Below are 56,198 nucleotides of genomic sequence, written 5' to 3'. Positions count from 1 at the left end.
GGATCGCGTAGGAGGCGTGAAGCCCCTCGTTCACCTCGGGTTCGAACGCGGGGAGCGGTGCTGTCTCTACAGGAGCAGGGCTCTCGGAGACGAGCAGACCGTACGCGCCGGTATAGCTCTCACCTGACACTCGAGAGGCGAGGTCGGGCACATGGATCGTCGCGATCTGTCCCTCACTTGCTCCTCGTCCCGGAAGTTCTGGTTCGCCCGGCTTGACGCGGGCAGTTACCGTCACCGTTCCCTTCGGGGGAGCGGGGACGGTATCGGGAAGATCTTGCGCGTTTCCCGTCGGGACCCACCCGCGATCGACCATGAAGATCAGCCCAGATTCGAGCTTGAGGGGAGTGATGACTTCGAACCCCGGCTTACCGGAACGCGGTCGATTGCGAACGAGCACCTCGTCCTCGACGAGATACTCGCCCGTCATGGTCACGGGGTGATACTCGTGTGCATCGTCAAAGGCGTCTCGCTCAGGAATGATCGTGTCGAGCGGTGCCGGATCGGCGTTCCAGTTGTTGTCGACAAGAGCTTGAATCTGCTCTTTCTCGTGAAGTCGGCTCACCTGCCAGTTCGAGAGAAAGCCGCAGACGACGGCAAACACGATGGCAACGGACAGATAACCGACCCAGCGCCAGCTGAAGGCGAAGGTCCACGTGCCGGTCATTGATCATGTCTCTCTGCGAATGAGGCCACAGCCACGGGGAAGCTACGAGCTTCGAGAAAATCGCGCAGATAGTCGACGTGCTCATCGCAGGCCAGCCACACTTTCTCGCGGTCGGCCGCGTGGATGCGCGGGTTACGCCAACCGATTCGCCACGTCGCCGTCAGCCGGCATCCTGCTCGCGAACATTCATGGGCACCTGGTTCAGCACCGATTCCGATCACGATGCCTCACGATTCTGACCGTTGCCGTGCTGGCCTCTCAACGGTTCGTCGCTTTCGTCCGTTGGACGCACCACGACGACACCCCCCGGGGTCTCAACAGAGGCCCGCGTGCGCACGGGTGTGTTCGCAATGACGACGGCGAAGTACGGCAGAGCGATGGCACCGATCGCGCACACGAGCAGCCACCAGCCGTGGGCGAAGAGCATGAGAACGACGCAGACCATACGGATGCCCATCGCCACCGAGTACTTGACGACTCGGCGGTGCCGTTCCTGCTCGGGCGTCATTCCGAGGCTCGTGATCGTGGCCTTTTTCATCACATCAAGAATACGACTTTTGTATGCTCGTAACCTGACACCTCATGTTCGCAACCGATCGGATTGGACATCAATGACAACCCAGCGCACCGTTCTCGTGACCGGGGGCAACAGAGGCATCGGGTACGCGATCGCCGAGCAGTTTGTGAGCGAGGGCCACAACGTCGCTGTGACGGCTCGTTCCGGCGAAGGGCCGACCGGTACGGTGACCGTGCGTGCGGACGTCACGGATTCCGCCAGCATCGACGCCGCTTTCAGTGAGATCGAGGAGAAGCTCGGCCCCGTCGAAGTTGTCGTCGCGAACGCTGGAATCACGCGCGACACGCTGCTCATGCGCATGAGCGATGACGACTTCGACGACGTCATGAGCACAAACCTCGGCGGAGCGTTCCGCGTGGTCAAGCGAGCGTCGAAGGGAATGCTGAAGGCGCGCTTTGGTCGCATCATTCTGATCTCGAGCGTCGTTGGACTCTACGGCTCCGCCGGGCAGGTGAATTATGCGTCGTCAAAGGCCGGCCTTGTCGGCATGGCTCGCTCGATCACGCGTGAGCTCGGCGCCCGAGCAATCACTGCGAACGTCGTCGCTCCCGGGTTCATTCAAACCGACATGACGGCCGAGCTGCCTGAAGCGACGCAGGCCGAGTACAAGAAGAGCATTCCCGCCGGTCGATTTGCTCAGGTCGGAGAGGTCGCACGCGTTGTCACCTGGCTCGCCGGCGACGATGCAGCGTACATCTCGGGAGCCGTCATCCCTGTGGACGGCGGCCTCGGAATGGGGCACTGAACCCCGTTCAGACTCGCGTATCTCTCAGCCGCGAAGTCCGAGCAGCGGCAGCACGTCGCTGAGATCGACGCGCTGCAACGCGACGTCTGCGGCCGTGCGGACGGCGGGCTTGGCGTTGAACGCGATGCTCAGAGCGGCGGCTTCCATCATGCGCAGATCGTTGGCGCCATCGCCGATGGCAATCGTGCGACAAAGCGGTACGCCCGCCTGCTCGGCCCATTCGCGCAGCGTTGCCGCCTTCGTCTCGGCGTCGACGATGTCACCGTCGACGTGACCCGTCACGCGCCCCTCAGCGACGACGAGCCGATTTGCCCGCCAGACATCAACCTCGAGTCGCGCGGCGACGGGGTCGAGCAGTTCGTGAAATCCACCGGAGACGACGCCGATGCGGCCACCTGCGCGATGAACCGCTCCAATGAGCTCGGAAGCGCCGGGCGTTGGCCGCATCCGATCGGAGACTCGGGCGAAGACAGCATCCGAAATTCCCTCGAGAGTCGCAACGCGCTCTCGGAGACTCTCGGCGAAATCAAGCTCGCCACGCATTGCGCGCTCCGTCACCGCCGCCACCTGAGCGGCCGACCCTGACTCGTGCGCGAGAAGCTCGATCGCCTCGTCCTGGATGAGCGTGGAGTCGGCGTCAAGCACGACGAGGAAACGTGCGGCGGGGACATCGGTTTCGCGGCGCGGCATGCTGCGACGTACTCCTTCGGCCTGGTGCGAGCTGTACACATCGATCATGGCACGACACGGGTGATCTCGGCGCACGGGCGGCTTCGGCGACCGTTAGGCTGGGGATATGTCGACGGTTCTTGATTTCACCGATGTCACTGTCATTCGCAACGACACAGCAATTCTCGACAGCGTCGACTGGAGAGTGGATGCTTCAGAGCGCTGGGTGATCCTCGGTCCAAACGGGGCAGGTAAGACGACGCTGCTGCAGCTGGCGTCAACGCTCATGTATCCGACGCGTGGAGAGGTTTCGATTCTCGACGAGACGCTCGGCCGTGTTGACGTCTTCGAGCTTCGTCCGCGCATCGGATTCGCGTCAAGCGCGATGGCAAAGCGAATTCCGTTCGACGAAACGGTTCTCAACGTCGTGATGACAGCGGCGTATTCGGTCACCGGGCGATGGAACGAAGCATACGAAGGAATCGACGAGAAGCGAGCACACCGCGTTCTCGCCGAATGGCGTCTCGATCACCTTGCCGATCGCCGCTTCGGCACCCTGAGCGATGGTGAGCAGAAGCGCACGCAGATCGCCAGGGGAGTGATGACCGACCCGGAGATGCTGCTTCTTGATGAACCAGCCGCGAGCCTTGATCTCGGGGCGCGAGAAGAGCTTCTCGCGCTTCTCAGCGGCTACGCGCAGGCGACAGATGCCCCCGCGATTGTGATGGTCACGCACCATGTCGAGGAGATTCCCACAGGAATCACACACGCCCTGCTGCTGCGAGAGGGACGCATCGTTTCTGCGGGTCCACTCGCCGAGGCCCTCACATCAGAGACCTTGAGCGAAACGTTCGATATGACGATCGAGCTCACCGACAGTGACGGCCGCTTTGCCGCGCGGGCGCGATGAGTTCTTCTGAAATCTGCTAAGGTTGTTAGTCGGCGCAAGCCCCGGACTTCTCTGTCTGCGTTTATCTCGCGGCAGACGAGCATCTGATCTCTGTACGACGAAGGAATCCTTATGAAGACTGCCATTCACCCCGAGTACGCACCCGTCGTATTCCGCGACCTTGCATCGGGCGCGACGTTCCTCACGCGTTCCACCGTGTCGAGCGAAAAGACGATCGAACTCGACGGCGAGACGTACCCGGTTATCGACGTCGAGATCTCGTCGGAGTCACACCCGTTCTACACGGGCAAGCAGCGCATCCTCGACTCGGCCGGACGCGTCGAGAAGTTCAACCAGCGCTTCAAGAACTTCGGCAAGTAAAAGCCGCACGACGAGAGGGGCCCGTTCCAGTCGGAAACGGGCCCCTTTCTCGGCGCTCGTGCGTTGATGTGCCGGGTCAGGCACGGGCAACGCCTCACATGCGGAGAGGCCATTCGCCCGACGCGGTGAAATCGAGACGTCCCTTCTTCGTGCGCATGTACGTTTGAAAGCTCTGCGCCTGAGTCGAGCACCAGCCGACCTGCATATCGTGAAGCTCGGCGACATCGAGAGAGAGAGCCTCCGGGTACCTGCGCGCAAGCGCCTGTGCCACTCGGCCGGCGGCAATCGCGTCAGAGGACGCATCGTGAGCATCAAGCAGTTCGACACCGTAATGCGCCGCGACGACGTCGAGTGTGCGCTTTCCCTTGCGGTACCGATCAACGGCTTTGTCGATAACGAGCGGGTCGATGACGGGGCGCGGCGCCGCAATCGGCTCTATGCCGTGACGGAGAGCCTCGTGCCGAAGCAAACTCAGATCGTATGGCGCGTTGTAGACAACGACGGCAGCACCCGTCGCGAACACCGTGCGGAGTGCCGCGCTGATCTCTGTCACAACCTCCAGTGACGGTCGCCCTTCTGCCTGCGCCCGTGCCGTCGTGATGCCGTGGATGTTCGACGCCTGCTCAGGAATGGGAATGCCTGGGTCAGCGAGCCAATCCGTGCGGGAGACGATGTTTCCGTCACCATCGAGCATGCTGACGTTCGCACTCACGATGCGACTTGTCGCAACATCGATTCCCGTCGTCTCGAGATCGAACACGCCGACGGACTCTGACCAATGACCCTTGTTGATAATCACGCTCACACCCTATGACTCACCACTGACTTTCACACTGCAACCCGCTTCAGTGCCCGGCCTGACCAGATCCTTCCGGAGACACCTGCAACCAGTAGAAGCTCTGCGTTCCAATCGTCAGAGTCACCGTGCCATCGTCACCGACCGACGGAAAATCGGCGCCACCGAAAATATCGCGAAGCTCACAGCCGGCGAATTCGGGAAGTTTGAGGGTGGTAGACACCGCGTAGTGCGCAAAGCTGAACACGCAGAGAACGCGTTCGGCGCGGTCGCCGCCCGGCGTCGACGTGCCGGGGTACTCGCGAACAAAAGCGAGGATCGAATCGTGGCTCGACGCGACGACGGCCATGGTTCCCAGGCCGAACGCCGGGTGGCTCTTGCGCACGTGGATGACATTGCGCACCCAGTGAAGGAGAGACCTCGACTGCGCAAGCTGCGATTCGACGTTGACGAGGGTGTAGTTATAGACGAGCGAGCGAACGACGGGAAGATACAGCTTTCCGGGGTCAGCGCTGGAGAACCCGGAGTTTCGGTCGGGAGTCCACTGCATCGGGGTGCGTGACGAGTCGCGGTCGGCGAGCCAGATGTTGTCGCCCATGCCGATCTCGTCACCGTAATAGAGAAACGGGCTCCCCGGCAGCGCAAAGAGCAGCGCATGCGTCAGCTCGAGCTCTGCGCGAGAGTTGTCGAGCAGGGGAGCGAGGCGGCGTCGAATGCCGATGTTGGCGCGCATGCGGGGGTCGTAGGCATACCAGCCATACATCGCCTGACGATAGTCCTCGCTCACCATTTCAAGTGTCAGCTCATCGTGGTTGCGCAGAAAAACGCCCCAGCCAGCCCACTCCGGTATCTCTGTCGTCTCCGAGAGAACCCGTACGAGTTCCTCTGCGTGCTGAGAGCGCAGAGCATAGAAGATTCTCGGCATGACGGGGAAATCGAACGCCATATGGCACTCCGGCTCGTCATCTGTGCCGAAGAACGCGGCGACCTCCCTCGGCCATTGGTTGGCCTCCGCGAGCATGATGCGGCCCGGGTATTCGGCGTCGACGATGGAGCGAAGACGGCGAATGAAATCGTGCGTTTCGGGCTCGCCCTCGCCGTTTCCCTCGTCTGATTCGTACAGGTAGGGAATTGCATCAAGCCGGAAACCGTCGACCCCGAGGTCGAGCCAGAAGCGCACGATCGCGAAGATCGCTTCGTGCACGGCTGGGTTTGCGAAGTTCAGGTCGGGTTGGTGCGAGAAGAAGCGATGAAAGTAGTACTGCCGTCTTTCTGAGTCGAATGCCCAGTTCGAGTCTTCGGTGTCTGTGAAGATAATGCGAATGTCTGGCCACTTCTCGTCTGAGTCGCTCCACACGTAGAAGTCGCCATACGGACCCTCGGGATCAGATCGCGACTGCTGAAACCACTCGTGCTGATCGGAGGTGTGGTTGAGGGGCAGATCGATGATGACGCGCATATTGCGTTCATGCGCCTTCGTCACGAGTTCGGTGAACTCATCGATTGTGCCGAATTCGGGAAGAATCGAGCGATAGTCGGCAACGTCATATCCGCCGTCGCGCAATGGCGAATCGAAGAACGGAGGAATCCACAGGGCATCAACGCCCAGCCACTGCAGGTAGTCGAGCTTCGAGATGAGGCCAGCCAAATCCCCTGTGCCGTCGCCGTTGCTGTCGACGAACGAGCGCACCATGACTTCGTAGAAGACCGCCTTGCGGTGCCACAGGGGGTCGTGAGCAAGTCCGGGGAGTTGAATGGGGGCTGTGAACGTCACGAAGGGGACCCTCTCAGGGAATGGTGCGGGCGCGATGTCCCACCGATTCTAGGACCACTCGGCAGAGAATCTGAGCAGGATCACCCTAAACTGGAACACTGATGCCAAAGCCCTCCCCATATGCAGAGCAGATTCAGCGGGTTCCCGTGCGTGACGCCGTGATCGACGCGTGCGAAACTCGAACGCGATATTGGGAGTACGGAAACCCGGATGCCCCGCTGACGCTTGTGTTCGTGCACGGATTTCGTGGTGACCACCACGGCCTTGAGCCGGTTGTCGCGAATCTTGCGGATGTGCGCATCATCGCCCCCGATCTTCCGGGGTTCGGCGAGTCGTCTCGGTTCGCCGATCGCCCGCACGACGTCGCGAATTATGCTGACTGGCTCACGGACTTCACACGCGCACTCGGCATCGAGGGCTCTGCGGTGATCGTCGGGCACTCCTTTGGCTCAATCATCGTCTCCGCCGCCGTCGCGGCGGGCCTGAGCGCACCGCAGGTGGTTCTGATCAACCCGATCGCCGCTCCAGCGCTCGCGGGACCCCGCGGCATCCTGACTCGGCTTGCCGTCGCGTACTATCGGGCCGGTGCGCTGCTGCCCGCTCCACTCGGATTCTCGCTGTTGCGCAATCCGATGATCGTCCGCGTGATGAGCGAAACCATGGCGAAGACCCGCGATCGTCGACTCCGCAGCTGGATCCACGATCAGCACGACACGTATTTCAGCGCGTTCGCCGACCGTGACGTCGTTCTCGAGGCATTCAAGGCATCGGTGAGCAATGATGTGAGCGAGTGTGCCGAGCACATTGACACGCCCGTGCTTCTGATTGCGTCAGATCGCGACGATCTCACACCGATCGCGGCTCAGCAGCATCTCGAGACGCTGTTCGCCGATGCGACCCTCCGCGTCATCCCCAACGTCGGCCACCTGATTCACTACGAGGCGCCCGCCGACGCGGCACGGTATATTCGGGAGTTCGTGGAGAGAGGAGACCTGTGAGGCTTGTCGTCGACTGCCGCTTCGTGACATCGAGCGACGATGATCCAGTAAGCACGACGACGCGCGGCCTCGTCTCTGCCCTGGGTTCCGTGCATCCGCTCACCATGCTGATCAGTGACCACCGGCAGCGTGACGTGCTTTCGCCGCTGCCCTGGCAGCTGCTTCGCCCTGCGGACGATCTTCGCGATCTTGTCACCCCGTTTGGCCTCAACGACGTCGGCGTCGACGTGCTCTTCTCACCTGTTCCCGTCTGGAGCACACTCGGGCGGCGGTACGGTCTCGTCGTCGGCTCGGCTGCCCCCACGCATCCTGACGAGTATTCCGGGCTTGGCGGACGGACGCTGCGACCGCTGCGACCCGTCTTCCATCGGCTTCTGCAGCGAGGTGCCGATGCCGTCGTCGCCGTCGCCGGCGCGGGACAACGCGATGCCGTCACCGCAACGCGGCCAGGGCAGCCCATCGTCAGGCTCGACCCACGTAACGTCCTGAGTCCGGCCGGCAGTGACTGGTCAGAGCAGACGGATCAGCTCATGGCGCTCTTCTACGAGGTTCACAGGGAGCGCCGCACACGCGCGCGGAGCGACGATCAGCGCTGAGGGAGCCTCACGGGCGGAAGGTCTTTGTCTGCCTCGATGGCGCGCAGAGTCACCAGCGTCAGCGCACCAGCCGACCAGCTGAAGTCGTGGTAGGAGCCGTTCGCGATCACCTGACCGGCGGTCGGCTGCTCACCGCCGGTGGCATAGCGGATCAGCGACCCGATCACGCCACCGTGAGAAACCGCCAGAATGCGCGTGTCGTTCGTGACGTGCTCTGAGCCGTCAAGCGCCGCCAGCACACGAGCGATCACGGCGTCGCGGGTCTCAAGGCCCGGAACGACGGTGTCGCCGGGAAACGCAGCTTGCCGCTCGTCGAAGGTCATTCCCTCCATGTCTCCGTGTGCCCGCTCCTGCAGGCCGTCGAGAATGCTTGGCGTGGAAAGCCCCACCTGCTCGGCAATGATCTCTGCGGTTTCGTGCGCACGTCCGAGTCGACTGGAGAGGATGGCGTCCCATTCGCCGCCAGCCAGCTCTTCGCCCGCACGTCGAGCTTGATCGCGCCCCGTGTCGTTGAGCGGAATATCCGTCGTTCCCTGAATGCGTCGATGGAGATTCCAATCGGTCTGCCCATGCCTGACGAAGGTGATCTGGGTCACGTGTGCCCTTTCTGCAACGAGGCCGGTCATCGGCGAATCAGGCGGTCTGCGAGTTCCGCAAGAGTCGTTGTCGTTCCGGCATCCAGCTTAATGGTCGCCCGTGAGTCGCCCTTCGTCCCACCCCGATTGATGATGACGATCGGCAGGTCTCGTCGCCGTGCGGCCTCGACGATGCGAATGCCGGAGTTCACGGCGAGAGACGAGCCCGCGACGACGAGCGCGCCAGCCTGCGCAACAACGCCGGCTGCGAGGCGGAAGGTCGCTGTGGGAACGACTTCGCCGAAGAAGACAACCTCGGGCTTCAGAATGCCGCCGCAGAGCTCGCAGACTGGCACGATGAACCGGCTGGGATCGACGACATCGGCATCGCCGTCTGGGTTGATCACGACAGCATCCGGGCTCTCGAGCCAGGGGTTCAACTCGTCAAGCGTGCGCGCGAGGTCATAGCGCTTGTACACCTGCCCGCACGTCAGGCACACGACGCGGTGCAGAGTTCCGTGTAGCTCAACGTGCCGTCTGCTGCCCGCTCGACCGTGCAGAGAGTCCACGTTCTGCGTGATCACGCCGGTGGACACGCCCGCGGATTCGAATTGCGCAATCGCTCGATGTCCAGCGTTCGGGCTCACCGTGTCGAACAGCTTCCACCCGCGGTGGCTGCCGGCCCAATACCGTTTGCGCGCGGCCTCGTCTGAGAGAAACTGGTGAATCGTCATCGGTGCGCGGCGCGGCGCGCCATCGCCGCGGTAGTCGGGAATGCCCGAGTCGGTGCTCACCCCCGCACCGGTGAGGAAAGCAATGCGACGACCGGCAAGAAGCTCTGCTGTGTCGTCAAGCTGACGCCTCTCACGCACATCCACCATCGTCATCGTCTCTCCCTGTCGTCGCCACCTGCGACGATAATAGACGCGGCTGGCACTCGACTCTGCATCGGTGGGCAGCGGCTCTCGAAAGGATTCACATGCTCGTCAAGCCCATCACCGACCTCACTCTTCCCGAGTTGCGGGACTATTCGCAGTTGACTGACGTCGCGCTGCGTCGAGTGCTCGAGCCAGAGAGCGGGCTGTACCTTGCCGAATCTCCCAAAGTGATCCGCCGCGCCATCGCGGCCGGCCATGTGCCGCGATCACTGTTGCTGCAGGAAAAATGGCTTGCCGACATCGAGCCTGATCTCGAGGGCTTTCCCGACGTTCCTGTCTTTGTCGGCACGTCTGAGGTGCTTGAAGAGCTGACGGGGTTCCATATGCACAGGGGAGCGCTTGCATCGATGCATCGGCCTCCGCTGGCATCCGTCGCCGACACCATCGCGGGCGCCCACCGCATCGTCATGCTCGAAGACATTGTCGATCATACGAACGTCGGCGCAATCTTTCGTGCTGTCGCCGGCATCGGAGCAGACGCCGTGCTCATCGGGCCGCGCTGCGCCGACCCGCTGTATCGCCGCAGCGTGAGGGTGAGCATGGGCTGCGTTCTGCAGGTGCCGTGGACGAGGATGCCCGATTGGACGACGTCGATCGCCGAGGTCAAGAAAGCCGGATTCCACGTGGCAGCGCTGGCCCTCGACGACAACGCCATCACGCTCGACGATTTCTCGCGCGACGTCCCAGACAAGGTGGCGCTCTGCCTCGGTGCCGAAGGCGATGGTCTCAGCTCTCGTGCGCTTCGCACAGCCGACTCCACAATCGTCATTCCGATGCTGCACGGCGTCGACTCACTCAACGTTGCGTCGGCAAGCGCCGTTGCCCTGTGGGAGCTGCGCCGACGCTGAGGCTCAGTCCTCGTGGCTGTTGAACGGCCCGGCAACGGGACGCTTGGGCGTCACGTGGTCCCCTGAGGACTGGTGTCGCATGCGCCGCAGCACCCACGGCACAAGGTACTCTCGGGCCCACACGAGGTCTTCGGCTCGTGCGCTTCGCCATGACCGCAGGGGAAGCGGCTCCGGCTTCATCGGCTGCAGGTCATTGTCGACGTTGAGAGCGCGCAGCACCATCCGGGCAACCTCGTGGTGCCCCAGCGCGTTCATATGCAGGCGATCGGGCGCGAACATCCGCGTGTCTTGCACGCTCTTCAGCGCCCACTGGTCGGCGACGATGCAGTCGTGTGCTTCCGCGATTGCACGAATGTTCTCGTTGTAGATCGCCACCTTGCCACGGATTCCTCGAAAGACGGGAGAGAACCCCACATCGACTCCAGTGAAAACGACGACGGTCGCGTTGTCACTGCGAAGACGATCGATCGCCTTCTCGAACAACCCGGCGATGGCGTCGGGGTCGCTCCCCGGCCTGATCACGTCGTTGCCGCCCGCAGAGATGGTGATGAGGTCGGGGCGCAGCTCGAGCGCGGGCTCGATCTGATCGCCGACGATCTGTCTGATGAGCTTGCCTCTCACGGCAAGGTTGGCGTAGGCGAAGTCGGGGGAGCTCTGGCTCAACACCTCGGCCACGCGATCAGCCCAGCCGCGGTTCCCACCGGGAAGCGCGGGTTCCGGGTCGCCGATGCCCTCGGTGAAGGAGTCGCCGATGGCCACGTATCGGGACCACGGATGCTGTTGAGCCGGCTGATCCGGTTCGCCTGCCGATCGCTGTGCGCTGTCAGTCACAGAGAGCACCTTCCCACGAAGTCGAACTCATGCCACCGTATCGCGTCGACCCGCGGTGTGTGCGTCGCAGACTCAGATTGTCGGCCAGGTCGGGTACAGTACGAAGGTCGTGAGTACCCCTGATTCCCTGCAGCATCCAACACCCCGTATCGGCACAGCGGCGGCTGAGCATCTCTCGCCGACCTTCCCCGAGCGGGCGGCGTGGGGAACCGTCGGCAAGCTGCGTGCATGGCAGCAAGAGGCAATGGACGCCTACTTTCGCGATGAGCCACGGGACTTTCTGGCCGCGGCAACACCCGGCGCGGGCAAAACAACGTTCGCTCTGCGTCTTGCCGCCGAGCTGCTGGCTCGCCGAACCGTCGACCGCGTGACTGTCGTTGCACCGACCGAGCATTTGAAGAAACAGTGGGCAGACGCCGCGCACCGCGCCGGCATCCGCCTCGATCCCACGTTCACCAATCGCCAGGGTCGGTATGCGGGGCATTATCACGGGGTCGTCGTCACCTACGCCCAGGTGGCTGTGCGCGCGGCTCTGCATCGCGACATCACCGTGTCGTCGCGCACCCTTGTCATTCTCGATGAGGTTCACCACGGCGGCGATGCTCTCAGCTGGGGCGACGCAATCCGCGAAGCATTCGAGGGCGCAACGCGCCGGCTGTCGTTGACAGGCACTCCGTTTCGCTCGGACACCGCCCCGATTCCGTTCGTCACTTATCTTCCCGACCGCCACGGCATCCGCACGTCGCTCACCGACTACAACTACGGTTACGGTCGCGCCCTCGCCGACGGCGTTGTGCGGCCCGTCATGTTCATGGTCTATGCCGGCCACATGCGGTGGCGCACGAACACGGGCGACGAGATGGAGGCACGCCTCGGCGAAGACAACACGAAAGACATCACGTCTCAGGCCTGGCGCACGGCGCTCGACCCCGAGGGCGCATGGATTCCCCAGGTTCTCACGGCGGCCGACCGCCGGCTGTCTGAGGTGCGAAATGCCATACCGGATGCCGGTGGGCTAGTGATCGCCACCGATCACTACGCTGCGCGTGCCTACGCCGCGATTCTGCACACGATAACGGGGGAGCAGCCGACCGTCGTGCTCTCTGACGAGAAGGAGGCGAGCGACCGCATCGAGCAGTTCGCGTCGAATGACAGCCGGTGGCTTGTTGCCGTGCGCATGGTGTCTGAGGGCGTCGATGTGCCTCGACTGTCTGTCGGCGTCTATGCGACAAGCTCGTCAACGCCCTTGTTCTTCGCGCAGGCGATCGGCCGGTTTGTCCGTTCACGCAGACGCGGCGAGACAGCATCCGTGTTTCTGCCCAACGTTCCTCAGCTCATGGCATTGGCAAACGAACTCGAGCGGGAGCGGGACCATGCTCTTGACCGCTCCGACTCCGGCTCAGGCGAGGGCGAACTGTGGAACCCCGAAGATGCCATGGTCGCCGACGCGAATCGTCCTGACAAGGCGTCTGACGGGCTCATGGACGAGTTCAGCTACGAAGCCATCTCAAGCGACGCCCAGTTCGACCGCGTTGTCTTCGACGGGGCGGAATTCGGCAGCTACGCCCAGCCCGAGACAGAAGAAGAATACGACTTCATCGGTCTGCCCGGCCTTCTCGAACCCGATCAGGTTCACGAGCTTCTCACCCAAAGACACCGACGCCAGGCCAAGCGGATCGATTCGCGACAGAAGGCAGCTCCTGTGGAGGAGCAGGACGCCAGCAAACCGCTGTACCGCACGCTCAAGGAGCAGCGCAGCCTTCTGAACAGCCTCGTTGGACTCTACGCAAAGAACACGAACCAGCCGCATGGCCTCGTGCACGCCGAATTGCGCCGTGTCTGCGGCGGACCGGCCGTGCCGCAGGCGAGCGTAACCCAGTTGCAGTCGCGCATTGAATTTCTTCGTCGAAAGCTCGGCGGCGCCCGCTGATTCGCCGCTCCTGTGAGCAGTCAGTCGTCCCGTGGGATCGGTCGATCGGCACCGCGGGCTGATGACAGCTCCCCGATCGCCCGCGTACTCTCGAAGCGATCAGGAAAGCGAGGCGTCCGTGAGCGCAGTATCGTCGTCTTCACCCCGAAAGCTACCCCGTCCGTCCGGACGGATCGGCAGAGTCGTCGCCGCGCACCCACGCACCATCGACGCGATTCTCGTGGGGCTCCTTGTCGCCATCTGGCTTCTGGCGATTGCGCAGGATGACCATGCCCTGCCCGGAACCGTTGGCTCGAACGCGGATGGCTCCTATCAGGTCTGGATCGTTGTCGTACGGTACCTCACGGCGGTGATCTCGTGTACGGCTCTGCTGTTTCGCCGGAAGCATCCCATTATCGTCTTCGCCGTCGTCGCGGCGATCGGTGTGTTCTCTCTCACGTACGGCTGGGCGGGCATCGCCGCGACGGCGATAGCCGTCTATTCGCTTGGCGCGCACCAGTCCGATCGGGCAGTGAGGGCTGCCCGCATTGCCCAGCTTGCGTTTGCCGCCCTCGCCGTCGTGGTTCTTGTCTATGGTTTTTCGGGGCAACCGCAGGTTCTCGGCGGACCCGGAAATACACTATTCGTCCTCGTTGTCTTATTCGCCATCCTTGCCGTCGGCATCAGCATTCGGGAAAGGCGGCTCTACGTCTCCGCCCTCCTCTCTCACGCCGAGTCACTCGAGCGCGAGCAGGAGCAGAGCGCAAAACTCGCCGTCGCCGACGAACGTGAGCACATCGCTCGCGAGATGCACGACGTCATTGCGCACGGCCTCACCGTCATGGTGAGGCTTGCCGATGGTGCGCGGTCACGTCTCGGCGGCACACGAGAATTTGCGGACGTCAGTCGTGCTGTCGAACATATCGCCGACACGGGCAGGCGATCGCTCTCTGACACACGACGCATGCTCAGCGTTCTCGGTGACGAGGACGCGTCACGAGAGCCCCAGCCGACAGTCGAGCAGATTCCGGCACTCGTCGATGATTTTCTGCACGCAGGCCTTCCCGTCACAGTGCAGCGGAAAGGAACGCCGCCGAGCTCACCGGGAATCCAACTGGCCGTATACCGGACTGTGCAGGAAGCGCTAACGAATGCGCTCAAGCACGCCGACAGTCCAACAGCCGTCAACGTGGACATGGATTTCACGACCGGTTGTGCGATCACCGTTACGGACAATGGACGTCTCCACCCCACGGGAGACGCCGTGGAGCCCGGGCGAGGTTTGGCGGGCATGCGACAGCGTGCAGCGATTTTTGGGGGAGAGGCGATCGCCGGACCAACGGGTTCAGGCTGGAGCATCCGCTTCACACTTCCGCCTCAGGAGGGCGACGGCGCATGACAATCCGCATTCTTCTCGTCGATGATCAGGACCTCATGCGCCTCGGGCTTGCGATGGTGCTCGGCGACGTCCCCGACTTCGCCGTGGTCGGGGAGGCATCCGATGGTGAAACCGGCATCGCCCGGGCTCGCGAGCTCGAACCCGACGTCGTCCTCATGGACGTCAGGATGCCGGGCGTTGACGGCATCGAGGCAACACAGCGCATCGTCGAGGAGCGCCCAGCGACTCGCATTGTCGTGCTCACGACGTTCGACCTCGACGAATACGCGTTCAGCGGCCTCAACGCGGGAGCGAGCGGATTTCTCGTGAAGGATGCCCCGGCAGACCAACTGATCGCTGCCGTGCGATCTGTGCACGCTGGCGATGCCGTCATCTCGCCGCGCGTGACGAAGCGGCTGCTTGAGCTGTACGGGGGTTCTTTGCCAGAGTCGGGAGGCACCGTAGCAGCCGATCACCTCGCGATGCTGTCAGACCGCGAACGCGACGTGCTCATTCTCATCGGGGAAGGACTCACGAACGGCGAGATCGCGCAGCGTCTCTACCTCGCCGAGTCCACAGTCAAGACCCACGTCGGCAGGCTCCTTGCCAAGCTGGAGCTGCGCGATCGCGTCAGCGCCGTGATTCTCGCGCACCGCACAGGGCTTGTCTGACGCCTCGCTCTCTGCCTCAGTTCGAGCGGGAGCCGAGCGGCGCAGACCACTGCGTCTCGGTTGCCGTGTAGCCCTCGCGCGCATAGAGGCGCTGCGCACCCTCATTGTTTCCGAACACGTTGAGTGCGACGCACGGCAGACCCCACGCGCGCGCCTTCTCCGCCGCGAGCCGGAGCGTCTGCGTGCCAAAGCCTCGCCCGCGAAAGGCGGGCTCCATCTCGATGTCGTAGATGAACGCCCGATCGTCGCCGTGGCTCAGCCAGAGGATGCCGACACGCTCGTCGCCGTGCCGGACCGTCCAGAGGTGCTGCCCCGCAGAGCCGAGGCCGTCAGGCAAAAGCGCACTCATCTGCTGAGACGACTCTTCCCGTGCGGCCTCGAGTGTGTCGGCCGCGCCGCTCTCGACAAGTTCTTGTGCGAAATCCTCGGCGAGACCGTCGTTGTAACGAGCGAACTCCTCGCCGGTCATCGAGCGAAGAACGACATCGTCGGGAGCTGCCTGGGTGTGGGCATCCGCCCGCATCTTTGTCGCGACGCGTGTTGCTTTCGACACAGAAGCGACACGCCTCATCTGGGCGTCTCCGGGAAAGACAGTGAAATTCACGCTGCCCGTCCAGCCACGCCTGGAGGCGAGTTTCCGCAGTCCTGCCCAGAGCACCTCGGCGGTCACGGAATCCTCGTCGGCACGTGCGACATCGCCAAGCACCATGCGCGATTCGTCGCCCAGAATCCAGAGCGCCGCGAGCTCCCGCTCGTCCCTCGTCAACAGCCATACGTCACCATCGTCGAGCTGCGGCACCTCGATGTCACGGCCCTCGGCACGCGAACGCTGCGCGATGACACGACGCAGAGCTGCATCGATGCGGCGCTCCCGCTCGGCCTCATCTGCAATGGACGTCCATGAAATCTCGCGCTCCGGCATGCGCCGATCCTACGCCCGCGTTCACCGCCGTCAGGGCGCCCGTGAGTCAGGGAACGGCTGCAGAGCAAAAAGAGCCGGATCTTTACGATCCGGCTCTTTCTCTCACGTGCGCGAGGGGGGACTTGAACCCCCACGCCCTATATGTGGGCACTAGCACCTCAAGCTAGCGCGTCTACCAATTCCGCCACCCGCGCGTGTTGTTTCGGCTTCAGATCTCTCCGTCGCCGAGGTAAGACTCTAGCACGAATTTCCCCCTCATTTTCACACCACAGAGCCTCGTCACACTCAGCGGTACCGTTGAAGGATGAGCTCGAGTATCGACAACGACGCCACCCCGCACACGGACGAAGCCGCGAGCGAGGAGACCGCGCGGATCACCCGCGATCTGATCAGAATCGACACCACGAATTTTGGCAATGGCAAGGCAAAGGGCGAGACCGAGGCCGCCGAGTACGTCGAGGCATACCTGGCGAAACTCGGACTGACGGCGTCGCTTTTCAACTCCGAACCGGGCCGCACAAGCCTTGTCACGAGGGTTGAGGGGCGAGATTCACGCAAGCCAGCGCTTGTGGTGCACGGACATCTCGACGTGGTCCCCGCCGATCCGCGAAATTGGACGGTCGACCCGTTCGAAGGCGTCATCAGAGACGGGATGCTGTGGGGCCGCGGCGCTGTAGATATGAAGGACATGGACGCCATGATCCTCACCAGTCTGAAGAGCATCCTCGCAGACGGGCAGCCCGAACGTGATCTCATCGTCGCGTTCTTCGCCGATGAGGAGAACGGCGGCGTTCTCGGCTCGCATCACCTCGTTGAAAATCACCCGGAACTGTTCACAGGGGCAACAGAGGCAATCAGCGAGGTCGGCGGCTATTCCATCGATGTCAACGGCGAGCGCGCGTATCTGCTGCAGACGGGGGAGAAGTGCCTTGTCTGGCTCACCTTGCGCGCTCACGGAACGGCGTCCCACGGTTCGCGGGTAATGAACGACAACGCCATCACGAAGCTCGCTCACGCGGTTGCGGCGGTCGGCACACGGGAATGGCCGGTTCGGCTGACCGAGACGACGGAGAACCTCCTGCGCGAGATCGCCCGCATTCTCGACGTTGATTTCTCCCAGGTCACGCCACACGATCTGCTGCTGGCGACGGGCACGGCCGCAGGGTTCCTTCAGGCATCGCTGCGCACAACGACAAACCCGACAATGCTCGAGGCCGGCTACAAGAGCAACGTGATTCCCGACAGAGCAGAGGCGCGACTCGACATCAGGGCGATGCCTGGAGAAGAGATGGAAGTCGTCCGCCAGATTCAGGAACTTGTCGGTCCCGATATCGAGGTCGAGGTCAACCACAGGGATGTTGGCCTGGAGAACCCGTTCTCCGGATCTCTCGTCGATGCCGTCAAGCAGTCGCTGCATGCCTTCGACCCGGGCGCTCCCGTGCTTCCGTATCTCATGCCTGCGGGTACAGACAACAAAGCGCTCTCAAAACTCGGAATCAACGGGTACGGTTTCGCGCCTCTTCGACTGCCCGCCGACATGGACTTCCCAGGAATGTTCCATGGAGTCGATGAGAGAGTTCCGCTTGACGCATTAGTCTTTGGCAAGCAGGTTCTGACTGACCTGCTGCGCACCTACTAACTGACAGCACATTAATCACAGGCGGATACCCTTCACGTGGATCTTCTCAACGCGGTAATTCTCGGCATCGTTCAAGGCCTCACCGAATTTCTTCCCGTGTCCTCGAGCGCGCATCTGCGCATCGTCGGCGAATTTCTCGGCACAGGCGAAGATCCCGGCGCTCGCTTCACCGCCATTACGCAGATCGGCACAGAGGCCGCTGTCATCATCTTCTTCTGGCGCGACATCGTTCGCATCATCGGAGCGTGGTTCCGCGCGCTTCGCGGCAAGATTCCACGCAATGACCCTGATGCCCGGATGGGCTGGCTCATCATCATCGGCAGCATTCCGATCGTGGTTCTCGGGCTGCTGTTCCAAGACGCCATCGAGACGGTTCTGCGCTCCCTCTGGTTTACGGCGACGACGCTCATTGTCTTCGGTGTGCTTCTCGGCATTGCCGATTGGGTCGGGGCAAAACGACGCGAGTTGGGCGATCTCACCTACGGGCACGGCGTCATCTACGGATTCGCCCAGGCTATGGCGCTCATTCCCGGAGTCTCACGCTCGGGCGGCACGATCACCGCTGGGCTGTTTCTCGGGTACTCACGAGAGTCAGCCGCTCGCTATGCATTCCTACTCGCGATCCCCGCCGTACTGGGCAGCGGCTTTTACCAGATGGCAAAGGGCATCGCCTCGGACTGCGAGCCAGGCACGGCCGGCTGCACACAAGAACTCTTCGGACCGCTCGAAACGCTCATCGCCACCGTCGTCGCATTCATCGTTGCCATTGTCGTCATTGCGTTCTTCATGAAGTGGATCTCGAAGCACAGCTTCCTTCCGTTCGTCATCTACCGGATTCTGTTGGGCGGTGCCCTGATCGTGATGCTTCTCACCGGCGTCATGACCGCCTGACAAGAGCATTAGGCTGGGATCATGCAGTCGTGGCCCAGCCCTGAGATCCCTGTCGTTCCCGGCGAATCAACGCCTCCCTGTCTGTATGACACATCGACTGCATCACTTGTCGAGGCCGAGACAGGTGACACCGCGCGGCTCTATGTGTGCGGCATCACTCCGTACGACGCCACGCACATGGGGCACGCCGCCACCTACGTCTCCTATGACACCCTGCAGCGGGTGTGGCGCGATGCAGGGATGACGGTGCACTACGCGCAGAACATCACAGACATCGACGATCCTCTGCTCGAGCGTGCGCGCGAAACAGGGGCAGACTGGCGCGATCTCGCCGATGAGCAGATCGATCTCTTTCGCAACGACATGGCGAGTCTCAGCGTGATTCCACCCGACGATTTCGTCGCCGTCACCGATGTCATTGACCCGATCGGCAGAGCCGTCGAGCGAATGCTTCAGAACGGAACCGCCTATCGGGTTCCCACTCCCGAGTCGACGGCGGGCGATGACGTGTATTTCGATATCGCGGCGACCGAAGCCGCGGGCGTCTGGACACTTGGCGCAGAGAGCCGGTACGACCGCGAGACGATGCTCACGCTCTCTCGCGAACGTGGCGGAGACCCGGATCGCCCGGGCAAACGAGACCCCATCGACCCGCTCGTCTGGCGGGCGGCACGTGACGGGGAGCCACGGTGGCCGTCACCGCTCGGAGAGGGCAGGCCCGGCTGGCACATTGAATGCTCGGTGATCGCCCTTCGCGAGTTGGGAACCGACTTCACCGTGCAGGGTGGCGGCAGCGACCTGATCTTCCCGCATCACGAGCTGAGTGCCGCGCACGCTGCCGCGCTCTCGGGCAAACCACTTGCTCGCGTGTTCAACCACACGGGGATGGTTGCCTACCAGGGCGAAAAGATGTCGAAGTCGCTCGGCAACCTCGTGCTGGTCTCGGCCCTGCGCAAACAGGGAACGGACCCACGCATCATTCGGCTGGCGATTCTCGCTCACCATTACCGCAGCGACTGGGAATGGACAGACGATCTGCTCCCAAACTCAGCACAGCGCATGGCCGAATGGACGACCGGGTTCGCTGCCGATTCCCCAGGGGGCGCTGACGCGTCGACCGTCCTTCACGACATCAGAGCGGCGCTGCGACACGACCTCGACACGCCAACCGCTCTAGCGGCGCTGGATAAGGCATCAGCGTCGGGCGTTGACGACGCAGCGAGCGTCAAGGCAGCTATTCACGCGCTCCTCGGCGTTGCACTCGACTGACAATCGTCACGCCTGATCCTGGCCCTGATCAGAGTCAGGTTCCGTGTCGTCGTCAGGCTTCGCGTCGTCGTCAGACGTCGCCGACGGCTCATCCGCGGCATCCGGCTTGTCCTGTGCCACCTCATCGCCGGTCTTCCTCTTTCCCTGTGGTCTGTCGTCGGGCGCGACGACGGGGCCTTGGCTCTTTGACGCGTCGTCACCGCTGATTGCCGGGCCTCTGCGCCCGTCTGACGTGCGCAGGTAGCGCTCGAACTCCCGCGCAATCGCCTCGCCACTGGCCTCGGGAGCCTCGACAGTGTCGCGCGCGGCCTCGAGCTGCTTGATGTAGGCGGCCATCTCCTCATCATCGGAGGCGAGCGAGTTGATCGTCTGCTCCCACTCTTCTGCCTGCTCCATCAGGTCTCCTCGGGGGATCACCACGTCGACGAGCTCCTCAAGCTTGTCGATCAGGGCGAGCATCGCCTTGGGGGAGGGGGAGTGCTGAACGTAATGAGGAACGGATGCCCAGATCGACAGCGTGGGAATGTCGAGGATGTCTGCGGCGTCAGAGAGGGCGCTCAACACGCCGACGGGCCCCTCATAGCTGCTTCGCTCCACGTCGAGAGCCTGGCGCACCTCGCTGCTCTCGCTGCTCGTGAAAACGCTGATCGGGCGCGTGTGAGGAACATCGGCAAGCATCGAGCCAAGGCAGATGATGCCCGAGATATCGTGCGTCAACGCAGCGTCAAGGAGTTCGGCGCAAAACGCCTTCCAGCTGCGCGACGGCTCGGTTCCGACGAGCAGATAGATGTTGTCGTTGTTCGACGCGCTGATGCGCATCTCGGCATCGTCAGCGAGCCTGTCGACAGGATCAGCGGGGTGCGTCGGGCCGTAGAGCGTTGCGCTCGGCCACGTCAGCTTCTTTCGCCCCTCGGCGTCGGCTGAGATGAGCGGACGATTGAATTGGAAGTCGAAGTACAGTTCGGGATCCACATCGAACAGCGGCACGAGCTCAAGTTGGTCCTTCAGCATCCGAACTGCTCCTGTGGCAGCATCTCCGGCGTCGTTCCACCCTTCAAACGCCACGACAAGCAGCCGTCCGCCCAAGAATTCCAGTCCGTCAGTCACACGCATCCTGTGTCTCTCGATGTCCCGCCTGCAATCCGGCGGTCATCCCAGAATAGGCGCATGCGAGAGCCGGTAGCATGGTGACACGTGACTGCCATTGCTCCGGCGGCCGTTCTGTGGGACATGGACGGGACCGTCGTCGACACCGAACCGTACTGGATCCAGGCCGAAACCGACCTCGTCGAGTCGTACGGTCGCACCTGGACACACGACGACTCCATGACACTCGTGGGTGCCGGACTCTGGGACTCCGCTCAGATTCTGCGTGCTCACGGCGTCGATATGGAGCCAGACGACATCGTCTCCCATCTCACGGCCGCGGTGCGCAGCAGGCTTGCTGACGACGGCGTTCCGTTTCGACCGGGTGCAGAGCGGATGCTGGCAGAGCTCAACGCGAGCGGCGTGCGCATGGCTCTCGTCACGATGTCGGTGCGTGCAATGGCCGAGCAGGTGATCAGCCACCTGCCCTTCACTCCGTTCGAGCTCTTGGTGACGGGCGACGAGGTGACGCAGCCCAAACCGCACCCTGAGGCTTATCTCACGGCGGCCGAGCGGCTGGGAGTCGCGATCACCGAGTGCATCGCCGTCGAAGATTCTCGCAATGGACTCGCCTCTGCCATCGCTTCCGGTGCCCGCACGCTCGCCATTCCGCACGCGGTTCCCATCGACGAGGCACCAAGCCACACGACCTGGCAAACACTCGAGGCACGCACAATCGACGACCTGTTTTCCATTCCCTTCTCTGAAACGGATTCCCCCGCATGAGCTCTTCGTCTGAACGACCACAGAACAGCGGTCCGTTCCGCATCGGCGATCGCGTGCAGCTCACCGGCCCGAAGGGAAAGCGCAACACAATCACCCTTGAATCCGGGCGGCAGTTTCACACGCATAAGGGAATGATCGACCACGATGACGTCATCGGCCGCCCCGATGGCTCCGTCATCACCAACTCCGCGGGCCTCGACTATCTGGCACTTCGCCCCCTGCTTATCGACTTCGCCATGTCGATGCCCCGGGGCGCGGCCATCATCTATCCGAAAGACGCCGCGCAGATCCTCGCGCAGGCAGATATCTTTCCCGGTGCGACCGTCGTCGAGGCCGGAGTAGGGTCGGGCGCTCTCTCGCTCTGGCTCCTTCGCGCGCTCGGCCCGGCTGGCACGCTGACATCGTTCGAGCGTCGCGAGGAGTTCGCCGCCGTCGCACGCGGCAATGTCGCCACGTTCACCGGCGTCGACCCCTCGAATTGGACGATCACCGTCGGCGATCTCGCTGAAGAGCTGCCGAACGCCGCGCCGCGCGCAAGCGTCGACCGTGTCGTTCTCGACATGCTGGCACCGTGGGAATGCCTTGATGTCGTCTCTGATGCACTCGTGGCCGGGGGAGTGCTGCTCTGCTATGTGGCAACCGTGACGCAGCTCTCGCGTGTCGCCGAAGCCATCAGAGACAGCGGACTCTATACGAACCCCGAGTCCACAGAGACGATGGTGCGCGGGTGGCACGTCGAAGGTCTCGCCGTGCGGCCGGAGCACCGCATGATCGGGCACACTGGATTTCTCATCACAGCGCGACGGCTGGCGCCGGGGGCTGTTCTTCCCGAACTGAAACGCCGCGCCTCCAAGAGCGACTTCAGCGCAGACGACGTCGAAGTGTGGACGCCAGGCGCACTCGGGCAGCGCACCGTCAGCGAGAAGAGTCTGCGCAAGCGCGTTCGCGCTGCTGAAGCCGGAGCCGAAGCGTCGAAATCACGCGACCTCGGAGAATCTGCACCCCCGGTGGCCGACGCGCCCGACGACGAGCACTAAACTTGAGACAATCACGTCCGTGACATCGAAACGAGGTACCGTGCGCTACGCACCCGCCGTGCTCCTGACCGCAGCACTCGTCACCGCGACTCTCAGTGGATGCGCCGGCGCACCTGCCGACGTCGCGTGCGCCACGCCCGGTGATGCGTCGAACCAAGTTTCCGTGACGGGAAAATTCGACTCAGAGCCGTCGGTCTCCATGCCGACGCCGCTCTATGCTCCGGCAACACAGGTGAGTACCGCCATCGAGGGCGACGGCGAGACGCTCGCGGGCAACGAGGTCGTCGAGCTGGCGTGGAGCCTGTACAACGGCCGCACCGGAGAGAAGATCTTCGCGACGCCCTACGATGACGTCAAACCAGCCAGCCCAAGCGGAATGCTCCCGGGAATGGCCGACGCTCTCGCGTGCCACACCGTTGGCTCTCGACTCGTTGCCGCCATCACACCAGATGACGGTTTCGGCGAAGCGGGCAACCCGATGTATGGGGTGAAGGCCGACGACACCCTCGTGATGGTCATCGATATCAAGAACGCCTATCTCGGCAAAGCAGACGGCATCAGTATGCCGGTTGTTCAGCCTGGCTTCCCGTCTGTGGCGGTAGCACCTGACGGCACGCCTGGGCTCACGATCCCCACCTCGCCCGCACCAACGACGGCGAAATCGGCTCTGCTGAAACTCGGAGACGGCGACACGGTGAAGGCCTCAGACACCGTTCTCGCCCAGATTCAACAGGCATCGTGGAACAACCAGTCGATCACCTCTTCGACCTGGACAGACGGTTCGCCTAAGACCATTCCCATGAACAAAGCGCCGAAAGAGTTGACGGATGCTCTCACGGACATTCACGTGGGCTCTCAGGTGATTGTTCTCGTACCCACGCCAGACGGCGATGCCTCAATCTATGTCATTGACGTGCTCGGAGTGCTCTGACGGGGTGTGTCTGATGCTGTGAGGCCGGCGCATCACTAGGATGAAGCACGTGTCTGACTCCACTCCAGCTGCCCAACGCGTCCCTGTCGAGGAACGCCTGTTCAGCCTTGTCCTCGCACTCGTCGCGACGGAATCGGGACTGACGAAAGACGCGATCCTGTCCACAGTGCAGGGCTATCGTCAGCGATTCGTGAGCAGTGGAGACAACGCAAGCCTTGAGCGGCAATTCGAACGAGACAAAGACGATATCCGTGACCTCGGCATTCCGCTCGAAGCGACAAGTCCGCCCGACGAAGAGGGAAACTCCCAGAACACGCGGTACCGCATCCCCAAGGGCGAATACGATCTTCCCGAAGACGTCAACTTCACCGCTGAGGAAATCACCCTTCTTGGTCTCGCGGCGACAGTCTGGCGCGAGGGCACACTGTCTGGCGAGTCTCAGCGCGCGCTCATGAAGCTGCGCTCGCTCGGCGTCACCGAGATCGATCCGATCATCGGCGTCGCCCCGCGGCTGAGAACACGCGAGGCCGCGTTTGAACCTCTGCGCACGGCGCTTGAACGGCACGCCATCGTCTCGTTCCCGTACGTGAAGCCCGGTGACACGGCTGCGCGCGTGCGAACCGTCGCGCCGCTCGCGCTCGTGCAGCACAGTGGCCGTTGGCATCTCTACGCGATTGACGACGAGATCGACGAGCGACGAACGTTTCTGCTGTCGCGCATGGTGCAGACGCCGCGCTCGTCAGGGCGCTCGTTTGATCCGCCCGATGACAGCGAGAGTTTCGCCGAAACGGCTCTTCGTGACCTCGACCGGCTCTGGGAGCGCAACGTTGCAACGGTGCGTGCCGACTCCGATACCCATGCCTGGTTTCGCCTTTCGCGGCTTCACGGAGCCGAAGCGATCGACGACGATCTCTTTCGCCTTCATTTCACAGACATCAACATCCTTGCCGACGAGATCGCCGCATTCGGGCCCGAAGCGGAGGCTCTCGCTCCGCCGAGCCTCCGCGCCGCGATCGTGCAGCGACTCACCCGCACTCGGGCCGGGCATTCAAACGGTGAGGAGTCACGGTGAACGCACGCACGCCCGGGGCACGCGACAAGCTGGCGTTTCTGCTCTCCCTGGTTCCGTATCTGCTTGACCGGCGTCATTCGACGGTCGCCGAGGCCGCCGCGCATTTCGATGTCGCAGAAGAGCACGTTCGCCAGTCTGTTCGCCTGATCGCGGTTTCCGGCGTGCCGGGGGACAGCACGCAGTACCAGCACAACGACCTCTTCGACATCGACTGGGACTCCTTTGAGGAGCGCGATGAGATCATCATCACGCATCTTGTGGCAATCGATGATTCGCCGAGATTCTCCGCCCGCGAGGCTGCGGCGCTCATCGCAGGGCTGCAATACCTCTCGGCCCTTCCCGAACAGGCCGACCGTGATGTCATCGGCGCCGTCATGGCAAAACTCACTCGCGGCGCCTCCGGCGCGCCCCTTCAAGTTGCTGTCGAGAAGGGCGTCGCCGACACGACGCTGACCGACATCCGATCGGCGGTATCGTCTGAGCGCCAAATCGAGTTCACCTACATCAATTCTCGTGACGAGCGCGAGCGCAGACGCGTCGATCCGCTGCGCATCGATTCACTCGATCAGAATTGGTATGTGCGAGCCTGGTGCCACCTCCGCCGCGGAGTCCGCACCTTCCGACTCGATCGCATGTCTGATGTGAGCATCATCGACGCCGAGATCACGCACCGCGCCGGCGACGTCACCCTGCCAGACACGCTGTTCCAGGCATCCGACGACGATGTCTCTGTCGTGGTCGATCTCTCGAAAGATGCCGTGCCGCTGATCGACGAGTACATTTCCTCCACAACGCCGAACGCGGACCCCGGTCGTGTCACCGCGACGCTTCGCCTCGCGCACATAGCGAACCTCGGACGACTGATCGTCGGCCTGCCTGGAAACGCTCGAGTGATCGAGCCGCCCGAGGCACGTGAGCAGATTGCCCGCTGGGCTTCGAGAGCGCTGTCACGGTACGAGAACGATCCGCACTCGCCCCGGGGCTCTCTGCGGTAGCACACTGTAGAATGATTCGACCTCCACTGATTGGTATTAAATGCTTGGCAACTTGACCGGATGGCACCTGCTCATCATCCTGTTTCTCGTGCTTTTGTTGTTCGGTGCCCCGAAGCTTCCTGGACTCGCGCGCAGTGTCGGCCAGTCGATGAAGATCTTCAAGAGCGAGATCAAGAACGACGATGACACCTCGAAGACGAACGACGAACGGCCGAACACGGACAAGACGACACCCACGTCGCCCGATTCGACCGCACCAGAGAAGTCGTCCGACGATCCGACCCCTAAGCCCTGATCACGGCTGTGTCTGAGCGGCCTACTTTTTCGAGCAAGAAGAAGCCCCCGAAGTCCCGCGAAGGCCGGATGACGCTGGGTGAGCATCTGCTCGAACTTCGCAAGCGACTCTTTATCGCTGCGATCGCGATCGTCGTGGGGATGATCGCTGGCTTTGTCGTGTCGAACTACGCGATCGAACTCATGTCGGAGCCCATCCGTCAGCTCGCTGATAAGAAACTGGCGAATCTGAACTTCGACACGGTGACAAGCGGCTTCGACCTGCACATGAAGGTTGCGCTGACGCTCGGCTTCGTCGTGTCTGCCCCTGTCTGGCTTTACCAGATCTGGTCGTTCCTCGTTCCCGGTCTGAAGCGCAGCGAAACCAAGTACATCCTCGGCTTCATCCTCACCGCGATCCCGCTGTTCTTTGCCGGCTGTTACGCCGGCTGGATCGTCATGCCACACATCGTCGAGCTCATGGCCGGCTTCACGCCAGACGACGCATCGAATCTCTATCAGGCCGGCTACTACTACGACTTCATACTGAAGCTCGTGCTCGCTGTCGGGATCGCTTTCGTTCTGCCCGTCTTCCTCGTACTGCTGAACTTCGTCGGTGTGCTCTCCGCTCGCGCGATCATCAACGGCTGGCGAATCGCTCTTCTCGTCATCATGCTGTTCTGTGCGATCGCAACGCCCGCAGCCGACGTCATATCGATGTTCCTCCTCGCGGTCCCCATGATCGTGCTGTACTTCGCGGCATACGGCGTGTCCTTCATCAACGACAGACGCCGCGCGAAGAAAGCGGCGAAGCTGGAGGCCGAGTACTCGTCTTGACACCTGAGCCCACCGTGCACTCCGCCGCCTACTCTGCTTTCACAGCGGAGTTGGACTTCTCACTCGATGAGTTCCAACGCCGTGCGTGCGATGCCATCGACGCCGATCACAGTGTGCTCGTCGCGGCGCCGACAGGGGCGGGCAAGACCATCGTCGCTGAATACGCGATTCACGTTGCCATGCGGCAGGCGAATGCCAAGGTCTTCTACACGGCACCGATGAAAGCGCTCAGCAACCAGAAGTTCACGGAACTCACGGAACTCTACGGAGCGGACTCCGTCGGCCTTCTCACGGGCGATACCAATATCAATCCCCGCGCACGCATCGTCGTCATGACTACCGAAGTGCTACGCAACATGCTGTACGCAGACTCCGATCTGCTCCAGAATCTGGCGTTCGTCGTCCTCGATGAAGTGCACTACCTCGCCGACCGCTTTCGCGGGGCCGTGTGGGAAGAGGTAATCATTCACCTTCCCGGGCCCGTACGGCTCATCTCGTTGAGCGCCACGGTCTCGAACGCCGAGGAATTCGGCGACTGGCTGCAGACGGTACGCGGTGACACCGAGGTGATCGTGTCGGAGGATCGCCCCGTTCCCCTCGACCAGCACGTCATGATCCAGGGCGACCTCGTCGGGCTTTTCGCTGACGGGGGAGCGGGGTCTCGGGTGAACCCAGAGCTCGTTCGGCTCGCCAAATATGGCGGCCGCGCACCAACCAGCAAGCGCGACAGACACGTGCGCCATCGGAGAAGCGGTGTGCACCGTATTCGCCGCGAAGAGGTCGTGCGCCTTCTGGAAGGTCACCAGCTGCTCCCGGCGATCTACTTCATCTTCAGCCGCGCAGGCTGCGATGGTGCCGTTGAGCAAGTTGTGCGGTCCGGCCTCCGACTGACCGATAGAGATGAGCGCAAACTCATTCGCGAGTTCGCTGAAGAACGGTGCCGCAACATTCCCGACCGCGATCGATCGATTCTCGGTTATTGGTCGTGGCTCGACGCCCTGCAGCGCGGCGTCGCCGCCCACCATGCGGGAATGCTTCCGGTCTTCAAGGAGGTCGTCGAAGAGCTGTTCCGCCGTCGGCTTCTCCGCGTCGTCTTCGCCACCGAAACGCTGTCGCTTGGAATCAACATGCCCGCGCGCACCGTGGTTCTCGAGAAGCTTGAGAAGTTCAATGGCGAATCGCGTGTGCGCATAACCCCGGGGGAGTACACCCAGCTCACCGGGCGGGCAGGGCGCCGCGGAATCGACGTTGAGGGCCACTCGGTGATCTGCTGGCACGACGGGCTTGAACCGGGCTCCGTCGGGTCGCTGGCGTCGAAGCGCAGCTACCCTCTGACCTCGAGCTTTCGTCCGACGTACAACATGGCTGTCAACTTGATTGCGCAATTCGGGCGCGCCCGCACCCGCGACATCCTCGAATCGTCGTTTGCGCAGTTTCAAGCGGACCGCGCTGTGCTCGCGCTCGCACGGACGGTCCGCGAACAAGAGGAGTCGCTCGCGGGCTATGCGGAGTCAATGGCCTGCGATCGAGGCGACTTCGCAGAATACGCCGGGCTCCGCCGCGAGCTGACCGATCTGGAGCGAAAGAGCGCTCGGGTGCATTCGATGCCGCGTGCGCAGCGCGACAAACGGCAGAAGCGCGTCTCTGAGCTGCAGAAGCGCATGCGCCAGCATCCGTGCCATGGATGCCCCGATCGCGAGTCACACGCACGGTGGGCGGAACGCTGGTGGAGACTGCGCCGTGAGACCGACCAGCTGAAGAAACGCATCGCATCGCGAACGAACGCCGTCGCCGCCGTTTTCGATCGCGTGACCGATGTGCTCTCCGAGCTCGATTATGTTCGCTCCGCCCCAGACGGTGAGCCGACTCTCACCGACGACGGACATGTGTTGTCACGCGTCTACGGAGAACGCGATCTTCTGGTCACCGAATCCCTGCGCACGGGGCTCTGGGACCAGCTGGACGGCGCCTCGCTCGCTGCGATGGTGAGCTGTCTGCTCTTCGAGCCAAAGCGGGATTCGTCTGAATACGCCCAGCAGTACCTTCCTCGCGGGCCGTTCAGAAAGGCGCTGACAGAGACGATGCAGGTATGGACGGCTCTCGACGATCTCGAGGACCGCCACCGCCTCAGCAGGTCCGAACCGCCGTCGACAGGGCTTGCGCCGGCGATCCACATGTGGGCGCGAGGTGAGGAGCTCGATCGCGTTCTTGTCGAGGCCGATCTCTCGGCTGGCGACTTTGTTCGCTGGTGCCGTCAGATCATCGACCTTCTCGATCAGATCAGCGGAATCGCGGGTCCGACGATGACGGCGACGTCGCGATCTGCGATCGACGCGGTGCGTCGGGGCATCGTTGCCTATGCCTCCGTCTGATTCACAGCCTCTACCTCGTAGGCTGAAGAGCGTGTCTAGATCTCGCCGTCGAATGCAAGACCGCACCCGCCCACCGATTCCTCTTCTCGCCGCGCTCATTGTTGCCGCGGCATCTGGACCGGTTCTTGACGCCGGGTTCCCTGACAAAAACATCTGGCCGCTGGCGTTCGTCGGCGTCGCGATGATTCTCGTCACCCTCATCGGACGCAGAGCCGGCACGGGTTTTCTCGTCGGCTTCGTCGCCGGCCTGTCTTTCTACCTGACACACATCTTCTGGGCAACGCTCTATCTCGGAGCCATACCCTGGCTGGCTCTGTCGACACTGGAGTCGCTCTTCTTCGCGCTCGGCGCGATGCTCATCACCCTGGCGTACCGCTGGGTGCCCCGCGTGTGGACGTCGCCCGTTGCGCGGTTCACCTTTCTGCCCGCCGTCGTCGCAGCGCTCTGGACCGCGCGTGAATCGATCGCCAGTGTGTGGCCGTATGGAGGCTTCGCGTGGGGACGCGTTTCGCTCAGCCAATCTCAGAGCCCTTTCGCCGACCTCGTTTCGTGGCTCGGGCTTTCTGGGCTGAGCTTCGTTCTCGTCTTCCTCACCGCCGTCATCGTTCAGCTGCTGATCACGCCCGGTGCCCTCAGGCTCTCGGCCGCGGCAGTGCCCGTTGCCCTGATCGCCTGCGTACTTGCGGTACCGGCCTGGTCAACCCAGCAGAACGGAACATCGACGATCGCGGCCGTCCAAGGAAACGGCAAGGCGGGCTACTTCGACGAACGCGAGCCCGGAGACATCCTCATTTCACAGCTCAAAGCCTCGCAGGATGTTGTCGGTCACAGCATCGATCTTCTCGTGTGGCCAGAAAACGGAACCGACCTCGACCCCACTCGAGACAGCGCTTCCGCTGTGGCTCTCAATCTGCTGAGCGAATCGCTGGGTCGAGCCCCGATACTGACAGGCACCATCACGCACCGAGACGGCAACTACTACAACACGTCATTGCTACTGCAGGACGGCCGCGTCGCGGATTACTACGACAAAGTGCATCCTGTTCCGTTTGGCGAATATGTGCCTGACCGCGCGTTCTGGGAGCCGTTTGCACCCGATCTTCTCGGACTGATCCAGCGAGATTACACGCCGGGAACCCGAGACTCCGTCATGAATGTCAACGGCATGATCGCCGGAATCTCGATCTGCTTCGACATCGTCGACGATGCGCTCGTGCGCGACACGATCGACCGCGGCGCGCAGATCATTCTGGCGCAGACAAATAATGCCGATTTCGGCGAGACCGATGAGAATCAGCAGCAGCTGGCGATTGCACGGATGCGCGCAATCGAGACAGGTCGTGCGCTTGTGAACATCTCGACGGTCGGCGAGAGTCAGATGATCGCCCCAGACGGATCGACGATTCAAGAGATTCCGTCACACGAACCGGGATATCTGCTGCAAACGCTGCCACTGATGAAAGGAACAACGCCTGCTGTCGCGCTCGGCGCTCAGATCGAGATGATCATTGTCGTTTTCGGCCTGAGCGCACTCGTGGCCGCTGGCACAGGTGCCAGGCGGCCACGAAAGCGTCGCTGAGGTTCTTACGCCTAGGCGCTTTTCTGCTCTCCTCGTCGCGCACGCAGATACTCGAGGCGCTCCTGAAGAAGCACTTCGAGCTCGTCGCGGCTGCGCCGTTCGAGGAGCATGTCCCAGTGAGACCGTGGGGTCTTCGCATCTGAATGATCGACCGTGACGGTCTCTGTGCCGACCAAAAGCAGCGCTTCCGCGCCGCAGGCCTTGCACTCCCATACGTCCGGAGCTTCAGCATCCGCGGCAAAAGTGAGGGTTGTCTCCTTTTTGCACTCGGTGCACTGGTATGTGCGCTGAACTCGTTCTGAAAAGACGACGCCCTCTTCGCTTTGCAAGCTCTGGGCGCCGAGGCGCATTCCGCGCAAACTGCGATCTGCCATTGTGTGGTCTCCTTCTCGCCGCTCTCCTCATGTATAAACCAACAAGCTGGGCAAATGCTTCCAGCGGGAAGGGAAACGCTCTGCACATCGTCGATTAGTGCCGGGTCATTCTGATCGCAACGTCGCACCGGTCGGTAATGATCCCTTCCACGCCCCAACCGTGCAGTCGGGCCATGTCGGACGGGTCATTGACGGTCCACACATGCACCTCGATCCCTGCACGATGCATGACCCGCACAATTCGCGGAGAGACGAGCCGCAGTCTCCCTCGCTTTTCTGGGATCTGCACAACGGGGATGCCGGTGAGCACCGCGGCGACGCGGGTGGGCGCGCCGAGCAGCATCCAGGGGAGCGCCGCAATGATCTTCGCCGAGGAGGCGCTCGTTGTCACGCCGGGCAGCAAAGCGACGGCGGCGCGACGTGTCTTTTCGTCGAATGAGGTCACGAGTACCCGCTCGGTGGCGTCTGCGTCGAGTATGGCGCGGGCAGCAGGCTCTGCGGCGGCCCGCGTCTTCACGTCAATATTGAAGCGCACCTCGGGAAATGCCGAGAGCGCGTCGGAGAGTGCGGGCATGCTCTCGCCTTCACCAAGGTCGAGTGCTCGAAGCGTCTCGTAGCGCTCATCGGCGATGTTCCAGGTCGTTCCTCCGAGAGTGAGGGTGGCGTCATGGTGAATGACGCACACGCCGTCTTTGGTGACGTGCACGTCAGTTTCGACGTAATCAGCACCCGCGGCGACAGCAGCACTGAACGCGGCGAGAGTGTTCTCGGGAACACCGGCTGCGAGCCCTCGATGAGCGAAGATTCTGATGTCTCGCTGCGGGGCGAGAAAACGGACGGTCACGAAGCCTCACCGTTCGACGCAGAAATCGATGGAATCCTCGCGTCTCGTGCACGCCGCTTCATTGTCTGCGCCCTCCATCGACCGCGCTCATTCAGCATCCTGCCCTCGAATCTATCAGTGCAGCAATGCACAACTTGGTAGTCTCGGGAGGTACTCGCGGCTCGCCGCATCCGATCGTCTAGGAGTTCCCCTCGTGTCTAACCCCCTTCAGCCTGGTTCTCTCGATGGCAAGCGCGTTCTGGTGACGGGGTCGAGCCGCGGCGTCGGTGCCGACACTGTGCGCTATTTCGCCGAGGCAGGGGCTCACGTCGCAATCAACTTCCGCAATAAGGAAGCGCGCGCTGAGAAGCTTGCTGACAGCATCCGTGATAGCGGCGGTACCGCGATCACTGTCGGTGCCGATCTCACGAAACCGGAATCCGTCAAGGCCATGTTCGACATCGTCGCCAAGGAGCTCGGACAGCTCGACATTCTCGTTCTCAATGCGTCAGGCGGCATGGAATCGGGAATGGATGAGGACTACGCAATGGTGCTCAATCGCGACGCGCAGGTTGGAGCGCTGGCCGCCGCGCAGTCGCTGCTCGGGCACGGCTCGCGCGTGGTCTTCGTCACGAGCCACCAGGCGCACTTCATTCGCACGACGCCGACAATGCCCGAGTATGAGCAGGTTGCCACGTCGAAGCGCGCGGGGGAGGACGCCCTGCGAGAGCAGATCCCCGCTCTCGCGGAGAAGGGCATCGACTTCGTCGTCGTGTCCGGCGACATGATCGAGGGAACCATCACAGCGACGCTGCTGAACCGAATGAACCCTGGAGCACTCGACGAGCGCAAGAAGGCAGCGGGCAAGCTCTATAACGTGGCTGAGTTCGCCGCAGAGGTCGCGCTCGCTGCAGTCGAGCCGATTCCTGAAGACAACACCCGACTCGTCGGCGATGTTTCTGGTTTCACGCCCGAATCTTAGCGGCTATGAGCCTGCGGTGACAGGCTTGTCTCGGCCACGCGCGAAGACGATTCCTTCAAGCGTCTGCGCGATTCCGCCGACGACGAGCATCGTCGCGGCGACGATCAGCATGACTCCGGCGGCGAATCCGGGGGAGATCACCACAAGGATTCCTCCGACGATGCTCAGCACCCCATAGACGACGGCGAGCCATTTCAGCGAGCTGTTTGGAAGCGACGCGAGTGACGCAATTCCTTCGACAATCCATACGATTCCAACAACCGTCGCCAGAATCGTGATGCCGAACCCTGGATTTATGAGGATCACGATGCCGGCGATCACCAAGAGGATGCCGAGCACGACGGCAAGAATCTTGCCACCGGTTGTCGCCTCGAACGCTGAGAGTCCAATGGCAGCGCGCACAATCCCGGTAACGATAAAGAAGACGCCGAATGCCCAGGCGACGAGCAACAGCGTCACGCCGGGCCACGCCCAGATAACGATGCCGAGAGCAACAGCTGCGAGCCCTCCGATGATGAGGGCAACCCTGATGCCCGTGATCTGCCCGGGGGAGAGCCGCACATGATCGATCAGCCATTTTGTTGTGTTCTCAGACACCGTTCCTCCTCGAAATTCGTTCCGATGTCTACTTTCGCGCAGTTTCATGCAAGATGCACGCGTTTCGCCGCAAATCTCGATGAACTGTCGTTGCGCGATGGTAGCTGTCCTTGCCAGGGCGGGGAAGGTGGACCGATATCCAACGCATTATGTCAAGTAATGCCAATTATCACGCTAAATCTTGCGTCTGGTGAGAGCGGTATGCGCATGCGAAGAAGCTCGCAGGCGTCATACCGGCCGCCAGAGATCCTGGAGCTCTCAGCATCTCGAGCGCCGGTGATTCGCGTCCCACACGAACGCGCATCGCACCCAAAGCCATTCACAGAATTGTTTCTGTGCAATCCAAGACATTTGGCACTCGACATTCGATTCAGCGACGTACAGGCATGACTCCCCAAGGCGCGCAGGGAGCACTCCACGGCACTCACCGCGATGTCGCATTCGACACAAGAGCTCCTGTGCGAACGATGCGGTGCACAACTCATATATCGCCGGGCGCAGCGGCCCTCACGTGTGCACCTTCAAGCTGATAATGTACATTATGTCAACTAAGCTTTTCTGGGCCCACCGGGCCACTGCCCCCGTGACTCGAGATCGCCACACGTGTCTCGACCATCGTCGCGACCCATCCGCCACCGCGATCCGCCCGCCATTTCCGCTCTCCGCGGGGTGATTCACCCACACGCGCTGCCGTATCTACTCCTTGTCGTCGTCTTGCCTCGCCGGAACGGGCGCAGCATCTCATTTTCCACATTATGGAAACTCTGGCCGATGCCCCCTGCGACACCTCACAGGTGGGTGGGCTTTGTCTCTGAGCGACCCTGCCCGGCAAGGAGCATTGCTCTCCCCTGCTCGTTAGCCTGAATCCATGACACGTCGAATCTTGCTCCTTCGACACGCGATGCCCGACGCATCACTCGATGCTTCTCCTGACGCCTGGCCGCTGAGCGACGACGGTGCGGCGGCTGCGTCGCGGTTATTTGGGCGACTTCCCACTAACGGTGTCCTCGCATCAAGTCCAGAGCTCAAAGCTCGGCAGACTCTCGAGCGCGCACCCGGCACGCAAACAGACATCGTTGTCGATTCCCGCTTCGCGGAGGTGCGCCGCCCGGATGAGCCGTTTGACGATGGATTTCGCGATCGACGGTTCACGTGGATCGTTGGTCATCCGTGCCCACTCCATGAGCATTGGGAGACTCCAGAAGCTGCAGCGTCGCGGTTTCAAGCAGGAATCAACGCGATCGATGGCGAGTCGATCGTCGTCGCGAGCCATGGCATGGTGCTGACGGCATGGCTTATCGCCGTTGGCGTAGTGAGACCAGGCCATGAGGCCGGTCGCTTCTGGAGCGCACTATCCATGCCCGATCTCGTCGAGGTGACGGTGCCGTGACCCTCGCCGCCCGTAGAATGGCGCTTATGCCCGCAGCCCCGATTGCCACTGATGCTCGCGGAGACTCGCTAATCGAAATCGTGCGCACCGATTCGGCCGGGCTGAGCGAGGCAAGCGCGCGTACGCCGTGCCCACTCGCACTCGTGGTCGTCGCCGATGGGCATTCCGGTCGCGTTCTCTTCGGCCTCAATTGGTGGCGGCGATCGTTTGAGCTGCCCGGTGGAATGGTGGAGGATGACGAGTCTTTTGAGAGCGCCGCGTCTCGGGAGCTCCAGGAAGAAACCGGAATCAACGTTCCGCAACCGCTGCTCGTGGGATATGCGTACTTTGGGCTGACAACTCCCCCGCGAGAGGAACTCGGGGCCATCTTCTTTGCGCGCGTTTTTGACGCCGTTGCGACACCAAGCGACGAGCTTGTGGAACTGGCATGGCGGGTGCCGTTGACAGCATCCGACACCCCAGTTTCCCACCTCGACGATGTTATTGCAGCGTGGGCACTCACCGTTGTTGCAGGTTGATTCCACGTGCTGCTCACGTCGCCCAATGAGCACGAACGCGATGTATTCATCACAAAGAACCGAATCAGCATTTGTGAGCCGAGAAAATCACGGACGGCTGCGTGAGCATTTCACGCAATCGACGTTGGTCACGGCGATCCAGCTGAATCATGTCAAAAGCTCGTTGGGTGTCTTCAGCAGCCTCATACACGATCGGTGAAACACTCTCGATCCAGTCCTCACGCTGTTGCGAATTCCACTCAGCTTGCCGGTCTCCCGCCTGCCCCTGATGAGGAGTGCCCGCCATCGCGCGAACCGACTGTGCATAATCATCGACGACTGAGCTGGGCGGCACGCCGGCATTTCCAAGAAGTAGCGCCGTAATCATGCCGGTACGATCGCGGCCCGCGCTGCAGTGAACGAGAACCCCAGATGGCGACGTGGCTATCGCCCTGAGAGAGTTTCGGACCAGTTCCGGCAGAATCCGCCAATTGTGGACCCAGTATTCCGGCGAGTCGAGAATGGGAAAACACGTTCGCCGGAATTCCTCAGATTCCTGATCTTCTGTTGGGGTCGACAGAACCACAATATTCTCCGTTGATCGCTCGTCGACTTCAGGGTCCTGTTCTCGAGCGCCCGTTTCATGAAGACAACGAAGATCGACAACTGTGTTCAACCCCCAGCTGCGAGCCGACTCCCAACCTTCCTTCGAGATCAACTCACGTCGAGGACCACGGGCGATACGACCGTAGATGGTCTCTCCTGTTGGAGACGTCGAGGAGGGCAACCCTCCAAGATCGCGAATATTTCGAACCCCGCCCCCATCTCAGTTCGCGCATTTCCCCACAATATTTCTGTAAGACTGATGCCATGCGCTGCATCCCACTCGAAAGACCGGAAGGCGTGCGCTGCATACCGAATGAGCATTCCGGCGCAGGCGTTCTCGTGCTCGCCGGCTCGAGTGGACGTATCGACGAAGATCGAGCCAGAGTCTTCGCGCAATTGGGTTGCATCGCCGAGTCGATTCGCTGGTTTGGCGGGGCCGGGCAGCACGACGAACCGTGGGAGATTCCCCTCGAGACATTTGCTGAACGCGTCGAGAATCTCACGAGAACCTGCGACCGTGTCTATGTTGTCGGAACGTCGTTCGGTTCCGAGGCCGCGCTTCTGACCGGAGCCCGCGTCGATGCCGTTTCCGGCGTCGTCGCGTTCGCCCCGTCAGATGTCGTCTGGGCTGGCTTCGACGGCGCGGGACGCGAGACCTCCCATTGGACGCTGGACGGCGCACCCCTCCCCTACGTTCCGTTCGATTTCGATGCGCATGTACCCAACGAAGTGCCATGTTTTCTCCCGCTGTATACCGCCTCACGCGTGACTTACACACACCTCGTCGAGTCGGCGTCGATTCCCGTCGAGCGCATCAAAAATCTCGTTCTCGTCGCGGGAGGTGACGATCAGGTCTGGCCGAGTATTGCGCACGCCGAACGCATCCGCGATAGGCGTCAGGGATGCCCGTTCGCCACGACCCTCGTGAGCCACGACGCAGCAGGGCACCGCACCTTGCTCCCCGGAGAGCCCCCGATCTCCTCAGGCCGAGTAATGACGCGCGGAGGCTCGGAGCAAGCCGATCGTGCGCTTGGCAACCAAGCCTTGGGCGCCATTCTCGACATGCTCACGACTCACTGACGCCCCTGCGACGGGATAGCATCACTCCCGCATTGAGTGCATCAGCCATAGAGCGAGTGTTGCCGTAACAATCATCACAATGGCAAGACCAGACCACGCAACGTCGTAACCGCTTGGCAGAGCCGACACGCCTTCTGCCCCCGCAGAGACTGCGCTTGCTGCCATCGTCACCAGCGCGACGATCCCCGAGAGCGCTGTCGGAACGGCGATCGCCATTGTCTTCTGTCGCCTGGTCCACTGAGGCGACCGCACGAGCATCAGAACTCCGATCAGCCAGCCGACAACAGGAACAACGATTCCACCAAACCCGTAGGCGATTGCCGCTGTGCGCACGAATGTACGCGAATCGCCCGACGTGTGCCCCGGCGACGCATCTCGCACACGTAAACCGCTATACCCAGCAACGTTACTGACCATTAACTCAATCTACGCTTCCGAAAACAAAGAAGCAACGATCTGATAACGACCGATGAAGGAGGTCGGACGCGGGCAACGATAAACTTGTCGGATGCCTCAAACGCACCGTGAGCGCACACGCGCAGCCTACGATCGCGTCGCCGTCGACTACGCTGAGCTTCTCGAGAATGAGCTCACCGCACGACCGCTTCACCGCTACCTCCTTGACGACCTCGCCGCACGCGTGAGTGGGCCGGTCCTTGACGCGGGCTGCGGGCCGGGGCGCGTCGCCCGGTATCTGGCAGATCGCGGTGTGACAGCATCCGGCATCGATCTCTCCCCCGCGATGGTCGCCGAGGCCAAGCGGCGGAACCCGGGCATCGACTTTCGCGTCGGCGCGCTCGACGAGCTGGGTGTCGCGGATGGATCGCTCGACGGCATCGTCGCCTGGTACTCGATCATTCACACGCCGGAATCCGAGCTCTCGAGTGTGATCGCCGAGTTCCGACGCGCACTCTCACCCAGCGGCATCCTGCTGATCGCTTTTCAAGCCGGCGCCTCGCAAAGTGTGACGATCTCGAGCGCATACGGCCACGACGACCTCGACTATGTCGCGTATCGCCATTCTCCGGACGCCATTGTCTCAGCTCTCGAGGCGGCCGGGTTCACCGTCGAGCTCCGTGCCGAGACGGCGCCGGAACCACCAGAACGTACTGCCCAGGCCTACCTCGTCGCGTCGGTGGCGCGCACGCGCGTGGACGACGTGCCCGACGAGCGCATCAGCACATCGCGGCTTCTGCTCCGCTGCCCTACCCTCGACGATGTCGACGCGATTACCGCCGCCTGCCAGGATCCCGAGATCCAGCGGCGCGTTCCAGTGCCTGTCCCCTACCGGCATGAGCACGCCGTCGCCTATGTCACGTCGTTCTGCGAAGACGGCTGGCGTACCGGCGAGAGACTCACCTGGGCGCTCGAAGCAGACGGCGCGTTTGCGGGAGTCGTGGGACTCGACGCGATCGAACACGGCTCGTCGAATCTCGGTTTCTGGATGGCACCGGATCAGCGTGGGCACGGGTATCTCTCGGAGGCCGTCGCCGCCGTGCTCGACTACGCTTTCGGAACGCTGAACCTCGAGCGTGTCGAATGGCGATGCTACGCGGGCAACCACGGCTCAGCGCGCGTGGCACAACGCACGGGCTTCCGCTTCGAGGGCATACGGCGTTCCGCCTCGTTAGGCCGCGTCGGTCGCGAAGACGACTGGGTCGGCAGCATCCTCGCCACAGACGACCGCGTTCCACAGCCCTGGGCCGTCCTCGACACCTAGCTGATGCCGAGCTCAGCGAGAAAGCTCTGCGCGCACGTTCGCCACCCGCACGCGAAAGTCCCACGGAACACGTTCTGGCAGCTCGTCCACCGCCCACCACGCGACATCTTCGCTTTCGTCGCTTGTTCTCGGGTCCCCCGCACCGATGGCGGCGAAGCCGAGGTCCCAGTGGCATCGGCACCGCCCAAACGACGATGCGAGCTCGTGCCGGTTCAGATCGAACGGTGCGCCCCGAAGCATCCGGATGCTGTCAAGCCCGCTTTCTTCGCGCGACTCGCGTTCCGCGGCGGCGGCGATCGTTGCATCTGCACCCTCGATATGCCCGCCCAGCTGCACCCAGAACTGTCCCTTCTTGTGAAAGCAGAGAAGCAGCTTCCTGAAGTCTGGGGTGAAGATGAAGCAACTTGCGGTGAGGTGGTCGGAACCACCCTCACGGTCAAGAGAACTCTCGCCCCGCTCGCCCAGAAACTCGAGATACTCCTGGCGACGGTACGTCTGTTCCGCAGAGAGCGGCACCCACGACTGCAGCTGACGAGCGAGCACTTCGCCTCGCGAACGGACCTGTGACACGTGTTCCAGTATGGCGCACGACGGCGCAGGCATCTGACCGAGCAGCTGGGAAAAGAAAGCCGGTCAGGTGCGAGCGTCGTGCTTCGCGGCGCGTGTGCGCGCCGACTCAGTCGGCATGCCAAGCTCGTTCAGGGGCGCAGTGTCATTCGCCACGGGCTTGACCTCGACTGGGCAATTGAGGACCGCGTTGTCGGTTGAGCGATCAAAGCTGTGCTCCGCCATGACATAGCCGCAGATCGGACACGAGTCATCTTGCGCCAACTCATGTACATCGGCGTCATACGGGCCGACGTTGGCCGAACCAATATACGGCACCAGCGTATCTTCGATCCGTCGAAAGAATCGGTCATACCGGTTCGCTGCACCGCTCCTTTGCTCTGTAGGGACCATACCCTCATTGTAACGCGTTTTGACAGAATGGACAGAGTTGTGTTATGAGGTCAGATCAATTCTCGACATGCGATCGAGGCTCGCGTTCCAGCCGGCAACATGCTCGTCACGCTCCACATCGCTCACGGAGCCTGACTCGCTGATTTCAATGGTGGTGCCCCCTGCATGGTCGTCAAGGAGCCTGACGTCAACGTTGAGTGTATGGGTGTCGCCGGTCCATCGCATCGTAAAGACAAGCTTTTCCCCCGGGACCACGTCAGTGATCTGGCCCCCGACCGAGACATCCGGCGTCACAACACGCCACTGCTGGCCGACCTCGGCCACAAACTCGACCTCGGTGCCAGACGATGTCGCCCAGAACCAGCGGCGAATGAACTCGGGTTCGGTCCAGAGCCGCCAGACGTCATGTCGTGGACGAAGCACATCTCGAATGACGCCGCCGAGCCGCCGTGCTTCAGCTCGATCACTCATGATCATCCTTCCACTGTCATTTCTCGCCAAAACCTGTTTCGATTAAGCCTGCCAGTTCTGCGATCGCTTTGCTGGCTTCTGGACCGTCCGCAGCCAGCTCGACATCACGGCCGCGCACGAGACCCAGAGACATGATGCCGAGAAGACTCTTGGCGTCGACACCGTTGACCGTGATGCGGGCGTCGAAGCCGCTCGCCATCTTCACGAAGTCCGCTGCGGGTCTGGCATGCAAACCATCCCTGTTGACGAGGGTGACCGTTCGCTTCTCTGGACCACCTGGTCCCGAGCTGTCGATGCTCGTGCTTGGCGCTGGACTGCTCAGTCCACCGCGCCCAGCGTGTTCAGCGGCCGAGACGACGGCAGCGACGTCTCCTCCCGTCTCTGCGGCCACCGCGCCGGCAACGGCACCCTCGACAATGGGAGCATCGGCAAGCGAAACGCGACGGCGCTGCTCGTCATCCAGAAAATCGAGGGCTGTTTCTGTCGTGAGCACAGCGGACCCAAGATCACAGAGAACGACGACCCCATCACCCGATTCAGCCTCGCCGATCGCTGTGGACACCTTGTCGAAACTCGTTCCGATGCCGTCATCATCCGTTCCGCCCGCCGCGCGCATGGTCACGGAGGGGGCCATCTGAGCCGCAAGCTCGACGGTTCCCTGTGCAATCTTCGAGCTGTGCGAGACGATCACGAGTCCAACGGTCATTCGGCGTCCTTCGCGGTTTCAGCGGCGACGCGCAAAATGAGAGCCGTCGATTGAGCGCCCGGATCTCTGTGCCCGATTGCCCGTTCGCCCAGGTAGCTCGCACGACCCTTGTGGGCCACGAGAGGTTCTGTCGCTGCCGCGCCCTCTTCTGCCGCCTGCGCAGCCGCTTCCAAGACGGCGACCGCATCCGCGCCGGCATCCGCTGCCTTCGACGCTGCGTCGACGGCAGGGGTCCACGCGTCGATCATCGTCTTATCGCCGACGTCGGCCTTTCCTCGCAGAACAATTCCGTCGCGTGCAGCCGCGAGAAGGTCAACGATCTCCGCGGGCCCCAACTCGCCTTTTCCAGCAACAGCCCCCGACGCCTTCAAGAACGCTGTGCCATACAGTGGTCCCGCAGCGCCGCCGACGGTGGAGATGAGGGTTGTCGCGATCAGCTTCAGGATGTCGGCAGGAATGGCATCGTCTGGGGAATCCTCAAGCTTCGCTTTCGCCGCTTGAAAACCCCGGTCCATGTTCTCACCATGATCGCCGTCGCCGATCTCTCGATCGAGTCGAATCAGCTCTGTGCGATTATCGGCGATCACAGCGGCGCTTTCGTCCACCCAGGATCGCACCCATGAAGCGTTGACCGTCATCGTTTCACTCCTACTCTCGGTCGATATTCTCGCTTTCTCAACGTCCCCAGCGAAGCCCTGCTGTCTGCACGGGGGCGTCCCACAGCTCGACAAACTCGCTGTCAAGCCTGAGAACCGATATCGATGCTCCTTGCATCTCCAACGACGTTGTCACGTTTCCCACGTGCTTACGCGACACGGCGATGCCTCTGTCCGCAAGAACCTGTGCGGCGTGCCTGTAGACGATATACAGTTCGATCAGCGGTGTACCACCCATGCCGTTCACCAGCAGAAGCGCATCGTCCCCTTTCTCGATCTGCAGATCGGCGAGAATCGGCTCGAGCAGCCGATCGACGATGCGATCTGCCTGTTCGAGGGCGATCTTCTCTCGCCCAGGCTCACCGTGGATGCCAATCCCGATCTCGATTTCGTCGTCTTCGAGCTCGAAGCTCGGCTCGCCCGCGTGCGGAACGACGCACGGCGTGAGGGCAACCCCCATTGTGCGCACGTTCGCGTTGACACGGCGGGCGATCTCCGCCACGTGAGCAAGCGAATCACCGCGCTGCGCTGCCGCTCCGGCAATCTTCTCAACGAGCACCGTGCCGGCGACCCCGCGCCGACCTGCCGTGTAGAGCGAATCTTGCACGGCCACATCATCGTCGATGACAACGGATTCCGTCTCTATGCCTTCGGCTTCTGCCAGCTCGGCGGCGGTTTCAAAGTTGAGAACGTCTCCCGTGTAGTTCTTCACGATGTGTAGCACGCCCGCTCCAGCATCCACGGCCTTCGTTGCCGCGAGAATCGGGTCGGGGGTCGGCGATGTGAAGACAGGGCCGGGAACCGCGGCATCCAGCATGCCGAAACCGACAAAGCCGGCGTGCAGCGGTTCATGACCGCTACCACCGCCGCTGACAATTCCGACCTTTCCCGCGACAGGGGCATCTGCGCGAACGACGAACGTCGGATCGAACTCGGCACGCACGATATCTGAATGTGCGTCGGCGAAACCTTCGACCGACTGAGCAACGACATCTTTCGGGTCATTGATGAGCTTCTTCATTGGAACTCTCCTTCAGCGCTGGCTGTGCGGGGCCGGGGCAGCCCTCTCCATTCAACCTACGCTGTTGCCGCGACTTCGGGTAGGTTTCACGAGGCCCGACGGGCGGATGCTGCGACCCACGCATCGAGTTTGGCTGACGCGGCTCCGGAATCCACCGCATCGGTGACAATTTGCAGCTGCTCGGCGAACCGATCGACCATGCGTCGCTCGGACTGCGCTGGATCCACTTCGAGGCGGTAAGAGACCATTCCTGCCGCGGCGTTCAAGAGCACGATGTCTCGAACCGGGCCCTTCTCCCCCGCGAGCACTCGTCGAAGCACATTGGCATTGAACTCAGCATCCCCTCCGAGCAGATCGTCGATCGAGGCGAGTGTGATGCCCAGATCACGCGGGTCGAGGTCGTGTTCTGTGACGAGACCGCGCGACACCTCCCAGATGTGCGAGTGCCCGGTCGTCGTGAGTTCATCGAGACCGTCGTCGCCGCGGAATACCAGCGCCGTCGCACCACGTGTCTGAAACACCCCGACGATCAGGGGCACCCGGTCGAGCTGAGCGACGCCAACAGCTGAGGCTTCCGGCCGGGCCGGGTTGCAGAGCGGCCCGAGGTAGTTGAACACCGTCGGAATTCCCAGCTCGGAGCGCACCTTTCCCGCGTACCGGAATCCGGGATGAAATGCGGCGGCATAGGCGAATGTGATGCCCGCCTCTTCAAGTACGCCCACAACGTCAGCGGGTTTCAGCGTCAGGTCGATTCCCAGCGCGGCAAGCACGTCGCTCGAGCCGGACTTGCTGCTCGCCGCTTTATTCCCGTGCTTGATCACGGGGACTCCCGCCGCGGCGATGACGATTGACGCCGTCGACGAGATGTTGAATGTTCCGTAGCGATCCCCGCCTGTGCCGACGATGTCGAGTGCCATCGAATCTGCCGGAAGCTCGACGGCCTCAGCGAGAATCGCGTCGCGGAAACCGACGATCTCGTCAACGGTCTCTCCCTTTGCCTGCAAGGCGACAGTGAACGCGGCAATCTGCGCTTCGGTCGCATCGCCCGTCATGATCTGCTGCATCGCCCACGTCGCCTCAGAGACGCTGAGGTTCTCATTTGCAAGAAGCTGGGTGAGGATTTGCGGCCACGAGAATCGTTCAGACATGACGCTGATCCTATCGATGACGCTGGCTGATCAGAACTCGGAGGCGATTAACTGCCGACTTTAAGCGGCTCACAAGCCTGATCCAACCCGTCCTCGGCTCGTCGTGCAAAAAATCTCGCCGAATATCGGCCATAATGGAATCGTGACGAGCACCTCAATGAACTATGCCCCCAGCGCAGCTGCGTTGAAGAGGCCGAACGCCGTGATGGTCGGAACCATCGTGTGGCTCGGCAGCGAAGTGATGTTTTTCGCCGGTCTCTTCGCCATCTACTTCACGCTGCGCTCCACTTCCCCGCTTCTCTGGGAGTCGTCGACGGAGATTCACAATGTCCCGTACGCGACGGTGAACACGCTGATCCTTGTATCGTCGTCATTCACCTGCCAGTTCGGCGTTTTCGCTGCGGAGCGCATGCAGCCCCGTGCGACCGGATGGAAGCCGTCTCAATGGGGCATGGTCGAGTGGTTCTTCCTGACATACGCTCTCGGCTCGATCTTCGTCGCCGGTCAGGTCTGGGAGTACGCGACGCTCGTGAGCGAGGGCATCACCTTCTCGTCAAGTGCATACGGTTCCGCATTCTTCATCACCACCGGATTCCACGGTCTTCACGTGACCGGCGGCCTGATCGCGTTCCTCTTCGTCATCGGACGCGCGTACGCCGTCAAGACTTTTGCTCACAAAGAGGCAACAACCGCCATCGTCGTGTCGTACTACTGGCACTTCGTCGATGTCGTCTGGATCGGCCTCTTCCTCGTCATTTACGTTCTCAAATAGATTTCGGAGCAGTCAGCGCGTATGTCACGTTCAGGTATGGCCACAGCGAAGACGTCAAAAAAGGGACGCCGTCATCCTCTCGCAAACGTTGCCCTCATTGCGATCGGCCTTCTCTTCTCCGGCGGAGCCTATGTTGCGTTCAGCTCCGCGACCGCTTCAGCAGATGAGGCAAGCGCAGCTCCATCGTCACAGGAGCAGCTGCAGACCGGCGAGAAGCTGTTCGCCGCCAACTGCGCCACCTGCCACGGCATGAACCTCGAGGGCACAGAGAATGGCCCGTCGCTTCTCGGCGTCGGCGCAGCATCTGTCGACTTCCAGGTCGGCACAGGCCGGATGCCGCTGCAGATGCAGGGCCCGCAGGCCCGCGTCAAGCCCAAGCAGTTCACCGAGAGCGACACGGCAGCCCTTGCCGCATACGTCGCCTCGTTCGCACCTGGCCCAGCCATTCCCGAGGAAAAGTACCTTGATGCGCAAGGCGACGCCGCGAACGGCGCGGAGCTGTTCCGCATCAACTGCGCAATGTGCCACAACGTCGCTGGTGCCGGCGGCGCGCTCACCGAAGGTAAGTTTGCGCCCCCGCTGACCGGTGTCTCCGAAGCGCACATTTATGAAGCAATGGTCACCGGACCGCAGAACATGCCGGTGTTCAACGATGCCAACCTCTCCCCCGAAGACAAGCGCGACATCATCACCGCACTGAAGTACATGGAGAACACCCCTTCTGTCGGCGGATTCGGCCTCGGATCAATCGGCCCGGTTTCCGAGGGTCTGTTCATCTGGATCTTCGGGCTCGGAAGCATCGTCGCGATCACTGTGTGGATGACAGCGAAGTCGAACTGACGCTGGCAATCACACAAACGAAACCCTGTAAGAAGGAGCAGAATGGCACAGGACGACAACAGCGGCAAAGAACTCGCCGCTGACGACTCGTCAGCCCACATTGCAGTGCCTGGCGCGTCCGTCGGCACCGCCGTCGTGGCACCGGACGCGGTGAAGAACCCCGGTCACCCCCCTCACCGCAAGCGCGTTACCGATCTCGATCCGAAGAAGGAAAGGCGTGCGGCACGCACCGTATACACGCTCTTCTACCTCTCAATCGTCGGTAGCGTCTGGGCCGTCGCCGCCTACATGGCATTCCCCATCACTCCAGGGGACATGGGATCTGTGCGACTCAACAACCTGTTCATCGGGCTCGGCATCAGCCTCGCACTTCTTGCGCTGGGAATCGGTGCCGTGCACTGGGGCAAGGCACTCATGGCCGACGAAGAGGCTATTGACATTCGGCACCCTGTGCGAGGCAGTGAGGACACACGGCAGGAAGCGATTGAGATCTTCGACGTTGCGAACAAGGAGTCCGGTTTCGGCCGCCGCTCCATGATCCGCAACACGCTCTTCGGCGCGCTCATTGTCTTCCCCCTCCCGGCCATTGCGCTGTTTCGCGGGTTGGCACCCGAAGGCAAGGGAACCGAGCCGGTCGCGCTGCTCAAACAGACGATGTGGGAGAAGGGCACGCGCCTCACGCGCGACCCCGATGGCGCCCCGATCAAGGCGGCCGATGTTACCTTCGGCTCCGCGTTCCACGTCATTCCCGACGGGCTCGCAGACATCTCGCATTCCGACGGAATGCTTGAGGAGAAGGCAAAGGCAATCGTTCTCCTCATGCGTTTGCAGCCCGATCAGCTTCACGAGACCGAGGAGCGCAAGACCTGGTCGTACGACGGCATCGTTGCTTACTCCAAGGTGTGCACACACGTCGGGTGCCCTGTTGCACTCTATGAGCAGCGCACGCACCACCTGCTCTGCCCGTGCCACCAGTCGCAGTTCGACGTCACGAATCACTGTGCGGTCATCTTTGGGCCGGCAGCACGTCCCCTTCCGCAGCTTCCGATCGCCGTTGACGGCGAGGGTTACCTCGTCGCACAGAGCGACTTCACCGAGCCTGTCGGACCGAGCTTCTGGGAGCGTCATTGAGTACCACCACAGCACCAACGTCATCCCCCGAGGCAAAGAAGTCCTCTGGCGGCTTTACTGCTGCGGCGTCAAATTACATTGACGAGCGCACGAGCATCTCGACCGCCGTCAAGGAATTTGCCCGAAAGGTCTTTCCCGACCATTGGTCGTTTATGCTCGGAGAGGTCGCGCTCTACAGCTTCGTCGTTATCTTGCTCTCTGGCTCGTTCCTGACGTTCTTCTTCCAGGCGTCAATGGCCGAGGTTCACTATGACGGCTCGTACGTTCCGCTCAAGGGCGTCGAGATGTCAGCGGCCATGGCATCGACGCTTGACATCTCGTTCGACATTCGCGGCGGGCTGCTCATGCGGCAGATCCACCACTGGGCGGCTCTGCTCTTTGTCGCAGCCATCGGCCTGCACATGCTCCGCATCTACTTCACCGGGGCCTTCCGCAAGCCTCGTGAACTCAACTGGGTGATCGGCTTCGTGCTGTTCATCCTCGCGATGGCCGAGGGCTTCACCGGGTACTCGCTGCCTGACGATCTTCTCTCGGGCAACGGACTGCGAATCATCGACGGAATGGTGAAGGGAATCCCCCTCATCGGAACCTGGACGTCATACCTGCTGTTCGGCGGGGAATTCCCTGGTGACCAGATCGTCGGCAGGCTCTATACCCTGCATATTCTGCTGCTTCCGGCAATCGTCGTCTTATTCATCGCGCTTCACCTGATGTTCGTTGTGGTGCACAAGCACACGCAGTACCCTGGGCCGGGCAAGACGCAGCGCAACGTCGTCGGCTTCCCTGTTCTTCCCGTATACGCCGCCAAGGCTGGTGGTTTTTTCTTCATCATCTTCGGGGTGATCGCGCTCATCGCGTCATTCTTCACGATCAACCCGGTGTGGAACTACGGTCCTTATGATCCCTCACCGGTGTCGGCGGGTACCCAGCCAGACTGGTACATCGGCTTTGCCGACGGTGCGTTGCGTCTCGTGCCTCCTCACTTGGAGTTTGTCTGGCTGAGCCACACCTGGTCGTTCAACATCATCCTCCCGTTGCTGGTCATCGGCGTGTTCATCGTGCTTGTACTCCTGTACCCGTTCATCGAGGCGTGGATCACAGGTGACAAGCGCGAGCACCACCTGCTCGATCGCCCGCGCAACGCTCCGACGCGCACCGCAATCGGCGCGGCCGGTGTCACGTTCTATGCGGCTCTCTGGGCAGCGGCGAGCTCCGACCTCATTGCGACGCATTTCCAACTCACCATGGAGGGTGTCATCCACGCCCTCCAGGCAATGCTGATCCTCGGCCCGATCGTCGCCTATTTCGTCACGAAGCGCATCTGTTTGGCTCTTCAGAAGAAGGATCGCGAGATCGCGCTTCACGGCTATGAGTCCGGACGAATCGTGCGACTTCCCGGGGGCGAGTATGTCGAGGTTCACCAGCCCGTGGACGAGTACGAACTGTGGAAGCTCGTGAGCCACGACAGCTTCAAGCCGCTCATGATCCGCCCGAACTCACGCGGAAAGATCACAACCGGTCAGCGCTTCCGCGCTGCCCTGTCCCGGTGGTTCTTCGAAGACCGCATTGCACCGGTATCGCAGAAAGAAATCGATCAGTCACACGACAACCACTGAATAAGCGCATTCAGAGGGCCGCGTCACGATTCGTCGTGACGCGGCCCTCTGCGCATAACGGCAGACGGCCGCTCCACGGCGCACGAGGCTCAGACCGAGTCTGACTTCCGCGAGCACGATCACGCTCCAAGGCAGAGATGCGGGCTGCGCCGGGCAGGCAGAATGCGGTGTTCAGCGGCGATCCGAAGGCAGGCCGCATGCTTTTCGACATCGTGCATCGACAGACTCCACGAAGGAAGCCCTCGAGGTGCAGGTGGTCGAGGCAGATGTCGCTTCGTCGACGCATTGGATTTGCCGGTTTACAGACACGGCGGTCGCCGGCGGTCTCAAGGGCGATGCACAACACTCCCCAAGCATCCGCTGTCGCTTCTCGAAGGCGCAGGCCCGTGAGAAAGTCACGGAGACAGTGTCACCGACGTGCGAACGCAGCGTCTGAGCAGCAAAGCGCTGAGGCGGCGGTTCCGAAGAACCGCCGCCTCAGACGTCTGCGTGGGCACCTCAGCGCGCGAAATAGCCTCTGTAGTACTCGAAGACCCAGCCCACAAGGGCGATCACGACGAGCGGTACAGCGATGTACGAGATCCAGAACCCGACAGCGAGTCCGAGAAGCAGGAGACCCGCGGCACCGGCGAGAAAGATCGGCCACCAGCTCCACGGACTGAAGTGTCCGAGCTCGGGGTCACCGTCGTCGATGTTGGCGTCGACCCGGTCTTCCGGAAGAACACCACCCTGATTGCGGTGGATAAGGCCAAGATAAAACGCGATCAAGCCTCCGAGAACTCCGGCGAGAGCAAGAGCAATCGTTCCAGCCCACTCGATACCCGACTGAAGCGGGTCAAGAACTCCCCATACCGCGTACATCGCGGCAACGACAAAGAAGAAGACACAGATGACCCAAAAGAGCCTGATGTTTGCGACCATCGGTCAGTTCTCCTCTCGCTGTGCGTCAGAGGGTGCAGCAGATGAGCTGACTGCGGCCTGAGGCATCGGCATCACGGTCTCGGGGTGGTTGAGGTCGAAGGCGGGACGCTCAGACCGGATTCTCGGAATCGACGTGAAATTGTGTCGAGGCGGCGGGCAGCTCGTCGCCCATTCGAGCGACGCCCCGTAGCCCCACGGGTCGTCAACCGTAACCTTCGGCGCACGACGTGCTGTGATGTACACGTTGAGGAAGAACGGAATCATCGACACGGCGAGGATCATCGCACCGAACGTCGACAGCTGGTTCATCCACGTGAAGCCGTCTTCAGGCGAATACGTTGCGTACCGTCGCGGCATGCCCATGACTCCGAGCCAGTGCTGCACGAGGAATGTTGTGTGGAAGCCGATGAACAGCAGCCAGAAGTGCCAGTACCCGAGTCGCTCGTTCAGAAGCTTGCCCGTCCACTTGGGCCACCAGAAGTAGAAGCCGGAGAACATGGCGAACACAACGGTTCCAAAGACCACGTAGTGGAAGTGCGCGACAACGAAGTAGGTGTCCGAAACGTGGAAGTCAAGCGGCGGCGATGCGAGGATCACTCCTGTGAGGCCGCCGAACGTGAAGGTGATCAAGAAGCCGATCGCCCAAAGCATCGGCGTCTCGAACGTTATGGATCCTCGCCACATCGTGCCGATCCAGTTGAAGATCTTCACACCCGTCGGAACCGCGATCAGCATCGTCATCAACGAGAAGAAGGGCAGGAGCACAGAGCCGGTGACGTACATGTGGTGAGCCCACACGGTGACCGAAAGAGCTGCGATCGAAATCGTCGCGTAGACCAGCGTCTTGTACCCGAAGATCGGCTTTCGACTGAATACGGGGAACACCTCTGAAACGATGCCGAAGAACGGCAACGCAATGATGTACACCTCAGGATGGCCGAAGAACCAGAAGAGGTGCTGCCAGAGAATCACCCCACCGTTTGCCGGGTTGAAAACCTGCGCATCGAAGACTCGGTCCGCCGCGAGGCCGAATAGAGCCGCGGCGAGAACAGGGAACGCCATCAGGATCAGGAGCGACGTGATGAGCGTGTTCCACGTGAAGATCGACATACGGAACATGGTCATGCCCGGCGCACGCATTGTCACGATGGTCGTGACAAAGTTCACCGCACCGAGAATCGTCCCGAATCCGGACATAGCCAGCCCAAGTGCCCAGAGGTTACCCCCGGCGCCGGGCGAGAATGTCGTACTCGACAATGGCGTATAAGCGAACCAGCCGAACGAGGCGGCCCCCTGGGGGGTCAAGAAACCGGCAACAGCGATGAGGCTGCCGAAAAGATAAAGCCAGAACGCAAAAGCGTTGAGGCGAGGGAAAGCCACGTCTGGCGCCCCGATTTGGAGCGGCATCAACGCGTTCGCGAAGCCAGAGAAGAGTGGCGTCGCAAACATGAGAAGCATGATCGTGCCGTGCATGGTGAACAGCTGGTTGTACTGTTCCTTGGTCGGCACGAGTTCGAGCCCCGGCTCGAACAACTGGGCACGGATGATCAGTGCCATCACGCCGCCGATGCAGAAGAACAGGAAGGACGCGATCAGGTACATGTACCCGATGGTCTTGTGGTCCGTCGAGGTGATCCACTTGACAAGAATATTGCCCTTGCGCTCAACCGTCGACTGGTTGACCACCTTTTGCTGCCCCTCGGGCAAGTCCGTTACAGTCGTCAACGCTCTACTCCCCCTCTTCCCTCTTGTCCACCGATGATTTCTCGTCGTCGGGCATGTTCTGGTTTCGGTCGTACTCCGAACCGTAGTCCCCGATGTGACCCTGTGCAGCGAGATCGGCGAGGTGTGCGTCGTATTCAGCCTGAGAGACAATCTTCACGTTGAACAGCATCATCGAATGGTACTCACCACAGAGCTCAGCGCATTTACCTGCATAGGTACCCTCGCGCTGCGTCTCGACCGACATGTAGTTCGTCTTGCCCGGGTACATGTCTTTCTTATAGAGGAAGTCGATGACCCAGAACGAGTGAACCACGTCGCGCGAGTTGAGCGCGATCTTCACCTTTGAGTCAACAGGAAGATACAGCGTCGGCAGCTTCTCCTGGTCGATTGTTCCGTTCTCGCCCTCGTCGGCCTGAACTCCAGCGCTCCAGACCTGATTGCCGTCGACCGCGTCGTCATAGACGAAGTCCCACGCCCACTGCTTTGCGTAGACCTCGACCACGACGTCGGCCTCGTCATCGGTGTACTGCGTCTCGATGGCTGTCTGATCACGCGCCGTGAATGCGAACATTCCCATCACGAGAATGAGCGGTACGACCGTGTAGAAGATCTCGATCGGCATGTTGTAGCGAAGCTGTGGCGGGAGTCCGGTCTGGCCCTTGCGTCGCCGGTAGACGACGATCGCCCAGATGATGAGACCCCAGGTCAGCAGTCCGACGAGCAGAAGGACGATCCATGAGGACGTCCATAGCGTCGCTACCGTCTCGGCGTGGTTGGTCACAGCCTTCTCTCCCTCAATGAAACCGGGGAGATAACCGTGAAGCTCTGCTTGCGTGCAACCTGCCAACATCACTGTAAGAGCGATGCCAATCGGCAGGGCAGCCCAGCGGAGTCGTCTATTCGAGCGCACCTGGGACCTTTCGAAGACACTGGTAATTCACAGCCCAGTCTAGCCCGATATTCATCGACCCGCGTCACCAACGCTGGCGCGCGGCGCGCAAAAAGGTCAACTTCGGCTTCGCGATTGCACAAGGGGCGGGGCAGACGTCAATTCCGTCTGCCCCGCCCCGAGGAATAATTGTTCAGATCAGCTGAAGCTGTCTCCGCACGCGCAGCTGCCCTCAGCGTTCGGGTTATCGATCGTGAAGCCCTGCTTCTGAATGGTGTCTTCGAAGTCGATGACGGCGCCATCAAGATACGGCACACTCATCTTGTCGACGATCACCCCGACGCCGCCGAAGTCAACGGTTTCATCACCGTCAAGCTGACGCTCATCGAAATAGAGCTGATAGATGAGTCCCGAGCATCCGCCAGGCTGAACCGCTACCCGCAGGCGAAGGTCGTCGCGCCCCTCTTGCTCAAGAAGACTCTTCACCTTCGATGAGGCCGTGTCGGTGAGTTCGACTCCGTGCGCCTTCGTCGGGTTCTGAGTGGTCAGTGTGTCGCTCATGACTCTCCTCGCGATGTCAGTGCCCCAGGAAGGGGATCTTCAGCCATGCTACTCGCCTTGTACGTGAATATGTCGAGTCTCACGCGAGAGATTCGTTCAGCTTCGCCAGCAGAATCGCCTCCGTGATGATCGCGCGCCGGAATACTCCGAGGTGCAAGGACTCATTTGGGCTGTGGGCCCGAGTATCGGGATCCTCGACTCCCGTAATGAGGATCTCTGCATCGGGAAATGCCGTGACCAGGTCAGCGACGAACGGAATGGACCCACCGATTCCTGTGCTCACCGGTTCTCTCCCCCACCCCTCGCGCATCGATTCGAGAGCTGCAGCCACGATCGGCCCACCCGTGTCAACGAGGAACGGGCTGCCCGTGTCGACCTCGTCGATTGTGATCTCCGCACCGAACGGCACGTTCTCGGTGAGGTGAGTCTGCAATGCCGCAAGCGCATCCTCAGCATTCTGGCCGGGGGCAATGCGTGCGCTCACTCGGGAGTACACCTGCGGAAGCAGAGTGTTCGATGCGCTCCCCACATCGGGCACGTCCATTCCCGTCACGGTGATCGCTGGCTTGTTCCACAGCCGACCGAGGATGCTCCCGTCGCCGATGGGAGTAGCTGACGGACGAAGTGCAGCGTCCGCGCGGAGCTGATCATCATCAAACTCAGGGGTCTGGGCATCGTGTTGCGTCAAACCGGCGATGGCGACGGAGCCGTCTTCGTTCCACAGCGTATTGAGAAGCCGGATGCTCGCCATCATCGCGTCGGGCACGGCCCCACCGAACATCCCCGAGTGTGACGCGTGATCAAGGGTTCGAACCCCCAGACGAAACGTCACATTGCCTCTGAGACTCACCGTCAGAGCCGGAGTGTCAATGTCCCAATTGTCGGAGTCGGCGACGACGATGGCATCGGCAGCAAGAGTGTCTCGGTACTGGTCGAGGAAAGAGGCGAAGGACCGCGATCCGAATTCCTCCTCCCCTTCGATGAAGAGAGCGATACCCAGGTCGAAGTCGTCCCCCGTGTGTGCGACAAACGATCGCAGAGCCGCTATATGAGCCATCACTCCGGCTTTGTCATCTGCGGCTCCTCGACCGTAGAGACGATCACCCGCGACGACCGGCTCAAATGGCGCAGTATCCCAATCCTCGTCGCGCCCGGGCGGCTGAACATCGTGGTGTGCGTAGAGCAGAACCGTCGGTCGTCCGTTTCTCGCCTCGCGCCGTGCCAGCACGGCGGGCTGGCCGAGCTCGCGAGAACCAGAAAGCGGCGCCCGGGCGATCTCCACGCTGTCGAACACCGTCGTCGAGCGCGCAAGCTCAGCAACGGCTTCGGCGCTTCGCTGCACGTGAATCGGGTCGAAAGCAGACCACGACACCGATGGAATGCGCACGAGCGCGCTCAGATCGGCGATGGTTTCGGGCAGCCCGTCGACGACGAGCCTGCTCAAATTGTCACCATTGGCTGGGACATGCTCCTTGGAATCAGTCATGCAGGTAATCTTAAGAGCACGACAACGACCGAGGACTACGTGAGCAAGAATACTTCAGACGAATCACCAGATACCGTTCAGAGCGAGGATGCTGTCTCTGGCGATGGCAAAAAGGGCGCCCCGACTCCCAAGCGCAGCAACCAGGTTGCGGCGAACAAGCGACCACTCGTGCCGAACGACCGCAAGGAGGCGCGCAAGCGCGGCAGAGAGCAAATGGCCGTTCAGCGTGAGCGCGCTCGTGTGGGCATGGCGAATGGTGAGGAACGCTACCTGCCCGAGCGAGACCGTGGTCCGCAGAAGCGCTTCATTCGCGACTGGATCGACTCGCGCACAAGTCTGAGCGAATTCATGCTTCCGTTCATGTTTCTCGTGATCGTCGCCACGTTCGTTCCGATCCCGCAGATTCAGGTCTACGGAATGTTCGCCCTCTGGGTCTTCTTCTTCATCATGGTGGTCGAGTGCGTTCTCGCCGGCATCCGCATTCGCAAGAATCTCCGCGAGAAGTTCGGTGAGACACGCGTCGAACGCGGGGTTCGGTGGTATGCAGCCATGCGAATGATTCAGATGCGCAGGCTTCGCCTTCCGAAGCCTCAGGTGGCGCGCGGAGGACAGCCCAGCTGACCTCGCTCAGCCCTGCTGAGGGAGCGCCGCCAGCTCACGGTTGATGCGGTGTGCCCACAATGGGCCCTCATAGATGAACCCGCTGTAGCCCTGAACAAGGGTGGCACCGGCCGCGCACCGCTCAGCGACATCGCGTCCGTTCTCGACGCCGCCAACGGAGATGACGCACATGTCTGCGGGCACAACGGCCCTGATGAGGTGAAGCACCTCGATCGAGCGCTTCGCAAGCGGCGCGCCCGAGAGCCCACCGACACCGGCAGCCTCGACGATCGATGAATCAGTCGAGAGTCCCTCGCGCGACAATGTCGTGTTCGTAGCGACGATTCCAGCGAGTCCGATGCGAACGACAAGCTCGCAGATCTTGGTCACGTCATCGTCGGTGAGGTCCGGCGCGATCTTGACGAGGAGAGGCGTGTCGCCCGACTCCGTGTTGAGACGCTCGAGAAGCGGCTCAAGAACATCGACATCCTGCAGTCCGCGCAGTCCCGGTGTGTTCGGCGATGACACATTCACGACAAGATAGTCCGCGAGGCGAGCCACCATGCGGCAGCTGGCGACGTAGTCTTCGGTGGCATCGGCGACGTCGACAACGCGGCTTTTGCCGATGTTCACGCCGATGATCGGGCGTGCACGGCGCCGGTGCGCCCGCGCAAGCCGTGGCGCGGCATCCGCTGCCCCCGCGTTGTTGAACCCCATGCGGTTGATGATCGCTCGATCGACGATGAGGCGAAACATCCTCGGACGGGGGTTGCCCGGCTGCGGCCGTGCAGTGACCGTTCCCACCTCGACGTGCCCGAAGCCCAGCTGTCCGAGGCCCGCAATGGCCTCGGCGTTCTTGTCGAAACCTGCGGCAACGCCGAACGGAGAGGCAAATGTGTGCCCGAGCGTTGTCACCTGCAGAGCAGGCGCTGGCTTTGTGATACGAGCCGCAAGTGCTCCGAGGCCGATCTTCGGCAGCAGCCGGATCACCACGAACGCCAGATGATGTGCATCTTCCGGGTCGAGTTTCGACAGAAACGCTCGGAACAGAAATCGATACACTCAGGCATCCTCTCGAAATGGGGGTCGCGCTATCTGGCTGGTCGTCACAGATTTTCGCCGTCTGACTCGGGCGTCTCGGATGCTTCGTGCTCACGCCTCAGTGCGGAAATCGATTCTTCGAAGTCATCGAGCGAGTCGAACGCCTGGTACACGCTCGCAAACCGGAGGTAGGCAACCTCATCAAGTTCGCGCAGCGGCGTCAGAATTGCCAACCCGATGTCGTTCGCTTCAATCTGGGACGTTCCGGTCTGACGGATCGCCTCCTCGACGCGCTGTGCGAGCACGGCGAGATCGGAATCGGTGACGGGCCTGCCCTGGCAGGCTTTGCGAACGCCGGCAACGACCTTGTCTCTGCTGAACGACTCGACGACGCCGCTGCGCTTGATCACGTTGAGACTCGAGGTCTCCGTTGTGCTGAAGCGACGTCCGCATTCGGGGCACTGGCGGCGGCGCCGAATGGACAGGCCGTCGTCACTCGTGCGCGAGTCGATGACGCGCGAATCGGGGTGGCGGCAGAACGGACAGTGCATAGTCTTCCCAACTCCCTAGCGGGATCAGCTCACTCCGCGAAGCGCTCGATGACAGCTTCGCCGTGCGCGGGCAGGTGCTCGGAGTTTGCGAGGTCGACAATCGGCC

Annotated in this window: 61 protein-coding genes and 1 tRNA gene (2 of these 62 running past the window's edge); 31 read left to right on the top strand and 31 right to left on the bottom strand. The window is 61.9% G+C overall.

All coding sequences use genetic code 11. The annotated features are described in order from the left end of the window. The 3 genes in view from HCR84_RS08020 to HCR84_RS08015 are tightly spaced (each overlapping or abutting the next) and all read right to left on the bottom strand, a layout consistent with a single transcriptional unit that may run on beyond the window. A protein-coding gene (locus tag HCR84_RS08020; RefSeq protein WP_166983561.1) for an SURF1 family cytochrome oxidase biogenesis protein crosses the window boundary here: on the bottom strand, nt 1-664 show its 5' portion. Its footprint begins 182 nt before the window's first position; the window shows 664 of its 846 coding nt (coding positions 1-664); it begins with the start codon at nt 662-664; its stop codon lies beyond the left edge, outside the window. Continuing rightward, nucleotides 661-885, bottom strand: a complete 225-nt coding sequence (locus tag HCR84_RS17630; protein ID WP_166983560.1) for a hypothetical protein — start codon at nt 883-885, stop codon at nt 661-663. Before HCR84_RS17630 ends, HCR84_RS08020 begins: the two co-directional genes overlap by 4 nt. Then, nucleotides 882-1,202: a DUF3099 domain-containing protein gene (locus tag HCR84_RS08015; protein ID WP_166983559.1), complete on the bottom strand. Its 321-nt coding sequence runs from the start codon at nt 1,200-1,202 to the stop codon at nt 882-884. The genes HCR84_RS17630 and HCR84_RS08015 overlap by 4 nt, the downstream gene beginning before the upstream one ends. Before the next feature lie 73 nt (nt 1,203-1,275). Here HCR84_RS08015 and fabG point away from each other — a divergent pair, with 73 nt between their 5' ends. Then, nucleotides 1,276-1,986, top strand: a complete 711-nt coding sequence (fabG, locus tag HCR84_RS08010) for a 3-oxoacyl-ACP reductase FabG (RefSeq protein ID WP_166983558.1) — start codon at nt 1,276-1,278, stop codon at nt 1,984-1,986. Between the two features lie 24 nt (nt 1,987-2,010). Here fabG and serB read toward each other — a convergent pair whose 3' ends face one another. Further along, entirely contained in the window at nt 2,011-2,676 is a 666-nt protein-coding gene (gene serB / locus HCR84_RS08005; RefSeq protein ID WP_166983557.1) for a phosphoserine phosphatase SerB, read from the bottom strand. A gap of 106 nt (nt 2,677-2,782) precedes the next feature. Here serB and HCR84_RS08000 point away from each other — a divergent pair, with 106 nt between their 5' ends. Both HCR84_RS08000 and HCR84_RS07995 read left to right on the top strand, forming a co-directional pair. After that, nucleotides 2,783-3,565 (top strand): ABC transporter ATP-binding protein, encoded by a 783-nt coding sequence (locus tag HCR84_RS08000; protein WP_166983556.1) that lies wholly within the window; start codon nt 2,783-2,785, stop codon nt 3,563-3,565. Nucleotides 3,566-3,676: 111 nt separating this feature from the next. Further along, entirely contained in the window at nt 3,677-3,925 is a 249-nt protein-coding gene (locus HCR84_RS07995) for a type B 50S ribosomal protein L31 (RefSeq protein WP_166983555.1), read from the top strand. A gap of 94 nt (nt 3,926-4,019) precedes the next feature. Here HCR84_RS07995 and HCR84_RS07990 read toward each other — a convergent pair whose 3' ends face one another. Both HCR84_RS07990 and treS read right to left on the bottom strand, forming a co-directional pair. After that, nucleotides 4,020-4,724: a 3'-5' exonuclease gene (locus HCR84_RS07990; protein WP_235940843.1), complete on the bottom strand. Its 705-nt coding sequence runs from the start codon at nt 4,722-4,724 to the stop codon at nt 4,020-4,022. A 46-nt stretch (nt 4,725-4,770) separates the two neighbouring features. Next, nucleotides 4,771-6,495 carry a maltose alpha-D-glucosyltransferase gene (treS, locus tag HCR84_RS07985; protein ID WP_166983554.1) on the bottom strand — a complete coding sequence of 575 codons (1,725 nt, stop codon included), beginning with the start codon at nt 6,493-6,495 and terminating at the stop codon, nt 4,771-4,773. A gap of 101 nt (nt 6,496-6,596) precedes the next feature. On the opposite strand from treS, the gene HCR84_RS07980 reads away from it, so the two are divergent. Then, nucleotides 6,597-7,493: an alpha/beta fold hydrolase gene (locus tag HCR84_RS07980; protein ID WP_166983553.1), complete on the top strand. Its 897-nt coding sequence runs from the start codon at nt 6,597-6,599 to the stop codon at nt 7,491-7,493. Further along, on the top strand, nt 7,490-8,089 hold the full coding sequence (locus HCR84_RS07975) for a hypothetical protein (RefSeq protein WP_166983552.1): 600 nt from the start codon (nt 7,490-7,492) through the stop codon (nt 8,087-8,089). Before HCR84_RS07980 ends, HCR84_RS07975 begins: the two co-directional genes overlap by 4 nt. Here the strand turns inward: HCR84_RS07975 and HCR84_RS07970 are convergent. Both HCR84_RS07970 and HCR84_RS07965 read right to left on the bottom strand, forming a co-directional pair. Then, entirely contained in the window at nt 8,080-8,685 is a 606-nt protein-coding gene (locus HCR84_RS07970; RefSeq protein WP_166983551.1) for a histidine phosphatase family protein, read from the bottom strand. The two genes, HCR84_RS07975 and HCR84_RS07970, sit on opposite strands and share 10 nt — an antisense overlap. A gap of 26 nt (nt 8,686-8,711) precedes the next feature. Beyond that, a complete protein-coding gene (locus HCR84_RS07965) occupies nt 8,712-9,551 on the bottom strand; it encodes a Sir2 family NAD-dependent protein deacetylase (protein WP_166983550.1) in 840 nt (279 codons plus the stop codon). Nucleotides 9,552-9,643: 92 nt separating this feature from the next. Between HCR84_RS07965 and HCR84_RS07960 the strand changes: the two genes are divergently transcribed. Further along, nucleotides 9,644-10,450: a TrmH family RNA methyltransferase gene (locus HCR84_RS07960; protein ID WP_166983549.1), complete on the top strand. Its 807-nt coding sequence runs from the start codon at nt 9,644-9,646 to the stop codon at nt 10,448-10,450. Between the two features lie 3 nt (nt 10,451-10,453). Here the strand turns inward: HCR84_RS07960 and HCR84_RS07955 are convergent, their stop codons facing one another. Then, nucleotides 10,454-11,281: an SGNH/GDSL hydrolase family protein gene (locus tag HCR84_RS07955; protein ID WP_166983548.1), complete on the bottom strand. Its 828-nt coding sequence runs from the start codon at nt 11,279-11,281 to the stop codon at nt 10,454-10,456. 109 nt (nt 11,282-11,390) lie between these two features. On the opposite strand from HCR84_RS07955, the gene HCR84_RS07950 reads away from it, so the two are divergent. From HCR84_RS07950 to HCR84_RS07940, 3 genes are all read left to right on the top strand, one after another. Continuing rightward, the gene (locus HCR84_RS07950; RefSeq protein WP_208322132.1) at nt 11,391-13,211 is read left to right on the top strand and encodes a DEAD/DEAH box helicase; all 1,821 of its coding nucleotides are present in this window, start codon (nt 11,391-11,393) and stop codon (nt 13,209-13,211) included. A 118-nt stretch (nt 13,212-13,329) separates the two neighbouring features. Beyond that, entirely contained in the window at nt 13,330-14,589 is a 1,260-nt protein-coding gene (locus tag HCR84_RS07945) for a sensor histidine kinase (protein ID WP_166983547.1), read from the top strand. Continuing rightward, entirely contained in the window at nt 14,586-15,239 is a 654-nt protein-coding gene (locus HCR84_RS07940; protein WP_166983546.1) for a response regulator, read from the top strand. Before HCR84_RS07945 ends, HCR84_RS07940 begins: the two co-directional genes overlap by 4 nt. A 16-nt stretch (nt 15,240-15,255) precedes the next feature. On the opposite strand, the gene HCR84_RS07935 is transcribed toward HCR84_RS07940, so the two are convergent. Then, a complete protein-coding gene (locus HCR84_RS07935; RefSeq protein WP_166983545.1) occupies nt 15,256-16,161 on the bottom strand; it encodes a GNAT family N-acetyltransferase in 906 nt (301 codons plus the stop codon). Between the two features lie 107 nt (nt 16,162-16,268). Beyond that, nucleotides 16,269-16,355 (bottom strand) — tRNA-Leu (locus HCR84_RS07930). Between the two features lie 110 nt (nt 16,356-16,465). Between HCR84_RS07930 and HCR84_RS07925 the strand changes: the two genes are divergently transcribed. The 3 genes from HCR84_RS07925 to mshC are packed head-to-tail and all read left to right on the top strand — an operon-like array spanning nt 16,466 to nt 19,960. Further along, entirely contained in the window at nt 16,466-17,800 is a 1,335-nt protein-coding gene (locus HCR84_RS07925; RefSeq protein WP_166983544.1) for a M20/M25/M40 family metallo-hydrolase, read from the top strand. A gap of 36 nt (nt 17,801-17,836) precedes the next feature. Next, complete coding sequence (locus HCR84_RS07920) at nt 17,837-18,691, top strand: undecaprenyl-diphosphate phosphatase (RefSeq protein WP_166983543.1); 855 nt, start codon at nt 17,837-17,839, stop codon at nt 18,689-18,691. A 21-nt stretch (nt 18,692-18,712) separates the two neighbouring features. Then, nucleotides 18,713-19,960, top strand: coding sequence for a cysteine--1-D-myo-inosityl 2-amino-2-deoxy-alpha-D-glucopyranoside ligase (mshC, locus tag HCR84_RS07915; protein WP_166983542.1), 1,248 nt, complete (start codon nt 18,713-18,715; stop codon nt 19,958-19,960). 6 nt (nt 19,961-19,966) lie between these two features. Here mshC and HCR84_RS07910 read toward each other — a convergent pair whose 3' ends face one another. After that, a complete protein-coding gene (locus tag HCR84_RS07910) occupies nt 19,967-21,067 on the bottom strand; it encodes a PAC2 family protein (protein ID WP_166983541.1) in 1,101 nt (366 codons plus the stop codon). An 87-nt stretch (nt 21,068-21,154) separates the two neighbouring features. Here HCR84_RS07910 and HCR84_RS07905 point away from each other — a divergent pair, with 87 nt between their 5' ends. From HCR84_RS07905 to lnt, 9 genes are all read left to right on the top strand, one after another. Beyond that, nucleotides 21,155-21,832 carry an HAD family hydrolase gene (locus HCR84_RS07905; RefSeq protein ID WP_166983540.1) on the top strand — a complete coding sequence of 226 codons (678 nt, stop codon included), beginning with the start codon at nt 21,155-21,157 and terminating at the stop codon, nt 21,830-21,832. Next, nucleotides 21,829-22,869, top strand: a complete 1,041-nt coding sequence (locus HCR84_RS07900) for a tRNA (adenine-N1)-methyltransferase (RefSeq protein WP_166983539.1) — start codon at nt 21,829-21,831, stop codon at nt 22,867-22,869. Before HCR84_RS07905 ends, HCR84_RS07900 begins: the two co-directional genes overlap by 4 nt. Nucleotides 22,870-22,888: 19 nt before the next feature. Beyond that, entirely contained in the window at nt 22,889-23,800 is a 912-nt protein-coding gene (locus HCR84_RS07895; protein ID WP_166983538.1) for an FKBP-type peptidyl-prolyl cis-trans isomerase, read from the top strand. A 40-nt stretch (nt 23,801-23,840) separates the two neighbouring features. Continuing rightward, nucleotides 23,841-24,872 carry a helix-turn-helix transcriptional regulator gene (locus HCR84_RS07890; RefSeq protein WP_166983537.1) on the top strand — a complete coding sequence of 344 codons (1,032 nt, stop codon included), beginning with the start codon at nt 23,841-23,843 and terminating at the stop codon, nt 24,870-24,872. After that, the gene (locus HCR84_RS07885; RefSeq protein ID WP_166983536.1) at nt 24,869-25,867 is read left to right on the top strand and encodes a helix-turn-helix transcriptional regulator; all 999 of its coding nucleotides are present in this window, start codon (nt 24,869-24,871) and stop codon (nt 25,865-25,867) included. Before HCR84_RS07890 ends, HCR84_RS07885 begins: the two co-directional genes overlap by 4 nt. Nucleotides 25,868-25,919: 52 nt before the next feature. Continuing rightward, the gene (tatA, locus tag HCR84_RS07880) at nt 25,920-26,162 is read left to right on the top strand and encodes a twin-arginine translocase TatA/TatE family subunit (protein WP_434063557.1); all 243 of its coding nucleotides are present in this window, start codon (nt 25,920-25,922) and stop codon (nt 26,160-26,162) included. A gap of 68 nt (nt 26,163-26,230) precedes the next feature. Continuing rightward, nucleotides 26,231-26,977 carry a twin-arginine translocase subunit TatC gene (gene tatC, locus HCR84_RS07875; protein WP_166983534.1) on the top strand — a complete coding sequence of 249 codons (747 nt, stop codon included), beginning with the start codon at nt 26,231-26,233 and terminating at the stop codon, nt 26,975-26,977. Next, on the top strand, nt 26,974-29,349 hold the full coding sequence (locus HCR84_RS07870) for a DEAD/DEAH box helicase (RefSeq protein ID WP_166983533.1): 2,376 nt from the start codon (nt 26,974-26,976) through the stop codon (nt 29,347-29,349). The genes tatC and HCR84_RS07870 overlap by 4 nt, the downstream gene beginning before the upstream one ends. A 31-nt stretch (nt 29,350-29,380) precedes the next feature. Continuing rightward, a complete protein-coding gene (gene lnt / locus HCR84_RS07865) occupies nt 29,381-30,928 on the top strand; it encodes an apolipoprotein N-acyltransferase (RefSeq protein WP_235940841.1) in 1,548 nt (515 codons plus the stop codon). A gap of 11 nt (nt 30,929-30,939) precedes the next feature. Here lnt and HCR84_RS07860 read toward each other — a convergent pair whose 3' ends face one another. Both HCR84_RS07860 and HCR84_RS07855 read right to left on the bottom strand, forming a co-directional pair. Further along, the gene (locus HCR84_RS07860; protein WP_166983532.1) at nt 30,940-31,302 is read right to left on the bottom strand and encodes an RNA polymerase-binding protein RbpA; all 363 of its coding nucleotides are present in this window, start codon (nt 31,300-31,302) and stop codon (nt 30,940-30,942) included. A 94-nt stretch (nt 31,303-31,396) separates the two neighbouring features. After that, nucleotides 31,397-32,146 (bottom strand): glycerophosphodiester phosphodiesterase family protein, encoded by a 750-nt coding sequence (locus HCR84_RS07855; protein WP_166983531.1) that lies wholly within the window; start codon nt 32,144-32,146, stop codon nt 31,397-31,399. A gap of 193 nt (nt 32,147-32,339) precedes the next feature. On the opposite strand from HCR84_RS07855, the gene HCR84_RS07850 reads away from it, so the two are divergent. Then, the gene (locus tag HCR84_RS07850) at nt 32,340-33,107 is read left to right on the top strand and encodes an SDR family oxidoreductase (protein WP_166983530.1); all 768 of its coding nucleotides are present in this window, start codon (nt 32,340-32,342) and stop codon (nt 33,105-33,107) included. A 3-nt stretch (nt 33,108-33,110) separates the two neighbouring features. On the opposite strand, the gene HCR84_RS07845 is transcribed toward HCR84_RS07850, so the two are convergent. Next, complete coding sequence (locus HCR84_RS07845) at nt 33,111-33,704, bottom strand: HdeD family acid-resistance protein (RefSeq protein WP_166983529.1); 594 nt, start codon at nt 33,702-33,704, stop codon at nt 33,111-33,113. Nucleotides 33,705-34,572: 868 nt separating this feature from the next. Between HCR84_RS07845 and HCR84_RS07840 the strand changes: the two genes are divergently transcribed. After that, on the top strand, nt 34,573-35,094 hold the full coding sequence (locus HCR84_RS07840; RefSeq protein ID WP_166983528.1) for a histidine phosphatase family protein: 522 nt from the start codon (nt 34,573-34,575) through the stop codon (nt 35,092-35,094). Nucleotides 35,095-35,120: 26 nt separating this feature from the next. Beyond that, nucleotides 35,121-35,612 carry an NUDIX domain-containing protein gene (locus HCR84_RS07835; protein ID WP_166983527.1) on the top strand — a complete coding sequence of 164 codons (492 nt, stop codon included), beginning with the start codon at nt 35,121-35,123 and terminating at the stop codon, nt 35,610-35,612. Nucleotides 35,613-35,676: 64 nt separating this feature from the next. Here the strand turns inward: HCR84_RS07835 and HCR84_RS07830 are convergent, their stop codons facing one another. After that, nucleotides 35,677-36,378 (bottom strand): tyrosine-protein phosphatase, encoded by a 702-nt coding sequence (locus HCR84_RS07830; protein WP_218043623.1) that lies wholly within the window; start codon nt 36,376-36,378, stop codon nt 35,677-35,679. An 83-nt stretch (nt 36,379-36,461) separates the two neighbouring features. On the opposite strand from HCR84_RS07830, the gene HCR84_RS07825 reads away from it, so the two are divergent. Next, complete coding sequence (locus HCR84_RS07825; RefSeq protein WP_166983526.1) at nt 36,462-37,277, top strand: acyl-CoA thioester hydrolase/BAAT C-terminal domain-containing protein; 816 nt, start codon at nt 36,462-36,464, stop codon at nt 37,275-37,277. Between the two features lie 21 nt (nt 37,278-37,298). On the opposite strand, the gene HCR84_RS07820 is transcribed toward HCR84_RS07825, so the two are convergent. Then, the gene (locus HCR84_RS07820) at nt 37,299-37,694 is read right to left on the bottom strand and encodes a hypothetical protein (protein WP_166983525.1); all 396 of its coding nucleotides are present in this window, start codon (nt 37,692-37,694) and stop codon (nt 37,299-37,301) included. Nucleotides 37,695-37,785: 91 nt separating this feature from the next. On the opposite strand from HCR84_RS07820, the gene HCR84_RS17625 reads away from it, so the two are divergent. Continuing rightward, complete coding sequence (locus HCR84_RS17625) at nt 37,786-38,997, top strand: GNAT family N-acetyltransferase (RefSeq protein ID WP_235940840.1); 1,212 nt, start codon at nt 37,786-37,788, stop codon at nt 38,995-38,997. Nucleotides 38,998-39,009: 12 nt separating this feature from the next. Here HCR84_RS17625 and HCR84_RS07805 read toward each other — a convergent pair whose 3' ends face one another. The 6 genes from HCR84_RS07805 to trpD all read right to left on the bottom strand — a co-directional run bounded on the left by HCR84_RS07805 (nt 39,010) and on the right by trpD (nt 43,959). Further along, nucleotides 39,010-39,567: an NUDIX hydrolase gene (locus tag HCR84_RS07805; RefSeq protein ID WP_235940839.1), complete on the bottom strand. Its 558-nt coding sequence runs from the start codon at nt 39,565-39,567 to the stop codon at nt 39,010-39,012. Nucleotides 39,568-39,999: 432 nt separating this feature from the next. Further along, a complete protein-coding gene (locus tag HCR84_RS07800; RefSeq protein WP_166983523.1) occupies nt 40,000-40,428 on the bottom strand; it encodes an SRPBCC family protein in 429 nt (142 codons plus the stop codon). A gap of 16 nt (nt 40,429-40,444) precedes the next feature. After that, entirely contained in the window at nt 40,445-41,134 is a 690-nt protein-coding gene (dhaM, locus tag HCR84_RS07795; protein WP_166983522.1) for a dihydroxyacetone kinase phosphoryl donor subunit DhaM, read from the bottom strand. Continuing rightward, on the bottom strand, nt 41,131-41,772 hold the full coding sequence (gene dhaL, locus HCR84_RS07790; protein WP_166983521.1) for a dihydroxyacetone kinase subunit DhaL: 642 nt from the start codon (nt 41,770-41,772) through the stop codon (nt 41,131-41,133). Before dhaL ends, dhaM begins: the two co-directional genes overlap by 4 nt. A gap of 37 nt (nt 41,773-41,809) precedes the next feature. After that, a complete protein-coding gene (gene dhaK / locus HCR84_RS07785) occupies nt 41,810-42,811 on the bottom strand; it encodes a dihydroxyacetone kinase subunit DhaK (protein ID WP_166983520.1) in 1,002 nt (333 codons plus the stop codon). A gap of 86 nt (nt 42,812-42,897) precedes the next feature. After that, nucleotides 42,898-43,959: an anthranilate phosphoribosyltransferase gene (trpD, locus tag HCR84_RS07780; protein WP_166983519.1), complete on the bottom strand. Its 1,062-nt coding sequence runs from the start codon at nt 43,957-43,959 to the stop codon at nt 42,898-42,900. Between the two features lie 157 nt (nt 43,960-44,116). On the opposite strand from trpD, the gene ctaE reads away from it, so the two are divergent. Genes ctaE through qcrB form a run of 4 tightly spaced genes read left to right on the top strand, consistent with a single transcriptional unit; the run spans nt 44,117 to nt 48,318 of the window. Next, nucleotides 44,117-44,731, top strand: coding sequence for an aa3-type cytochrome oxidase subunit III (gene ctaE, locus HCR84_RS07775; protein WP_166983863.1), 615 nt, complete (start codon nt 44,117-44,119; stop codon nt 44,729-44,731). A gap of 36 nt (nt 44,732-44,767) precedes the next feature. After that, entirely contained in the window at nt 44,768-45,571 is an 804-nt protein-coding gene (qcrC, locus tag HCR84_RS07770) for a cytochrome bc1 complex diheme cytochrome c subunit (protein ID WP_166983518.1), read from the top strand. Between the two features lie 42 nt (nt 45,572-45,613). Further along, the gene (gene qcrA / locus HCR84_RS07765; protein ID WP_166983517.1) at nt 45,614-46,702 is read left to right on the top strand and encodes a cytochrome bc1 complex Rieske iron-sulfur subunit; all 1,089 of its coding nucleotides are present in this window, start codon (nt 45,614-45,616) and stop codon (nt 46,700-46,702) included. After that, nucleotides 46,699-48,318: a cytochrome bc1 complex cytochrome b subunit gene (gene qcrB, locus HCR84_RS07760; protein ID WP_166983516.1), complete on the top strand. Its 1,620-nt coding sequence runs from the start codon at nt 46,699-46,701 to the stop codon at nt 48,316-48,318. Before qcrA ends, qcrB begins: the two co-directional genes overlap by 4 nt. 498 nt (nt 48,319-48,816) lie before the next feature. Here the strand turns inward: qcrB and HCR84_RS07755 are convergent, their stop codons facing one another. From HCR84_RS07755 to HCR84_RS07735, 5 genes are all read right to left on the bottom strand, one after another. Then, on the bottom strand, nt 48,817-49,239 hold the full coding sequence (locus HCR84_RS07755) for a cytochrome c oxidase subunit 4 (RefSeq protein WP_166983515.1): 423 nt from the start codon (nt 49,237-49,239) through the stop codon (nt 48,817-48,819). Between the two features lie 3 nt (nt 49,240-49,242). Next, nucleotides 49,243-50,964 carry an aa3-type cytochrome oxidase subunit I gene (gene ctaD, locus HCR84_RS07750; RefSeq protein ID WP_166983514.1) on the bottom strand — a complete coding sequence of 574 codons (1,722 nt, stop codon included), beginning with the start codon at nt 50,962-50,964 and terminating at the stop codon, nt 49,243-49,245. Between the two features lie 4 nt (nt 50,965-50,968). Then, complete coding sequence (ctaC, locus tag HCR84_RS07745) at nt 50,969-51,874, bottom strand: aa3-type cytochrome oxidase subunit II (RefSeq protein ID WP_166983513.1); 906 nt, start codon at nt 51,872-51,874, stop codon at nt 50,969-50,971. Nucleotides 51,875-52,051: 177 nt separating this feature from the next. Further along, complete coding sequence (gene erpA, locus HCR84_RS07740; protein ID WP_166983512.1) at nt 52,052-52,414, bottom strand: iron-sulfur cluster insertion protein ErpA; 363 nt, start codon at nt 52,412-52,414, stop codon at nt 52,052-52,054. 79 nt (nt 52,415-52,493) lie between these two features. Continuing rightward, entirely contained in the window at nt 52,494-53,900 is a 1,407-nt protein-coding gene (locus tag HCR84_RS07735) for a dipeptidase (RefSeq protein ID WP_166983511.1), read from the bottom strand. Nucleotides 53,901-53,939: 39 nt separating this feature from the next. On the opposite strand from HCR84_RS07735, the gene HCR84_RS07730 reads away from it, so the two are divergent. Then, complete coding sequence (locus tag HCR84_RS07730; RefSeq protein ID WP_166983510.1) at nt 53,940-54,521, top strand: DUF3043 domain-containing protein; 582 nt, start codon at nt 53,940-53,942, stop codon at nt 54,519-54,521. A 6-nt stretch (nt 54,522-54,527) separates the two neighbouring features. Here the strand turns inward: HCR84_RS07730 and HCR84_RS07725 are convergent, their stop codons facing one another. The 3 genes in view from HCR84_RS07725 to hisD are tightly spaced (at most 44 nt apart) and all read right to left on the bottom strand, a layout consistent with a single transcriptional unit that may run on beyond the window. After that, on the bottom strand, nt 54,528-55,562 hold the full coding sequence (locus HCR84_RS07725; protein ID WP_166983509.1) for a quinone-dependent dihydroorotate dehydrogenase: 1,035 nt from the start codon (nt 55,560-55,562) through the stop codon (nt 54,528-54,530). A 44-nt stretch (nt 55,563-55,606) separates the two neighbouring features. Continuing rightward, on the bottom strand, nt 55,607-56,092 hold the full coding sequence (nrdR, locus tag HCR84_RS07720; protein ID WP_166983508.1) for a transcriptional regulator NrdR: 486 nt from the start codon (nt 56,090-56,092) through the stop codon (nt 55,607-55,609). Nucleotides 56,093-56,121: 29 nt separating this feature from the next. Then, nucleotides 56,122-56,198, bottom strand: partial view of a histidinol dehydrogenase gene (gene hisD, locus HCR84_RS07715; RefSeq protein ID WP_166983507.1) — the 3' end only. 1,231 nt of this gene lie beyond the right edge of the window; the window shows 77 of its 1,308 coding nt (coding positions 1,232-1,308); the start codon falls outside the window, past its right edge; the stop codon is at nt 56,122-56,124.

The sequence above is a fragment of the Paramicrobacterium fandaimingii genome (assembly GCF_011751745.2).
In the GTDB taxonomy this organism is placed as follows: Bacteria; Actinomycetota; Actinomycetes; order Actinomycetales; family Microbacteriaceae; genus Paramicrobacterium; species Paramicrobacterium fandaimingii.
The sequence above is the reverse complement of the archived record's forward strand: the minus strand, read 5'-3'. Positions and strand labels throughout refer to the sequence as shown.

Excerpts from the sequence above, each read along its gene's own strand:
- HCR84_RS07940 (WP_166983546.1), top strand. The coding sequence starts at position 14,586 with ATGACAATCCGCATTCTTCTCGTCGATGATCAGGACCTCATGCGCCTC.
- erpA (WP_166983512.1), bottom strand. The coding sequence starts at position 52,414 with ATGAGCGACACACTGACCACTCAGAACCCGACGAAGGCGCACGGAGTC.
- HCR84_RS17625 (WP_235940840.1), top strand. The coding sequence starts at position 37,786 with ATGCCTCAAACGCACCGTGAGCGCACACGCGCAGCCTACGATCGCGTC.
- qcrC (WP_166983518.1), top strand. The coding sequence starts at position 44,768 with ATGGCCACAGCGAAGACGTCAAAAAAGGGACGCCGTCATCCTCTCGCA.
- trpD (WP_166983519.1), bottom strand. The coding sequence starts at position 43,959 with ATGTCTGAACGATTCTCGTGGCCGCAAATCCTCACCCAGCTTCTTGCA.
- fabG (WP_166983558.1), top strand. The coding sequence starts at position 1,276 with ATGACAACCCAGCGCACCGTTCTCGTGACCGGGGGCAACAGAGGCATC.
- mshC (WP_166983542.1), top strand. The coding sequence starts at position 18,713 with ATGCAGTCGTGGCCCAGCCCTGAGATCCCTGTCGTTCCCGGCGAATCA.
- HCR84_RS07820 (WP_166983525.1), bottom strand. The coding sequence starts at position 37,694 with ATGGTCAGTAACGTTGCTGGGTATAGCGGTTTACGTGTGCGAGATGCG.
- HCR84_RS07735 (WP_166983511.1), bottom strand. The coding sequence starts at position 53,900 with ATGACTGATTCCAAGGAGCATGTCCCAGCCAATGGTGACAATTTGAGC.
- HCR84_RS07840 (WP_166983528.1), top strand. The coding sequence starts at position 34,573 with ATGACACGTCGAATCTTGCTCCTTCGACACGCGATGCCCGACGCATCA.
- HCR84_RS07825 (WP_166983526.1), top strand. The coding sequence starts at position 36,462 with ATGCGCTGCATCCCACTCGAAAGACCGGAAGGCGTGCGCTGCATACCG.
- dhaM (WP_166983522.1), bottom strand. The coding sequence starts at position 41,134 with ATGACCGTTGGACTCGTGATCGTCTCGCACAGCTCGAAGATTGCACAG.
- serB (WP_166983557.1), bottom strand. The coding sequence starts at position 2,676 with ATGCCGCGCCGCGAAACCGATGTCCCCGCCGCACGTTTCCTCGTCGTG.
- HCR84_RS08015 (WP_166983559.1), bottom strand. The coding sequence starts at position 1,202 with ATGAAAAAGGCCACGATCACGAGCCTCGGAATGACGCCCGAGCAGGAA.
- nrdR (WP_166983508.1), bottom strand. The coding sequence starts at position 56,092 with ATGCACTGTCCGTTCTGCCGCCACCCCGATTCGCGCGTCATCGACTCG.
- dhaK (WP_166983520.1), bottom strand. The coding sequence starts at position 42,811 with ATGAAGAAGCTCATCAATGACCCGAAAGATGTCGTTGCTCAGTCGGTC.
- HCR84_RS07965 (WP_166983550.1), bottom strand. The coding sequence starts at position 9,551 with ATGACGATGGTGGATGTGCGTGAGAGGCGTCAGCTTGACGACACAGCA.
- HCR84_RS08000 (WP_166983556.1), top strand. The coding sequence starts at position 2,783 with ATGTCGACGGTTCTTGATTTCACCGATGTCACTGTCATTCGCAACGAC.
- HCR84_RS07755 (WP_166983515.1), bottom strand. The coding sequence starts at position 49,239 with ATGGTCGCAAACATCAGGCTCTTTTGGGTCATCTGTGTCTTCTTCTTT.
- tatC (WP_166983534.1), top strand. The coding sequence starts at position 26,231 with ATGACGCTGGGTGAGCATCTGCTCGAACTTCGCAAGCGACTCTTTATC.
- HCR84_RS07890 (WP_166983537.1), top strand. The coding sequence starts at position 23,841 with ATGAAGCACGTGTCTGACTCCACTCCAGCTGCCCAACGCGTCCCTGTC.
- HCR84_RS07860 (WP_166983532.1), bottom strand. The coding sequence starts at position 31,302 with ATGGCAGATCGCAGTTTGCGCGGAATGCGCCTCGGCGCCCAGAGCTTG.
- HCR84_RS07800 (WP_166983523.1), bottom strand. The coding sequence starts at position 40,428 with ATGAGTGATCGAGCTGAAGCACGGCGGCTCGGCGGCGTCATTCGAGAT.
- HCR84_RS07925 (WP_166983544.1), top strand. The coding sequence starts at position 16,466 with ATGAGCTCGAGTATCGACAACGACGCCACCCCGCACACGGACGAAGCC.
- dhaL (WP_166983521.1), bottom strand. The coding sequence starts at position 41,772 with ATGACGGTCAACGCTTCATGGGTGCGATCCTGGGTGGACGAAAGCGCC.
- HCR84_RS07900 (WP_166983539.1), top strand. The coding sequence starts at position 21,829 with ATGAGCTCTTCGTCTGAACGACCACAGAACAGCGGTCCGTTCCGCATC.
- HCR84_RS07995 (WP_166983555.1), top strand. The coding sequence starts at position 3,677 with ATGAAGACTGCCATTCACCCCGAGTACGCACCCGTCGTATTCCGCGAC.
- ctaE (WP_166983863.1), top strand. The coding sequence starts at position 44,117 with ATGAACTATGCCCCCAGCGCAGCTGCGTTGAAGAGGCCGAACGCCGTG.
- HCR84_RS07980 (WP_166983553.1), top strand. The coding sequence starts at position 6,597 with ATGCCAAAGCCCTCCCCATATGCAGAGCAGATTCAGCGGGTTCCCGTG.
- HCR84_RS07960 (WP_166983549.1), top strand. The coding sequence starts at position 9,644 with ATGCTCGTCAAGCCCATCACCGACCTCACTCTTCCCGAGTTGCGGGAC.
- qcrA (WP_166983517.1), top strand. The coding sequence starts at position 45,614 with ATGGCACAGGACGACAACAGCGGCAAAGAACTCGCCGCTGACGACTCG.
- HCR84_RS07935 (WP_166983545.1), bottom strand. The coding sequence starts at position 16,161 with ATGCCGGAGCGCGAGATTTCATGGACGTCCATTGCAGATGAGGCCGAG.
- HCR84_RS07835 (WP_166983527.1), top strand. The coding sequence starts at position 35,121 with ATGCCCGCAGCCCCGATTGCCACTGATGCTCGCGGAGACTCGCTAATC.